Source organism: Ensifer sp. YR511 (genome assembly GCF_900103045.1).
In the GTDB taxonomy this organism is placed as follows: Bacteria; Pseudomonadota; Alphaproteobacteria; order Rhizobiales; family Rhizobiaceae; genus Ensifer; species Ensifer adhaerens.
In genome coordinates this window covers 55896-105899 of the sequence record NZ_FNGR01000023.1, presented here as the reverse complement: position 1 = coordinate 105899, position 50004 = coordinate 55896, and the positions used below count along the sequence as shown (strand labels likewise).

Genomic DNA, 50004 nt, shown 5'->3' with positions numbered 1-50004 from the left:
CTAAGCCAGATCATCGAATGGCGCGGCAAACCCTTTGCCATTCGGGTCGACAACGGCCCGGAATATGTCAGCGGCAAACTGATGGAATGGGCCGAGAAGCAGGGCATTGCCCTAAGCTATATCCAGCCCGGAAAGCCGCAGCAGAATGCCTACGTCGAGCGCTACAACCGCACCGTTCGCCATGAATGGCTAGATCAATACATCATCGAAAGCATCGAGGAGGCACAGGAATTCGCCACGCAATGGTTATGGACCTATAACAACGAACGCCCCAATATGGGCATCGGCGGCATCACACCCGCACAGAAACTGAAAATGGCCGCGTGAATTCTACAATAGCGCCCCGTTATTTAACGGGAGGATTACCGAGCCATCCTGCCGCATTGATCCCGCAGTCGTTGACGACTCCGCCGGGCGTGAATTGGTCCTCAGACCAGCGAAACTTGATCGGCATGGGAATTGCGACATCCGCGCACCGGATCCTGATCCGGTGAATGGCGAGGGTACGCCTGTTCCAATTGATGAAGCGCAGAACCGCACGTGTGTGGTCGAAAGCGTAGACGTGGACCTGAAAGACGGGATCGCCATCTCCGAGCGCGAATGCAGTTGTCGCCTTTGTTCCGCCAATTGGTGATAAACGAAGTATGCGCCGACCGCGGCTGCGAGAAATCCCACCCAGCCGGCCGTCGCTGCCAGCCAATCCTGTACGGTGCATCTCGACGCTTCGCAGAGCTCCCAGTTCGTCACATCTGGAAAGAAGCGAATAAGCAGTACAAAGGCGGCCAAGGTCAGCGCGCTTAGAACCGGAATGTAGAAGCCTCTGTCGTTCATAGGCATATCCCCATCCTACGCATGGTAAGCGGGGACGGTTCCATTCCGCAATCTGGAGATGACTGCTCGTGGCTGGCCGGTTACGGCATCAATCTCTAACGATTTTAAGATTGCAATGATTGATGAGGGAGATCTGGCACGAAAGCGCTCGTCTGAGGCACGCACAATCGCCGTCAATGGTGCGGCGGCTTCAAGGGCAATGTCAGCGCCGGTCCGCTCTTGACCCCGAACTGTCTGCGGAACTGCCTTGACGCGCTGCCGTCAAAGAGCGATTGCGGCAGCGGGGCGCCGATGGCCCATTTGTATTTGGCGTCCTGATCGTTGCTCAGCGCCTGATGCGCCACGGCGCTCAGGGGCAGGACGTATTCCGGCTTGCGCAGGCCTCTTTCGGAATTGCCGAGCCAGGTCAGTACCACCAGGATTTCGCCGCCGAGTTCCAACACATCGAGTGCGAGCGGTTTTCCGCCGACGGAGGCGCGGACGGCCTGCTCGTGGAACTTGAACGCGCTGAGTTTCAGTTCGTTTTGCGGATCCGTCATTTCGGGCCTTCCTGGATATGCTGCTAATGCTGTCTTGAGCGGCGATTCGTTCAGTCAGCGTTCCCTATCATAATCCCTCTGGCCATACATGGAGCCGATGATCGATGCAAAAGGCGCCGCCATCATCGATGGCAGCGCCTGCAGATGCGGCTTGAGAGGGTGTGCGTAGAAACCAGTCGGGCATGCTGCCCGGCTGCCGCCGCGGGGTAGGTCGCCTCAGCGATGAATCGACGAAGTGATCGTCGTGTAGTCCGGCAGGTCGATGTTGGCGATTTCGGCTGCGCGATATTGGGACAGGGCGAAGTGCATGATGGCGATCACGGTGATCGAGAAGACCAGTACGGTGACGTTGACGCCGAAAGCGGTTTTGATCATGTCCTTGTCCTCCAGTCCCTGCGTTCGTTGATGTGTGACTAAGAACCGTGACATGGAGACTATCGTGTGGCGTCAATCGTGCTGTTCCCCGGGGAACATGGAATATGGTTGCTGAATTCTTAACCGGCGTGGCCTGAAAACCGCAGGTGCGGAGATCGCTTGCGATCGTCGGGGCTGCGGATAAGGTGCGCGGTCCGGGACCGGATCAGGACCGGACATCTTCACAGGCTGACGCCCTCGCAAAGTCGCGTTGGCCACAGCCGGACGCGCGGCACGCCTCGCGCTGCCGCATTTTCAGAAGCGATTGCATCATGACCATCTCCATCCGCCCCTCCCGTCCATCCGATTTTCCGCGCACCTTCGAGATCTGGCGCAGCGCCGTTGTCGCCACCCATGATTTCCTGACGCCGGAGGATTTTGCTGCGATCGAGGTGCTGGTGCGCGACCAGTATCTGCCGGCCGCCGAGTTCTGGATTGCCGCGGATGAAAATGACCTGGCGCTCGGTTTCATGGGCATGAGTGGGGCGCAGATCGACTCGCTCTTCGTCCACGCCGAGGCGCGCGGCGCTGGCGTCGGTCGGCGGCTTGTCGAGCATGCGATGAGCCTGCATCCGGTGCTGACGGTTGACGTCAACGAGCAGAATGTGTCCGGCGCCGGTTTCTATCGGCGAATGGGTTTTGAGGTGGTCGGGCGTTCGCCTGTCGACGATGCAGGCCGGCCCTATCCCCTGCTGCATCTGAGGCGCGGCTGAACGACGCGAGACGGCGCCCGATCAGGCGGCCGGCTTGTCGATGGTGATCAGGAAGAGGACGGCAGAGGCCGCCGGTTCGATGGTTAAGGAGGCTGCGCCCGTCAGCACGGCCGTGTCGCCCGCTGCCAGGTCGGCCGTGGCGTCACTTGCGGTCAACCGCACGGCGCCGCCGTGGCATAGCACGAGGGTCGTGCCCCCCAGGTTTTCTGCCCTGCGCGGATGATCGAGTGCCAGTCGCTGAACCGAGTGCGTGAGCCTGCCGCGCCGTGTCATGACGTTGAGGTCGACGATCGGACCGTCGACGAGGGTCGCTGATGTTGCGACGTCGGCCGGGAAGGGGAGCGGCGCCGTCTCGCCGGTCATCAAAGCGGGCCTGCGACCCTCGATCATCAGCCGCATACCCTTGCCCTGAAGGATCGACAGCGTGCGGTCGATACCGGGGAAGCTGGAGAAGGGGCCATCGGTGGCGACGGTCGCCATGCTGACGCGCCAGTCGAAATCGGCAAGCGACGCCTTCTCGGGGAAAATGGCGATCTCCACCGTCTCACCGCCGCCGTTCTTCCAGGGCATGCGCTTGTAGTCTTTCGCGCGCAGCACCTTCATGGCGTGCCTCCTTCGATCAGTGTGCGCATGCGGGCGAAGTCGCCGTTGAGCGGCCGGTCGTCGGCATAGGTGGGGATTTCCGAGCGAATGCGCCGGTAAAGCGCGTCGGTGCGTGCGGCGCGGCCACGCGGCTGCAGGTCATAGGCCTGCGACGCCGCAAGCAGTTCGATCGAAAGGATCGTTTCGAGGTTGTCGGCGATGGCAAGTGCCTTCCAGGCGGCCGGCGTCGCATGCGTCAGGATGTCCTCCTGCAGCGCCGAGGTGATGCCGCCATCGAGGCTGGCGGGGGCCGCGAGGCGCCGGTTTTCAGCGGAAAGGGAAGCGGCGGTGTACTGGGCGATCATCAAGCCGGAGGCAACACCGCTATCGCCGGCGAGGAAGGCCGGCAGGCGGCTCACCAGCGGATTGACGAGCCGGTCGATGCGGCGCTCGGAGATGGCAGCGACTTCGGCAACGGCGACGGCCAGGCTGTCCATGGCAAGGCCGAGGGCAGCCCCGACCGCATGGGCCTGCGAATGCACCTCCGGCGCTTCGGGCGTGCCCGACACGGCCGGGTTGTCGGTGAGGCTTGCAAGCTCGCGGTCAACGACGTCGGCGACGTGGGCCAGTGCATCGCGGGCAGCGCCATGGACATGCGGCACGGCACGAAGGCTTAAAGGATCCTGCGTGCGGGTGCCCGCGGTCTCGGCGAGCATCGGGCTGCCGGCAAGAAAATCGCGCAGGGATGCTCCGACCTCATCCAGCCCCTTGGAGCGGCGAAGCGCCAATGGACCGGCGGCAAAGGCATTCGCCTGGCTGCCGAGGTTTTCATAGGTCATCGCGGCGGCGGCATCCGCCCAGTCGAAGAGGTGCGTAGCGCGCGACAGTGCCAATGCCGCAAGGCCGGTGGCGCAGGGCGTGCCGTTGACAAGGCTCAGGCCCTCCTTGGCTTCGAGCCTGAGCGGCTTGAGGCCGATCCGCGCGAGCGCCTCGACGCCGCTGATCTTGCCCTTGCCGTCATCGACGGTGCCGTGGCCGATCAGCACGAGGCCGATTGCGGCCGCATGGGTGAGATAGCCGACCGAGCCGCGCGAGGGGATGTCGGGGATGAGGTTGGCGTTGAGCAGTGCCAGCAGCGGCTCGACCGTCTCGATGCGCACGCCGGAATAGCCGTGGGCGAAGTTGGCGATCTGGGCGGCCATCACCGCCCGGGCTTCGGGCCGGGCGAGCGGTTCGCCAACGCCGCAGGAATGGCTGAGGATGATGTTGCGCGATAGCGCCTGCTGGTTCTCGCGGTCGATGACGACGTCGCAGAGCGCGCCGACACCGGTGTTGATGCCGTAGCCGCGGATGCCGCGCTCGACCAGAGCGTCGACGACCCGGCGAGCGTGGACGATGCGCTGGCGTGCTGCATCGGAAAGCGCGAGCGGTGCGCCATTGGCGACCGCTGCGATTTGCTTCCAGGTCAGTGGTGCATCGAGGACTACATTCTCACTCATGGGCTTCCGGTCGTCCCTGTCGGCGTTGCACGAAGCGGGCAACGTAATCGTTGGCCGGCCGTTCCAGAATATCGTCCGGCGTGCCGACCTGCACCACCTGGCCGTCCTTGAGGATGGCGATTTCCGAACCGATGCGCAGCGCCTCGTCGAGATCATGGGTGATGAAGACGATGGTCTTTGAAAGGTTCTGCTGCAACTGCAGCAACTGGTCCTGCATGTCGGCGCGGATCAAGGGGTCGAGTGCCGAGAAGGCCTCGTCCATCAGGATCACATCGGTATCGGCGGCCAGCGCCCTAGCCAAGCCGACGCGCTGCTTCATGCCGCCGGAAAGCTGATGCGGGTACTTGGCGTCGTAGCCGGCAAGGCCGACGGTCTCGATCCATTTCATGCCGATGTCGCGGGCCTCGGCCTTGGGCAGGCCGCGCACGCGCTGGCCGTAGACGACGTTCTGCAGCACGGTGCGATGCGGCATCAGCGCGAAACTCTGGAACACCATGCTGACGCGGTGCATCCGGAAGGTGCGCAGCGCTTTGGCGTCGAGGTCCAGGATGTTGCTGCCGTCGAACGCCACTTCGCCGCTGGTCGGCTCGATCAGCCGGTTGATGTGGCGCACGAGGGTCGACTTGCCGGAGCCGGAAAGCCCCATGATTACGAAGATCTTGCCGGCGCCGATCGTCAGGCTGACATTGTTGAGGCCGACGCTGCAGCCGGAGCGGGCGAGGATTTCGGACTTGTTGAGCCCTTCCTTGGCCATGGCGAGCGCGGCTTTCGCGTCCTGCCCGAAGATCTTGTAGACGTTTCGGATCTCGATATCAGCCATTGCGGGGATCCTCCGTCCGGCTCTTGCCGAAGCCTTGCGTGATGCGGTCGAGAACGATCGCGAGAATGACGATGCCGATACCGGCTTCCAGCCCCTTGCCGACGTCGAGCGTCTGGATGCCGTTCAGCACCTGCTCGCCGAGGCCGCGGGCGCCGATCATCGAGGCGACGACCACCATCGACAGCGCCATCATGATCGTCTGGTTGAGGCCGGCCATGATTGTCGGCGTGGCGAGTGGCAGCTCGACACCGAAGAGGATCTGGTTGGGGCTGCCGCCGAAAGCGGTCGCTGCTTCCACCACTTCATGGTCGACCTGGCGGATGCCAAGATCGGTAAGGCGAATGAGTGGCGGCACGGCATAGATGATGGTGGCGAGGATCGCCGGGACCTTGCCGAGGCCGAAGAGCATCAAGGCCGGGATCAGGTAGACGAAGCTCGGCATGGTCTGCATGACGTCGAGCACCGGCAGGGTGATGCTGCGCACGGTCCGGCTCTTGGCGACGAAGATGCCCATCGGCACACCGATGACGACGGAGACGATCGTTGCCATCAGCATCAGGGCGAGCGTCTGCATCGTCAGGTCCCAGAGGCCGAGCACGCCGACGAAGAACAGCAGCACGCCGACGGCGACCGTCAGGGTCCAGCGCTTCGAGCTTTGCCAGGCGAGCGCCATGAAGATCAGGATGACGACCCACCAGGGCAGGCCGCGCAGGATCCATTCGATGAATAGAACGGCTTTCAGAATGACGGCGCTGATCGCCTTGAAGACCCAGCCATAACCGCTGACCAGCGCCTGGATGAAATCGTTCACCGGCCCGCGAATGGAGAGATTGAGAGAATCCGGAAACATCGGATGCGTTCCTTGCTCGGGCTGCCAGCGGACACAGATCGGCCGCCGGCGGCACTTGCCACGGGTATGTGGCCGGCCGCCGGATCGGGCTTCATCGCCGCGCTAGACGCGGCGATGAAGCCCAAGTCAGCGGCTGGTCGCGATTACTTGAGGCTGGCTTCGATCTTGCCGCGGGCTTCGTCGGAAACCCACTTGCCCCAGACATCGGCCTTGGTTTTCAGGAACTCGGCGGCCGCTGCCGTCGCGTCGACCTTGTTGTCGGCCATGTAGGCGAGACTGCCGTTGACGGCGTCGAGCGGGAAAGTCGCCTTTTCGAGGATGGCGATGATTTCAGGGGCTTCCTGCGCGAAGGTGCTGTTGACGCCGTAGGAGACGTCGACCGACGGGAACGCGCAGCCCTGCTCGCGCTTGCCGTTGGCACTCGAAAGCTCCTTCCAGCACTCCTCGCTATAGGCCGGCTCCTCGAGTTGCACGAGCTTGAACTTGCCCATGATCGCCGTCGGCGACCAGTAGTAGAAGAGGATCGGTTCGCCCTGGAGGTAAGCGGACGTGATGGCGGAATCGAGCGCCGTGCCGGTGCCCGGGCGGAAGTTCACATAGGTTTCGCCGAGCTTGTAGGCTTCGAGCTTGGCGGAGCTGACGCCCTCGCAGGTCCAGCCCGAAGGGCAGTTGAGGAAGCGGCCCTTGCTGGGCTCTTCCGGATCGGCGAAGAGCTCGACGATCTTCGGATCGGAGAGCTGCGACACGCTCTTCAGATCCGGCGCCTTGGCTTCAAGGCTGCGCGACGCATCGCCCTTGATGACGTATTCCGGCACGAACCAGCCTTCGCTGGCGCCGACGAAGGTCTTGCCGACGGCGACGACCTTCTTTTCCTCGACCGCCTTGTTCCAGACGTCCGAACGGCCGAGCCATTCCTCGGCGAAGATCTGGACGTCGTTGTTGGCGGTTGCCTGTTCCAGCGTCACCGAGTTGCCGGGGATCGAATCCACCTGGCAGTCGTAGCCCTTGGCAAGAATGGTCTTCATCACTTCGGTGATGAAGGCGCCGCTTTCCCAATCGATGCCGGCGAACATGACGGTCTTGCCGTCGCCGCAATACGAAGCGCTGGCGCTGCCGGTGGAGGCCGCGAGCACGAGGCCGGTTGCGGCCAGGGTGAGTTTCAATTTGTTGATCGACATTAAGCTGTTCCCTGATTTGATTTTTGGCTTTGACGATTACTTCAGTTTCATCAGCACCCGCGCAAAGGCGCGGTCGATATCGTCCTCCCGGTCGTGGCGTCCGTTCCGGATCTTCCACGCGCCCGCGACCATGACGTCGCGGACAGTCTCGCCGCCGAGTGCAAAGAGCCAGCGGTCGAGGATCTGGTTGTCGGTGGCGGCGGCGATGTAGGGATTGCTGCCGTCAAGCACGACGAAATCGGCGCGCGCGCCGACGGTGATGCCGGCCGCCTTCTGACCGGCGGCCTGGGCGCCGCCCTTGAGCGCCGCGTCGAAGATGGTTCGGCCGATCGAGGCGCCCGGCCCGGTGGCCAGCCGGTTGCGGCGGCGGTCGCGCAGGCGCTGGCCGTATTCGAGCAGCCGCAACTCCTCGGCGACGCTGGTCGCCACGTGGCTGTCGGTGCCGACGCCGATGACGCCGCCTTCGGCCATGAAATCGACCGCCGGGAAAATGCCGTCGCCGAGATTGGCCTCGGTCGCCGGGCAGAGACCGGCAACGGCGCCCGAACGCGCCAGACGCTGCCGTTCGCTTTCCGTCAGATGCGTTGCGTGGATTGCGCACCAGCGTGCGTCGACGGGCATTTCATCGAGCAGCCACTCGACCGGGCGGCGGCCACTCCAGGCGAGGCTGTCGTCGACTTCCTTGGTCTGCTCGGCCACATGGATGTGGATCGGACCGGCAACGGGTGCGGCATCGAGGATGATGCGCATCTCCTCGGGCGTTGCGGCGCGCAGCGAATGGATGGCGTAGCCGAGCGTATGGCCGGCGTCGCGGCAGAGCGGCGCGAGCCGCTCAAGCAGTGCGAGGAAATGATCAGGATCGTGCAGGAACGGCCGCTGGCCGGGGTTGGGCGCGACGCCGCCGAAATTGGCGTGGGCGTAGAAGACAGGCAAATGCGTGAGGCCGATGCCGGTCGTGCGGGCGGCAGCGAGAATGCGCAGCGACATTTCGGCCGGGTCGGCATAGGGGGTGCCGTCGGCCTGGTGGTGCAGATAGTGAAACTCGGCGACGTGGCCGAAACCGCCCTTCAGCATTTCCATATAGAGCTTGGCGGCGATCGCCTCGACGTCGTCAGGGGTTACCAGCCCGACGGTGCGATACATTTCCTCGCGCCAGGTCCAGAAGCTGTCGTCACCGCTGCCCGCCACTTCGGCAAGGCCGGCCATGGCGCGCTGGAAGGCGTGGGAGTGAAGGTTGGCGATCGCCGGGATCAGCGGGCCGGCCGTGCGCTCGTCGCCGCTAGCGGCGGTGGTGCCGGTTTCGATCGTTGCGGTGCGACCGGAAGCGTCGAGCGAAATCGCGACGTTTTCGGCCCAGCCGCCGGGCAGGAGAGCCCGTTCTGCAAAGATCCGGTTGACGGGAAAACTAGCCATGTGCATTTTCCTGTACGTAGTTGTATATGGAACTATAGATATTTTACGCTGGCGCGCAAGCGTGAAATGAACGAAAAGATTCGAGGGCGAATGCGCATGATTTGTTCGGCGGCGCGGAAAGGCGGGGCTTGAGTTGATGACGGCACTGGGAAAACGGAACGAGACAATCGCTTTCGAAGACGGCCCGATGCCGCGCTACGAGGCGGTCAAGCAGTTCATCCGCAGCCGCATCGAGAGCGGCGAATGGCCCGCCCATCATCGCATCCCCTCGGAAAACGAGATCGTTGCCGACCTCGGCGTCAGCCGCATGACCGCCAACCGGGCGCTGAGGGAACTGGCAACCGAAGGCGCGATCACGCGGGTGCAGGGCGTCGGTTCTTTCGTCGCCGCGCACAAGGGCAGCACCGCGCTGCTTGAAGTCCGCAACATTGCCGACGAGATCCATGAACGTGGCCACGCCCATACGTCGTTGATGACGCTGCTCAAGGAAGAGGTCGCGACGCCTGACATCGGCTATGCACTCGGGCTTGCCACCGGCGCCCGCGTCTTCCATTCGATCATGGTGCACTCGGAAAACGGCCTGCCGATCCAGATCGAGGATCGTTTCGTCAATCCGGCGATCTGCCCGCGCTATCTGGAGCAGGATTTCCAGGCGATGACGCCGAACGCCTATCTGACGGCGATGGCGCCGATCACCCGCACCGAGCAGATCGTCGAAGCGGTCGCACCGCAGCTCTGGGAATGCAAGTTGCTCGGCATCGACCGCAACGAACCGTGCCTGATGATCCGGCGCCGCACGTGGTCGGACGCAGGCAATGTGACGACAGCGCGGCTGCTCTATCCCGGCACGCGCTATCGGCTCGAAGGCATGTCGCAGTAGGTTGCGGGTGGGTGTAATCGGGAAGCCGCACATCTTTTCCTTGATCCCGCTCTATTCTCGACAACATTCCGGTCGATTCGGAGGATCGACCGCCTAAGGGGAGGATGACGAGATCATGGTTGAGGACCCGCTGAAGCTTCGCACCGAGCTCCCGAGACCCGATGTCGGAGCCGAGGAGGCGCGTTCGCTGCTCGCCGAACACTATGGCCTGTCGGGCACGATCAGCGAACTCGGCAGCCAGCAGGACCGCAACTACCGTCTCGACACCGGCGAGCGGCGCTATGTGCTGAAGATATGCCGGGCGGAATACGAGCCGCTGGAACTGGAAGCGCAGAATGCGGCCTTGCGGCACCTTGGCAAACGTCTGCCGACGGCACGCGTTGCGGAGGTCGTGCCCTCTCTCAAGGGCGAGGCGATCGAGAGCGTTGCCGTCCGCGGCGCGGATTATCGCATCCGCTTGCTCACCTATCTCGAAGGCGAACCGCTCACCCGGCGCAAACATCTGTCGCGCGAAGCCGTGGCTGCTCTCGGCGGCCTGGCGGGTCAGCTCGCGTCGGCATTGGAGGACTTCGAGCATCCGGGGCTCGAGCGGGAACTGCAATGGGATCTGAGGCGCGCCGGCCCCGTCGTCCTGCATCTGCTTACCGATATGGCGGACCAGCAGCGCAAGAAGCGCATCGCTGAAGTGATGGTCGGCGCCATGCGGCGGTTGCAGCCGCTTACCCCTGAACTCAGGACCCAGGCGATCCACCATGACGTCACCGACGACAATGTGGTCAGCCGGCTCGACGCCGCCGGCCGGGCGATGCCGGACGGCGTCATCGATTTCGGCGATATCCTCAATGGCTGGCTGGCTGCCGAACTCGCTGTCACCTGCGCCTCGCTGCTGCATCATGCGGATGGAGACCCGTGGTTCATCCTACCCGCGGTCAAGGCGTTTCATGCGGCATGCCCGTTGACCGAGGTGGAACTGAAGGCGCTTTGGCCGCTGATCGTCGCGCGCGCTGCGGTGCTGGTCGCAAGCTCCGAACACCAGCTCTCCCGCGAGCCCGACAATGCTTACGTCGAGGGCAATGCCGCGCATGAGCGGGAGATCTTCGAGGTCGCGTCGTCGGTGCCTTCTGCGCTGATGGAGCACGCCATTCTTTCGGCCGTCGGCTTTGCGCCGGTATCGGCCCAGGTGACCGGGGAGAGCCTCATCCAGGGGCTCGGCCCCACTGACGTGCGCCAGATCGACCTCTCGATCCTGAGCCCGCTGTTGCCAGAGGAGCGCTGGCAGCACCAGGGATTGCCGATCTCGCTGCTGCAACACGCCGCCCATGCAATCGGCATCGCGACGACGCGCTATGGCGAATACCGGATGACGGAGACCCAGTTGCGGTCACCGAAGCCCGATGCCACCTTCGCACTGCATGTCGACATTTGCCTGGAGGCCGGTCGCGAGATTGTCGCTCCCTTTGCCGCCCGTATCGTCCGGCGGGACGGGCTGCTGGTGCTCGAAGGGGCCGAAGCCAGCCTGTTTCTCGAGGGCGTGGAAGCCGGTGCCGACCTCGAGGAGACGATCGTTGCTGGTGCCGTGCTGGGCGTCGTCTCCGGTGAACAGCACTCCTACGGCCTGATCCGCGTCCAGCTTTGCCGCGAGCATGGTCTCGTGCCTCCGCTTTTCGTCGTGCCGCGTCAGGCGGCGGCGTGGAAGCACCTGTGCCCGTCGCCGGCCGGCGTCCTCGGCTTCGAATGCGATGGGCCGGAGCCGCACAGCGAAACACTGCTTGCCCGCCGCCAGCAGCACTTCGCCAAGCCGCAGAAGAACTACTACCTGAAACCACCGCAGATCGAGCGCGGCTGGAAGGACCATTTGTTCGACATCGAGGGCCGCAGCTATCTCGACATGGTCAACAACGTTACCATTCTCGGCCATGGGCATCCGCGGCTTGCAGCCGCGGTGGGGCGGCAATGGTCGCTGCTCAACACCAATTCGCGTTTTCACTATGCCTCCGTCGCCGAATTCTCGACGCGGCTTGCAGCGCTCGCGCCGGATGGGCTTGACACGGTGTTTCTGGTCAACAGCGGCTCGGAGGCGAACGATCTGGCACTGCGGCTCGCCTGGGCCTATTCCGGCGCGCGCAACATCGTGAGCCTGCTCGAGGCCTATCACGGCTGGACGGTCGCGAGCGACGCAGTGTCGACCTCGATCGCCGACAATCCGCAGGCGCTCGAAACCCGCCCGGCCTGGGTACATCCGGTCACCGCGCCCAACACCTATCGCGGCGAGTTCCGCGGCGCCGACACGACCGACAGCTATGTGCGCTCCGTCGTCAAGAAACTGACCGAGCTGGACGCGGCGGACGAGAAGCTCGCGGGCTTCATCTGCGAACCGGTCTACGGCAATGCCGGCGGTATTCCGCTGCCGAAGGGCTATCTCGACGCGGTCTATGCCATGGTGCGGGCCCGCGGCGGCGTCTGCATCGCCGACGAGGTGCAGGTCGGTTATGGTCGCCTCGGAGACTATTTTTGGGGCTTCGAGGAGCAGGGCGTCGTGCCCGATATCATTACCGTCGCCAAGGGCATGGGCAACGGCCATCCGCTCGGCGCCGTCATCACCCGCCGCGAGATCGCCGATGCGCTGGAGAAGGAGGGGTACTTCTTCTCGTCCTCGGGCGGCAGCCCGGTGAGCTCCGTCGTCGGGCAGGTGGTCCTGGATATCCTGACCGAAGAACGGTTGCCGGAAAACGCACAGGTGGTCGGCGGCTATCTGAAGGCGCGGCTCGAAGCGCTAGGGCAGCACTTCCCGCTGATCGGCGCGGTGCATGGCATGGGACTCTATCTCGGCGTCGAATTCGTGCGCGATCGGGAGACCCTGTCGCCGGCGACCGAGGAGACGGCGGCGATCTGCGACCGCCTGCTCGATCTCGGCGTCATCATGCAGCCGACCGGCGACCACCTGAACGTGCTGAAGATCAAGCCGCCGCTCTGCCTATCCCGCGAGAGCGCCGACTTTTTCGCCGACATGCTGGGCCGGGTGCTGGAGGAGGGCTGGTAAAGGCGAAAACGCCGCGGGGAGGGCCGCGGCGTCTCGTTGGCGCTTTTCCTTGGATGAGCAATTCCAAACGGGAGACTTTGCCGGAACTGCTCCTGGGGATCAGCGTGCCGGCGGGGCGTACATCAGGCCGCCCTGGCTCCAGAGTTTGTTGAGACCGCGATCGATCTTCAGCGGGCTGTCCTTGCCGAGGTGGCGTTCAAAGACTTCGCCATAGTTGCCGACGGCGGAAACCACCTGGTAGGCCCACTTCGGGTCGAGCCCCAGCGACTTGCCGGCTTCGTTCTCGATGCCGAGGAAGCGCTTCTGGGCGTTCGTGCCGCTTTCGAGAAGCTTTGCGGCATTGTCCTTGGTGATGCCGAGTTCTTCGGCTTCGGTCAGCGCGAACAGCGTCCAGCGCACGATCTTGAACCACTGATCGTCACCCTGGCGGACGGCCGGACCGAGCGGCTCCTTGGAGATGACTTCAGGCAGCACGACGAAACGATCGGGGTCGTTCAGCGTCAGGCGCTGGGCATAAAGCGCAGAAGCGTCGGTCGAATAGACGTCGCAGCGGGCGGTGTTGAAGGCTTGGATCGTTTGGTCGGCCTTTTCGAAGGCGACGACCTGGTACTGGATGTTGTTGGCGCCGAAATAGTCGGCCATGTTCTGTTCGGTCGTCGTGCCGGTCTCGGTGCAGACGGAGGCGCCCGAGAGTTCCTTGACGCTCTTCACGCCGAGGTCGTTGCGCACCATGAAGGCCTGGCCGTCATAGTAGTTGACGCCGACGAAGCTCATGCCGAGATCGGTGTCGCGCGACAGCGTCCAGGTGGTCTGGCGCGACAGAAGGTCGGCCTCGCCCGACTGCAGCGCGGTGAACCGCTCCTTGGTCGACAGCGGTACGTATTTCACCTTGTCGGGATTACCGAGCGCTGCGGCAGCCACCGCACGGCAGAAATCGATGTCGAAACCGGTCCATTCGCCCTTGTCGTTGGGGGCGGAAAAGCCGAGCACGCCCTGGCTGACACCGCAGCGAAGTTCGCCGCGTTCCTTGATGACGTCGAGCATGCCGGCGTTGGCGGCGGTGCCGGCAAGAAACGCCGTGCTCGCCAGTGCCAGAACTCCAAATTTCACTCCAAGTTTCATTGTCCTGTTCTCCTCATTGATGTTTTTAGGGCATGCGTCTTCGTGCCGGGATGCGTGTCGGGCACCCCGGTCATTGCGTTTGGTTTTTCTGCTGTTCGACCCGGCCTTAACCGAGCGTCCTTGCGACGTCCGCAAAAGTCTCTTCGAGCACGGCGAGCAGGTGATCGGCATCGCGTTTCGAGAAGATCATCGGCGGGCGCATCTTCAAGATGTTGTCATGCGGGCCTTCGGTGCCCATCAGCACGCCGCGGCGGCGGGCGCCGTTGGAGACGGCGCGGGCGAATTCGGTTGCCGGTGCCTTGGTCTTGCGGTCGGTGACAAGTTCGATGCCGAGGAAGAGACCCATGCCGCGCACATCGCCGATCACCTCGTAGCGGGTCTGCATGGCGCGGAAGGCATCTATCAGATAGTTGCCGACCGAAAGCGCATTGCCGCGCAGATCCTGCCCTTCGATCACGTCAAGCACCGCGAGACCGACGGCGCAGGAGACCGGGTTGCCGCCGAAGGTATTGAAATACTCCATGCCGTTGTTGAAGCTGTCGGTCACCTCGCGGGTGGTGACGACGGCTGCGAGCGGATGGCCGTCGCCGATCGGTTTGCCCATGGTGACGACGTCAGGCACGACGCCTTGGGTCTCGAAGGCCCACCAATGGCTGCCGACGCGGCCGAAACCGACCTGCACTTCGTCTGCGATGCAGACGCCGCCGGCCTCGCGTACGAGGCGATAGACTTCCTTCAGGTAGCCCTCCGGCAGGAACACCTGGCCGGCGACGCTCGGGATCGATTCCGCGATGAAGAAGCCCGGGCCTTCGCCCTTGGCCTTCATCGTCGCGATCAGTTCGGCGACGCTTTCGGCAAACCGCTTGCCGTGTTCCTCGACCGGCCAGTCGGCCGGTGCATGGTAGCTGTCGGGAATGGTGGCCACATGCACATGCGGCTTCGGTCCCTTGCCGCCCTTGCGGCGGAACTTGTAGGGGCTGATATCGATCAGCTCCTGCGTCGTGCCGTGATAGGACCAGTCGAGCGTGATCGCATTCTCGCGGCCCGTATGGACGCGCATCAACCTCAGCGCCAGGCTGTTGGCCTCGGAACCGCTGTTGACGAAGCCGGCGACCGTCAATTCCTTCGGCAGCGTTGCCGTCAGCCGCTCGGCATAGGCGACGATGTTGTCGTGCAGGTAGCGGGTGTTGGTGTTGAGGATCGCCGCTTGCTTTGCCATCGCCTCGACCACTGCCGGATGGGCGTGACCGATGTGGCAGACGTTGTTGAAGCAATCGAGATAGGCGCGGCCGCTGTCGTCGATCAGCCAGACGCCTTCGCCGCGCACGAACTTGATCGGCTTGTCGTAGGAGATCGAAAGGTTCGGCAGGAGCAATTCCTTGCGGCGCTTGACGATCTCGTCGTGCGAGCGGCCTTTCTTCTCGTAGAACTCCTCGGCGATCCCGGCGAAGGTGCGCGCATCGGGGAAGAGTTCGGCCCAGACGTCGAGGAACTGCGGCTCGCCGACGCCGAGGATTTCGGTCGCCGACAGAGCGATGTCGGTCGAAAGCTGCAGGTGCAGATGCGGCGCCCAGCCGCCATTTTCCTTCGGCGCTCCCATCTCGCCGACAAGCGCGCCGGCCGCAAGCTGGTCGCCGGCCTTGATGCGTCCCATGGCTTCGTGCGCCATATGACCCCAGAGCGTGACGAAGGGCGGGCATCCCTCGGGCTCATGGCGAAGTGCTATCAGGCAGCCATAACCGAGCGGGTCCTTCTCGATCTCGACGCTGACGACGGTTGCGGCAAGCGGGGTGTAGAGCCTGGTGCCGGCGGCCATGAACAGGTCGAGCCCGAGATGGCGAGTGCGGCGGGTGTGGTCGATGAAGCGCGATACGAACATCTCGCCGGCATAGACGGTGCGTTCCTCGCCAAAAGGTCCGATGCCGAGTTCGACGCCATGCGCGCGACAATAGTCTTCCCAGATCGCCTGGGCTTCATCCGGCTGTTCGCCAGCGGATTTTACCGTCATCGGGTGGGTGGGGTCGCCATAGGGGACGAGCGCTGCCGGATAGGTGGCGGCGGGGCGTTCGAGCAGTGGCTTCAGCGACTTGCGGTTCGCGTTGATCCAGGCGGCAACCTTGCGGGCGCCGGATGTTGCCTCGAAGCCGCAGGCATGCCGCAGGATGGCGGTGGCGAAACGCGGGTTCATCCGGTCGAGCTTGCGCAAAAGCGTCCAGGCCGGCCGTTCGCTGATGGCGAGATAGGGATTGTCGTCGGTATGGGCGCGGCGGGACGCCGAGATCGTGACCGACGTGACGAGGCGCATCGCGATGAGATCGAAGAGCAGATCGACCTCTTCTTCCGCCAGCGGATACTCCGCATGGAAGCCACGGGCGATTGCCGCAGCGGCGCCGATCGGATCGGGATGGTCGAGCCCGGCATAGGCGGCGGCGATCGCCACCTCTGCAATCACGGGCGCATGCAGGGCGTCGCCGAAATCGATGAGGCCGGAAATGGTGTCGTGATCGACTTTATCGACCAGCACGTTCCAATCGTTGGCGTCGTTGTGAATGACGGCGGCACGAAGGGTTGCAAGTCGTGGTGCCACGGTCTTTTCGAAGCGGACAAGGAAGCGTTCGAGCAAGGCACGGTCTTCGGCCGAGGTGACGTGGTGCAGCCGGTCGGCCGAACGGCCGGCATGGCGGATATCCCAGTCGAGATCGCGCAGCGCGCCCGGATGCATGAAGCTCTTGAGCGAGGCATCGAAGCGGCCGAGCATCCGTCCGAGCGACTGTAGCGCCGCATCGTTGCGCCCGGTTTCGGCAAGCGGCAGGCCCTCGACCCAGCTGACGAGCCGCAGGCGGTGGGTGACGCCGCGCGTGCTCGTGGTCGAAGCAAGGCTCGTGCCTGACAGCGTCGGGCGGATATGCGGCACCGGCAGGTCGGCGGCATGGGCGCCGACGTGGCTGAGCAGTGCGGTCTGGAAATCGCTTTCGACCTCGGGCTCGGCACCATTGATGATCTTCAGAATGGAGATGCTGCCGTCCTCAGCCTCGACCTTGAAGTTCTGATCGCGTTCGCTGGCAAGCAGCGAGAGTGCGCCGGAGAGGCCGTAATGCTCCTTCAGCAAGGCGGCTGCCGCTTCGGTCGAAAAGTCGGGCGTGGTCTTCAGCATATCGTTCATGGGGATCCTCATCTCGATGACGAGATTTGCATGGGCTGTGCTCCGATGCATCCGGCAATATGCCGGTTGCACCGGCACTATGTTTATAATAACCGTCATCTTGTCGGCGGGCACGGAGGAGGGGACATGCAGGACATCGACGCGATCGACCGCACCATCCTCAGCATTCTGTCGCAGGAGGCGCGGATCCCGATGAAGTCGCTGGCGGGCCGGATCGGGCTCTCCAGAAGTGCGACGACCGAGAGGGTCACGCGACTGGAAAAGGCCGGCGTCATTCGCGGCTATCGCGCCGATATCGGCCAGCTGGACGAGGGCACCATTCAGGCCTTTCTGCTGGTGACGCTGAAGCGCACGCCATCGATCGGCGTGCTCGACCGGCTTGCCGGTTTCTCTGCGGTCCGCAAGGTGTCCTCCGTCAGCGGCCAGCTGGATCTCGTCGTCGAGGTCGAGGTCGGCTCGATCAATGCGCTCAACGAGCTGCGCAACGAGGTGGCGACGATGGACAATGTCGAGGATCTGACCACCTCGATCGTGCTTAGGCGGGATATCGAGCGAAGCTGATACGCCGCCAGCGGAACCGAGGGCGCCTCGTCAGCCCTCGCTCAGCAGCTCCGCCTGCGGAGCAAGCCGTTCGAGCAGCGAGCGGCGCACGCGGCCGATGTCGCGCATCGGTGGCTCGCCGAAATGGCGGGCATATTCGCGACTGAACTGCGACTGGCTTTCATAACCCACCTGATGGCCGGCATCGCCGGCGTCGAGACTCTCCTCCAGCATCAGCCGCCGGGCCTCCTGCAACCGAAGCTGTTTCTGGTATTGCAGGGGGCTCATCGCGGTGATCGCCTTGAAGTGATGGTGTAGCGACGAGACGCTCATGGAAACACGGTTAGCGAGATCGTCGATCCGCAAGGGCCGCGAATAGTGTTCCTTCAGCCAGGCGACTGCGCGGCCGACCTGATGCGGCTGGCTGTCGGTCGTCGCCATCTGTCTGAGGCGATGGCCGTGCGGCCCGGTCAAAAGCCGGTAGAGGATTTCCTGCTCGATCAGTGGCAGCAGCGCAGGGATATCGTCCGGCCGCTCGAGCAGACGCAGCAAGCGAAGTGCGGCATCTTCGAGTTCGACAGTGATCTTGCTAACGCTCATGCCGCGCACGGAGGCGGCGGGTGCCGGCAGCTGCGACAGGGACGCAAGCAGCGCCTGGATCTTACCCGGATCGAGCGTGAAGGCCATGCTGAGATAGGGCTCGTCTGCAGAGGCCTGGCAGACTTGGGACAGAACCGGCAGGTCGATCGACGTCAGCAGATAATCCGAGGCGCCGTAGATCAGCGTCTCTTCGCCGAGAACCACGCGCTTTGCTCCTTGCACGATGATCGCCAAACTCGGCCTGTAGGCGGAGCAGTTAACCGGGGCGTCGCCGCCGTGGCGGTGCAGGCTCAGGCCGGCAATCTGCGTCATGTGATCACCGTCGGTTTTGGCAAACCGGGCAATGACGTCGATCATCTCGGGACGGGCAGTCTGTCGCGTGGCTGTCATAATCTCAGGTCTTTCCAGCGGCTTAGCGTTGTGTGAGGCAACGCTCAGATAGGGTCTCGACGTGCCATCTCCAGGATGTCGCTGTCAATCTTGTAGGATCGTGCAAAAACTTTGCAGGATCGCTCTAACGCTTGCAGCGTGCGCACCCTCATAGTCCTGATGCGTCAGGCCGGGCTCCCTCCGGACCTGCACCCTTTCCCAAAATGAGGACAGACTGATGGCCATTGCAAGAGGATATGCGGCGACCGATGCGTCGAAGCCGCTGACGCCCTTCACCTTCGAACGCCGCGAACCGCGCGACGACGACGTGGTGATCGAGATCAAATATTGCGGCGTCTGCCACTCGGACATCCACCAGGCCCGCAACGAATGGGGCAACTCGGCGTTCCCGATGGTTCCGGGCCACGAGATCGTCGGCATCGTCACGGCGGTCGGCTCCAAGGTGACCAAGTTCAAGGTCGGCGACCGCGCCGGCGTCGGCTGCTTCGTCGATTCCTGCACCACCTGCGCTACCCGCGATCTGGATCTGGAACACTACATGCCCGGCCTGGTCGTGACCTATAACGGCGTCGAAGCCGACGGCAAGACACCGACCCAGGGCGGCTACTCCGACAGCATCGTCGTCAAGGAAGGCTACGTTCTGTCGATCCCCGAGAACCTGCCGCTCGACGCTGCGGCACCGCTGCTTTGCGCCGGCATCACGCTCTATTCGCCGCTGCGCCACTGGAAGGCCGGCCCCGGCAAGAAGGTCGCGATCGTCGGCATGGGCGGTCTCGGACATATGGGCGTCAAGCTGGCGCATGCCATGGGCGCAGACGTGACCGTTCTCAGCCAGACGCTTTCCAAAAAGGAAGACGGGCTGAAGCTCGGCGCCGATCACTACTATGCCACCAACGACCCCGAGACCTTCACGGCGCTGGCGGGCACGTTTGACCTGATCATCTGCACGGTTGCCGCCGAGATCGACTGGAACGCCTACCTCAACCTGCTCAAGGTCGATGGCGATCTGGTGCTGGTCGGTATTCCGGAGAACGCCGTGCCGGTGCATGCCTTCTCGCTGGTGCCGGCGCGCCGCAGCATTTCCGGCTCGATGATCGGCTCGATCAAGGAGACCCAGGAAATGCTCGACTTCTGCGGCGAACACGACATCGTTTCGGAAATCGAAACGATCCGCATCCAAGAGATCAACGAAGCCTATGAACGCGTCGTCAAGAGCGACGTGCGTTATCGGTTTGTCATCGACATGGCATCGCTGCAGGACGCCGCCTAAGCTGAAAGCAGACGGCCCGGGATCTGTGTAGATCCCGGGCCGTTCTCCTATTTTTCTGCGACAGAGGCTCACACCAGCGGCAGCGGCCCGTCGTTCTTGATCTCTTCCATGACAGCATAGGTGCGGGTCTCCTTGACGCCCGGGAGCGTCCAGAGAACCTGGCCGAGGAAGTTGCGGTAGGCCGCCATGTCCTCGAACCGCGTCTTGACCAGATAGTCGAAGCCGCCTGCCACCATGTGACATTCGAGCACGGCCGGCGCCTGTCTGACGGCGGCGGCGAACTGGTCGAAGACGTCGGGCGTCGTCTTGTCGAGCATGACCTCGATGAAGACCAGCAGCCCAAAGCCGAGCTTCTGCGGGTCCAATCGCGCGCCGAAGCCCGAGACGTATCCCTCCTTCAACAGCCGGCGCAGGCGTTCGCTGGTCGCGGTCGGCGACAGGCCGATGCGATCGGCAAGCTCCAGATTGGTGATGCGGCCGTCCGCCTGGAGAATGTTGAGAATTCGTCGGTCAATCTTGTCGATCTGATGCATCGTGCCTCCCAACCGTGCCTCAGGCGGCAAGTCGCGTTTCCGCGAGCTTCACCCAGTAGGAAATGCCGTGCGGGATCGCCTCGTCGTTGAAGTCATAGGCCGGGTGATGCAGCCCGGCGGTGTCACCGTTGCCCATGAAGATAAAGGCGCCGGGGCGGGCAAGCAGCATGTAGGAGAAATCCTCACCGCCCATCATCGGATCGAGCGACGGCTGGACATTGCCGGCACCGGCAATCTCGGCTGCCGCCTGCAAGGCATAACCGGTCTCGTCGGCATGGTTCACCGTTACCGGATAGTTGCGGTTGTAGGAGACCTGGACGGTCGCGCCGTAGATCTGGGCAACACCCTCGGCAATCGTGCGGATGCGGCTTTCGCCGATCTCGCGCACCTCAGGCATGAGGGTGCGCACGGTGCCGCCAAGCACGGCTTCCTGCGGAATGACGTTGTGGGCGAAACCGGCATTGAACTTGGTGACGGAGACGACGACGGAGGCGAGCGGATCGACTGTGCGCGACGCAATCGTCTGCAAGGCGGTCACGATCTGCGTTCCGACGATGATCGGATCGATCGTCTTGTGCGGCTGGGCCGCATGGCCGCCGCGGCCCTTGATGGTGATGGTGAACTCGTCGGTCGAGGCCATGATCGGGCCGACGCGGCTGCCGAACTGGCCGACGGGCATGCCCGGCATGTTGTGCATGCCGTAGACTTCGGCAATGGCGAAGCGCTCCATCATGCCGTCCTTGACCATCTCGTTGCCGCCGCCGCCGCCTTCTTCTGCAGGCTGGAAGATCACCGCGACTTGGCCGGCGAAGTTGCGGGTCTCGGCGAGATACTTCGCCGCCCCGAGAAGCATGGCCGTGTGGCCGTCGTGGCCGCAGGCATGCATCTTGCCGGATGTCTCAGAGGCCCAGTCCTTGCCGCTCGTCTCGGTGATCGGCAGCGCGTCCATGTCGGCGCGTAGACCGATGGTGCGGCCCGCGCCGAGATTGCCGCGGATGAGGCCGACGACGCCGGTGCGGCCAAGCCCCGTCACGATTTCGTCAACGCCGAACTCCTTCAGTTTCTTTTCGACGAAGGCTGCCGTATTTTCGACCGCGAACAGGAGCTCCGGATTCCTGTGCAGGTGGCGCCGCCATTCGGTGACTTCATTCTGGAGCTCGGCGGCACGGTTAAGTATCGGCATCGTTTCGTCCTGTCGGTCTGTTCGATCACTAATTGTATCTGCGTATCGGTGTGGATTGGCACGACTGCCCGTGAATGGGCTTTGCCATCTCCTCGCCATATAGGCTAAATAGCCGGACGAGACGAGGCAACAGCGGATTTTCGAGGTCCTATCGTGGTGACAGCAGGATTTTTCACGCGTGGCAAGATGAAGGCGCTCGGAGTGACGGCGGCGACATGCGCCACGCTTCTTGCGGCGCTGCCGGCTGCGGCCAATCCAAGGCTGGTCGTCGACGTCAATTCGCTGAAGGTTTACGAGCACCAGGATATCTTCCAGAAATGGTATCCGGCGTCGCTGACCAAGCTGATGACGGCCTACACGGCCTTCCGCGCCATCAAGTCCGGTCAGCTCACGCTCGAGAGCCCGGTCATCATGACCAAGAACGCCGCCGCCGAGCCGCCGAGCAAGATGTTCTACAAGCCCGGCCAGGCGATGACGCTCGACAGCGCGCTGAAGATGATGCTGGTGAAGTCGGCAAACGATGTTGCGGTCGCGATCGCCGAAACGGTCGCCGGTTCGGAGCCCGCCTTCATCGAGCGGATGAATGCAGAGGCCCGCCGCATCGGCATGACCTCCTCGAACTTCATCAATCCCAACGGTCTGCCTGGTCCCGGCCAGTACACGACCGCCCGCGACCTTGCGGTACTCGCGATCACGCTCAAGCGCGAGTTTCCGCAATACGCCTCCTATTTCTCGCTGGAAGGTTTCACCACCGGCAAGAAGGATTATCCGAACTACAACATGCTGATCGGCCGCTTCGAAGGGGCTGACGGCATGAAAACCGGCTTCATCTGCGCCTCCGGCTTCAACCAGGTTTCATCCGCCACCCGCGAGGGGCGCAGCGTCGTCTCGGTCGTGCTCGGCGAGGACAGCCTCGGTGCGCGTGCGGATGAGTCCGCACGGCTCCTGCAGATGGCACTGACGACGAACGGCAACGGCAAGCCGTCGCTGGTGCAGATCCCGGCCTATGGCGAGACGCGCGACATGGTGGCCGATGTCAGCAAGCAGATCTGCTCGAAGGCGGCCGCGAAGGTTCGCAGCGAGGGCCGCGACGAAGCCGGCCGCCAGAAGCTGCTCTCGCCCTATATCCACGAAATCAACCGGCCGCTGAAGCTTGCCTTCGCCGGGCTGATCGCCGGCAGCGGCGAAAAAGCGCCGAAGCTTGCCGGCGACCCGGCCGGCCAGGGCGATGTCGCCAATGTGCCGATCCCGGTGCCGCGGCCGACCTTCTGATCGGAGTGCATGATGGTTAGTCCCTTGTCGGCGGTGCCGGTCTCGATCCTTACCGGCTTCCTCGGTGCGGGCAAGACGACGCTGCTCAACCGGCTGCTGAAGGATCCTGATCTCTCGGATACGGCCGTTATCATCAACGAGTTCGGCGACGTGTCGATCGATCATCTGCTGGTGGAAGCCTCCGGCGACGGGGTCATCGAGCTTTCCGACGGCTGCCTCTGCTGTACCGTGCGTGGCGAACTGGTCGATACGCTTGCCGATCTCATGGACCGCATGCAGACTGGCAAGATCAAGCCGCTGAAGCGCGTCGTTATCGAAACCACCGGCCTTGCCGACCCGGCGCCAGTGCTGCAATCGGTGATCGGCAATCCGGTCATTGCGCAGAACTTCCGGCTGGATGGCGTGGTCACCGTCGTCGACGCCGTCAACGGCCTGCAGACGATCGCCAATCACGAAGAAGCGCTGAAGCAGATTGCCGTTGCCGATCGCATCGTCATCAGCAAGACCGGCCTTGCCGAAACGTCGGAGCGTGATGCGCTGACGGCGCGGATCCGCGGGCTCAATCCGCGCGCGCCGCTGATCGATGGCGACAGCGCCGAAGCCGGGCGCGCAGAGCTGTTCGATTGTGGCCTCTACGACCCGTCGTCGAAGATCGCCGATGTCGGCCGCTGGCTGCAGGACGAGGCGCACCACGACCACGATGATCATGACCATGACCATGACCACGGTCACGATCATCACGACCACGATCACCACCATGATCATGGGCACGATCATCATCACCATCACGATGTGACGCGACATGGCGGCGACATCCGCTCCTTCAGCATCGTGCACGACCGGCCGATCGAGCCTATGGCGCTCGACATGTTCATCGATCTCCTGCGCTCGGCGCATGGCGAGAAGCTGCTCCGGATGAAGGCGATCGTCGCGGTTGCCGACAGGCCGGACCGGCCGCTGGTGCTGCATGGCGTGCAGAACGTCTTCCACACGCCGGAGCGGCTCGCCGCCTGGCCGGACCCGAACGACCGTCGCACGCGCATGGTGCTGATCACCAAGGGGTTGGAAGAGGCCTTCGTCCGCGACCTCTTCGACGCCTTCACCGGCAAGCCGCGCATCGACCGGCCAGACGCCCAAGCGTTGTCTGACAATCCGCTCGCCGTGCCAGGCATGCGGTTCTAAATCACCTCAGTAATCGAAGCGTTGCCGCGCGGCAGACGTGGCGTCTTACGAGCCCTTGCGGATGAGGAACCGGTGGCCGCCGTCGGCGGGTGCGGCCTCTACAAGCTTGTGGCCGTCCTCGTTGCAGAAATGCGGAATGTCGATCACCGCCAGCGGATCGGTGGTCTCAATCTCCAGCAAGGCGCCCGGCGCCAGCGAAGTCATGCGTTTACGCGTCTTCAAAACGGGAAGGGGGCATTTAAGCCCCCTCAGGTCATAGACGATCTTCTGTTCGTCCGGCATCAATTGCCCCAGATCTTCCAGAACGGCCGCTTCTTCGGCGGCTCTTCCGTCATAACAGGCGCTTCGGCGGCCGCATCGGCTGACGGTGTCGTTGCCGTGGTCACGGCAGCGGCCTGCTGCTGGGCGGCAGGGGCCGGCGCCTTCGCCTGCTTTGCGGTCGTTGCCGGGGCGGCTTGTGTCTGCGGTGCGGCAGTAGCCTGCTGTTCAGGCGTGATGACGACCGGGGCCGGCATCTGCAACTCCGGCTCGCTCTTGGAGAACAGGCTCCAGAAGGATTTCTTCGGCTGCTCGACGGCCGCCTGCATCACTGGCTGCGGAATGGGATTGGCGGCCGGGACCGGGACGTGCTTGCCGCCATCGGTCGCCTTTTCGAGTTCCTTCTTCTGGATCTCGACGGCCTGCTTGGTTTCTTCCGCTTCCTTCTGCAAGGCGATCTTCTTTTCGAGATCGCTCGCCTTCATCATCTTGCCGGCGTCAAGCGAGTTTCCGGTCGGCGCATAGGCGAGTTCGCGGCCGACGCGCTGCTTGGCGACGATCGCCTTGCGCTCGGCTTCGCTTGGCTCGTACCAGACCATGCCGTCATACTTCTTCATCGCCTTGTCGTAGTCGGTCTGGTAGCTCTTTTCGAAGCTCGCCATCGCCACCTGCAGGGCCGGCGGCGTCGACATGGCGGGGCACTGGCCACCCGGATTGAACGGGCCGGAGGCCTGCTGGTTGAAGACGTATTTCTTCTCGCAGACATTGACTTCCGGCGGACGCTTGGTGACTTCAAACTGGTCGTAGCCGACCTTCAGCATCTTCCAGAAGTCGATATTCGGATTGTCGCGGTGCCGCGCCATGTTCTCCGCGGTCATGCGGAAGGGGAAGGCCTGCAGCTGAACGCTTTCCTGGCCGCCCTTGAAGCTATCGCGGGCGAGCGCAAAGATCTCGATCATCTGCTCGTCGGTCATCGAGTAGCAGCCCGACGACGAGCAGGCGCCGTGGATCATCAGGTGTGTGCCCTGGCGACCGTTCGCCTTGTCGTAGGCGTTGGGATAGCCGGTGTTGATCGCCAGATAGTAGTTGGAATTGGGGTTCATCTGGCGCGGGAAGAGCGGGTAGAAGCCTTCCGGCGCCTGCCGGTCGCCTTCCTTCACCTTGGGCCCAAGCTTGCCGGACCAGGCGCAGATCTTGTAGGTCTTCAAAAGCTGGAAGCGGTTGGCGGTATTGGCCTTCCAGACCTCGAGCGTGCCTTCTTCCTTGAAGATGCGCAGCGCGATCGGGGCTTGCTTCTGCATCCCGAGCTCGCTCATCTTTTTGACCATCGGGGCAGAGACCTGATACTCGGTCTTGTTCCTGACGGACTTGATATCGACCGATGTCGTCGCATCCAGCGTTTCGTTGGTGCAGCCGGCAAGCGCGGCGACAATGGCGGCGGAAGCTAAAAGGTTCCAGAAACGCATCAGCAGAGGCCCGTTCAAACCCAAACTCGACTAGGAAAGCCCAAGTCCGCGAGGGTGGGCCTTTTAGAGAATCACTAAGCGATTATACTTCACGAATTCTTAACCCTGCAGGGTGGCCCTGCCGATGCGCTGTTCATGACCTCATGAATATGGCCAAGATTTGGCCACACTCCGCTTTGCAGTTGCGAAATCCGCTTCCGCAATCGCGGGCCATCAGATCGGGCGAGGGGAAGGTCGTGGGATTTCCGCCCCGCTCCCGCTTAAGGACTGCCGATCCGGCTTAGAGGTTACGGCCGATATTCAGATATTTTTGTCGGCGATCGGTGCGCAACTGGTCGCCATCGCGTCCGGAAAGTTCCTTGAGCGCGTCGGCGATCACGGTTCCGGTGCGGCCGATGACCGCGTTCGGGTCGCGGTGCGCGCCGCCGACCGGTTCCTGAATGATGCCGTCGATGACGCCGAGCGCTTTCAGATCCTCGGACGTGATCTTCATGTTGCTGGCCGCTTCCTTGGCGCGGGTGGAATCGCGCCACAGGATCGAGGCTGCACCTTCCGGCGAGATGACGCTGTAGATCGCATGCTCGAGCATGTAGACGCGGTTGCCGGTGGCGATCGCAATCGCACCGCCGGAGCCGCCTTCGCCGATGACGACGGTGACGATCGGCACGCGAACGTTCAGGCACATCTCGGTGGAGCGGGCAATCGCTTCCGCCTGGCCGCGCTCTTCGGCGTTAACGCCCGGGTAGGCGCCTGCGGTATCGACCAGCGTGATCAGCGGCAGGCCGAAGCGGTCAGCCATTTCCATGACGCGGATCGCCTTGCGGTAGCCTTCCGGACGGGGGCTGCCGAAATTGTGCTTGATGCGCGACTTGGTGTCGTTGCCCTTTTCCTGGCCGAGAACGGCGACCGGCATGCCGCGGAAGCGCGCAAGACCGGCCTGAATGGCGTCGTCGTTGGCGAAGTTGCGGTCGCCGGCAAGCGGCGTGAACTCGGTGAAGAGTTCGGCGGCATAATCCAGGAAGTGCGGGCGCGAGGGGTGGCGGGCGACCTGGGTCTTCTGCCACGGCGTCAGCTTGGAATAGATCTCGACCATCGCGTCGCGGACGCGCGTCTCCAGGCGTTCGATCTCATCCGAAGTGTTCACACTCTCGTCTTCGCCGGCGAGCTTCTTCAATTCGAGAATCTTGCCTTCGAGGTCGGAGATGGGTTTTTCGAAATCGAGATAGTTGTGCATGAGATGCGTTTCCGATCATTTTGCGACAAGGGTCTGCGGGCCGAAACCAGCCTGCCCGGCGGTCCTAATCCTGTTTTTTCGCCTGTTTGGCAAGAGGGTGATGGTTTTGCACCAGGTTGTGCAGCCGTTCTTCCAGAACATGTGTATAGATTTGTGTCGTTGAAATGTCCGAGTGACCGAGCAGTTCCTGCACCGCGCGAAGGTCGGCGCCATTGGCCAGCAGGTGGCTGGCGAAGGCATGTCTAAGCACGTGCGGGGAGATCGTGGCGACGCGAATGCTGGCGCGCGCGGCCAGCGATTTCAGATCGCGGGCAAAAACCTGGCGCGGCAGGAACCCCTGCTTGCCCGAGGAGGGGAAGAGCCACGGGCTCTCTCGGTTGCCACTTTCCTCGCGCGCAATCTCCTCGGCGAGCGCCTCGCCATAGGCCCGCATGGCCCGGATCGCTGCCTGCGATAGTGGAACGAGGCGGTCCTTGTTGCCCTTGCCGCGGATGACGAGGAAGCGGCCGTTCTGGGCGAGCACACTTGCCGGCAGCGACACCAGTTCGCTGACGCGCATGCCGGTCGCATAGAGCAGTTCGATCAGCGCATGCATGCGCAATTTGGCGAGGTGGTCGGTACCGCCGGCTGCCGCCTCGGTCTCCGCCTGGCCGATCAGGCGCGAGACGTCGTCGACGCTCAGCGTCTTCGGCAGGCTACGTCCCTTCTTCGGGGCGTCGAGGATCCCGGTGGGGTCGTCGCCGCGCATGCCTTCGGCGTAGAGGAATTTGTAGAACTGCCTGAGCGCCGAAAGCCGCCGCGCTTGCGAGGAAGCCTTGAAGCCCTGACCGGCGAGATGGGCGAGATACCCGCGAAGGTCATCTGGTGTCGCCCCGGTCAGCCCGGTTCCGAGCGTGCGCAGATGCGAGGAGGCATCTTCGAGGTCACGCTCGTAGGATTGCAGCGTGTTGACCGCTGCACCCCGCTCGGCGCTCATCATTTCGAGGAAAGCCTCGACATGGGCGGCGGAAAGATCGCTCATTGGGTCTTGTTCACCCGTTCGGACGGGATCTTCACGGTGACGTCGCGCTCCGTCGGCTCGACGAAGGTGACGAGAGAGATCATCGTGCCGTACACTATCCCGGCAATTACGGCGCAGAAGAACAGGAACCGGAAGAGGGTCGGCATTTCAATCTCCTCTGCATGTGCCTTTCGATCGAAGCGGACGTAAGGTTACATGCAGGCGTTCAAACGGCCAGTGCGTTTCAGGCGCTCGGAATGAGCGCGCGACGCTGTGGCGGGTGCCAGACCTATATGAACGCCGCTTCCGCCGAGTTCAAGAACCGTGAGCGGACGCGCGCGACGACTTGACGCTACACCCCGATTTGTCGATACCGAAAGGGAATGGGGAATAAGAAGTCCAATGAACGACGTGATCGAACCGGTTTCCGCAACGCTTGCCGAGCGGGCGAAGCTTGTACTCGGTAAACGTAATCTCGTGTTCATCGGCCTGATGGGCGCCGGCAAATCGGCAATCGGTCGTTTGACGGCTCAGGCGCTTGGCATTCCCTTCGTCGATTCCGACCATGAGATCGAGCGCGTCTCGCGCATGACGATCAGCGATCTCTTTGCCCGCTATGGCGAAGACGAGTTCCGGGCGCTTGAAACGCGGGTGCTGAAGCGGCTCTTGCGCAGCGGTCCGCGCGTGGTCTCGACCGGCGGCGGCGCCTATATCAACGAGCGCTCGCGCCGCCAGATCAAGAAGGGTGGCCTGACGGTCTGGCTGAACGCCGAGCTCGACGTGCTCTGGGAGCGGGTCAACAAGCGCGACACCCGGCCGCTGCTGAAGACCGAGAACCCGAAGCAGACGCTCGAAAACCTGATGAATGCGCGTTACCCGATCTACGCCGAAGCGGACCTGACGGTGCTGTCGCGCGATGTGAAGAAAGAGACGATGGTCGAGGATGTCCTCACCGCCGTCATCGAGTACCAGGACAAGAAGACCCATGAATAGCCATGCGATGCCTGCCGCCGAACGCAAGGTCCGTGTCGACCTCGGTGACCGTTCCTACGACATCCTGATCGGTCCCGGGCTGATTGCGGCGGCCGGTGAGGAAATCGCCGCCCGCCTCAAGGGGCGCAAGATGGCCGTCATCACCGATGAGAACGTCGCGCCGCGCTACCTTGAGCCGCTGATGGCGAGCCTTGGGGAGTGCGACATCGACGCCGTGTCGCTGGTGCTTCCCGCCGGCGAAAAGACCAAGAGCTTCGAACATCTGATTCCGGTCTGCGAAACGGTGCTTGGCGCCCGGATCGAGCGCAACGATGCGGTGATCGCGCTTGGCGGCGGCGTCATCGGTGATCTCACCGGCTTTGCCGCCGGCATCGTGCGCCGCGGCTCGCGCTTCATCCAGATACCGACCTCGCTCTTGGCGCAGGTGGATTCCTCCGTCGGCGGCAAGACCGGCATCAATTCGCCGCACGGCAAGAACCTGATCGGTGTCTTCCACCAGCCGGATCTGGTGCTGGCCGACACCGACGTGCTCGACACCTTGAGCGAGCGCGAATTCCGCGCCGGTTATGCCGAGGTCGCAAAATACGGGCTGATCGACAAGCCGGACTTCTTTGCCTGGCTCGAAAACAACTGGCAGGCGGTCTTTGCGGGGGGTAGCGCCCGCATTGAGGCGATCGCAGTCAGCTGCCAGGCCAAGGCGGACGTCGTGGCGGCGGACGAACGCGAAAATGGCCTGCGCGCGCTGCTCAATCTCGGCCACACCTTCGGCCATGCACTGGAGGCGGCGACCGAATACGACAGCGCCCGGCTGGTGCACGGTGAGGGCGTTTCGATCGGCATGGTGCTGGCGCATCAGTTCTCGACGCGCATGAACCTTGCGAGCGCCGACGATGCAACCCGTGTCGAGGCGCATCTGAGGGCCGTCGGCCTGCCGACGCGCATGTCGGAAATTCCCGGTACACTGCCTCCGGCAGATCGGCTGATGGACGCGATTGCCCAGGACAAGAAGGTCAAGGGCGGCAAGCTCACCTTCATCCTGACGAAGGGTATTGGCCAGTCCTTCGTCGCTGATGACGTCCCATCCTCCGAGGTTCTGAGCTTCCTGAGGGAAAAGCACCCGCAATGACCGGCGAAGCCTTCATTGCCTTCCTGGCGGAGTACTGGCTGTCGATCCTGTCAGTCTTCTGCCTGCTTGTGCTTTCGGGCTTCTTTTCGGGTTCGGAGACGGCGCTGACCGCCGCGTCGCGCTCGCGTATGCATACGCTGGAAAACAACGGCGAAGAGCGCGCCGGCATCGTCAACCGGCTGATCGAGCGTCGCGACCGGCTGATCGGCGCGCTGCTGATCGGTAACAATCTCGTCAACATTCTTGCCTCGTCACTGACGACGAGCCTGCTGATCGGTCTCTTCGGCGACAGCGGCGTGGCGATCGCCACACTCGCCATGACCGTGCTGCTCGTCATCTTCTCGGAAGTACTGCCGAAGAGCTGGGCGATTGCCTCGCCGGATCGTTTCGCGATTGCCGTGGCACCGCTCGTCCGTCTCTTCGTCGCCGTCGTCGGCCCGGTTTCGAGCCTCGTCAACGGCATCGTCCGGCGCCTGCTTAACATCTTCGGCATCAACCTGGCCTCCGACATGTCTATGCTGTCGGCGCATGAGGAACTGCGCGGCGCCGTGGACCTGCTGCACCGTGAGGGCTCGGTGATCAAGGCCGACCGCGATCGGCTCGGCGGCGTGCTCGATCTTGGCGAGCTTGAAATCTCCGACATCATGATCCACCGCACCAGCATGCGGGCGATCAATGCCGACGAGCCGCCGGAAACCTGCGTCCGCGATATTCTCGAAAGCCCGTTCACGCGGCTGCCGCTCTGGCGCGGGTCGACGGACAACATCATCGGCGTCGTGCATTCCAAGGATTTGCTGAGGGCGCTGGCCGAACCCAATGTCGAGCCGGAAAACCTCGATATCGTCAAGATCGCGCAGAAGCCCTGGTTCGTGCCGGACACGACCAACCTCAAGGATCAGCTCAACGCGTTCCTGCGTCGCAAGCTGCATCTGGCGATCGTCGTCGACGAGTATGGTCAGGTTCAGGGTCTGGTGACGCTGGAGGACATTCTGGAGGAAATCGTCGGCGATATCGCCGATGAGCACGACCTCGACATTCAGGGCGTGCGCCAGGAAGCCGATGGCTCGATCGTCGTCGATGGCTCGGTGCCGATCCGCGATCTCAACCGCGCGCTCGACTGGTCGCTGCCGGACGAGGAGGCGACGACGGTGGCCGGTCTGGTCATCCACGAGTCCAAGAGCATTCCGGAGGAACGCCAGGCCTTCACCTTCCACGGCAAACGCTTCATCGTGATGAAGCGGGTGAAGAACCGCATTACCAAGCTGCGCATCCGCCCGGCGGAAGAGGGCGCTCCGCTGGCCTGATGGCCGCGATTGCCTCTACCAGCGGGTCGGCTCGCCGGGGGCTGCCGGCTCGACGGCGAGCGCATGCAGGCCGGCGTCGAGTTCTGGCTTCAGGAGATCATTGATGGCGCGGTGGCGGGCGACACGGCTCATGCCGGCAAAGGCGCTAGAAACGATACGCACGCGCATGTGGGACTCGCCGGTACCATCGAAGCCCGGCTGATGGCCGGCATGCTGATGGCTCTCGTTGATGACCTCGAGCCGTTCAGGGTGGAAGGCCTCGATCAGCTTCTTTTCGATGGTCTCGGTGAGCGACATTCTTCCGTCCCATTTTGCTGTTTGCTTGGCGCCCCCTCGCAGTTAAGAACCCGGTAATCGCTGGCACGGCGGCGCAAAATGCCCGCACAAAGCCAGCAACATTCCGCTTTGTCAATTCTTGTTGTGACTCCCGCCAAACCCCATAATGAGCGCCATGAGACTCGATTCAAAATACTTCGATCGCATTCGAACCCGGCGCAAGGTCGAGCCGCAGGCAGAGCCGGCGGCTCCCGTCTGTCAGTGGGACGGCTGCGATCAGAAGGGTGTGCACCGGGCGCCCGTCGGTCGCAACGCCGAGGGGCAGTACTTCATGTTCTGCTTCGAGCACGTGAAGGAATACAACAAGGGCTACAACTTCTTCTCCGGCCTCTCCGACAGCGAGGTCGCCCGCTACCAGAAGGAAGCGATCACCGGTCATCGGCCCACCTGGACTGTCGGCGTCAACAAGAACGCGAAGAACGGCCCGACCCAGTCGCAGACGCGGTCTGGCTCTGCCGGCGCCCAGGCCCGCATGCGCGATCCCTTCGGCTTTGTCAGCGAGGCACGGGCGCGATCCGGTCGTCCCGAGCCACGTCAGCGCAAGCTGAAGACGCTCGAGGCGAAGGCCTTCGAAACGCTTGGTCTCGGAGCCTCGGCGACCACTCCCGACATCAAGGCGGCATACAAGGACCTCGTCAAGAAGCATCACCCCGATGCCAATGGCGGAGATAGAGGATCGGAAGAGCGTTTTCGCGCGGTTATTCAGGCCTACCAATTGTTAAAACAGGCTGGTTTCTGCTAACAACCCGGATTAATACAGAAGCACTTTTGCAGGCGAATGCGCGGGTGCCGTCCGGTGGCCGCTCTGGAGACATGATGAGCAAGATTGACCTCGACATTTCCAACCTCCCCGACACCACGATTTCCGTCCGGGAGGTTTTCGGCATTGATACGGATTTGCGCGTTCCTGCCTATTCGAAGGGCGACGCCTATGTCCCGGATCTGGATCCGGACTACCTCTTCGACCGCGAAACGACGCTCGCCATTCTCGCAGGCTTCGCCCACAACCGACGCGTGATGGTGTCGGGCTATCACGGCACCGGCAAGTCCACCCATATCGAGCAGGTCGCCGCGCGCCTCAACTGGCCGTGCGTGCGCGTCAACCTCGATAGCCATGTCAGCCGTATCGACCTCGTCGGCAAGGACGCGATCGTCGTCAAGGACGGCCTGCAGGTCACCGAATTCAAGGACGGCATCCTGCCCTGGGCCTACCAGCACAATGTCGCGCTCGTCTTCGACGAATACGATGCCGGCCGCCCGGACGTCATGTTCGTCATCCAGCGCGTGCTGGAATCCTCCGGCCGCCTGACGCTGCTCGACCAGAGCCGTGTCATCCGTCCGCACCCGGCCTTCCGCCTGTTTGCGACCGCCAACACCGTCGGCCTCGGCGACACGACCGGCCTCTATCATGGCACGCAGCAGATCAATCAGGCGCAGATGGACCGCTGGTCGATCGTCACCACGCTGAACTACCTGCCGCACGACAAGGAAGTCGACATCGTCGCCGCCAAGGTCAAGGGCTTCACTGCCGACAAGGGCCGCGAGACCGTCTCCAAGATGGTACGTGTCGCCGACCTCACGCGCGCAGCCTTCATCAATGGCGATCTCTCGACCGTCATGAGCCCGCGTACGGTCATCACCTGGGCCGAGAACGCCCACATCTTCGGCGACATCGCTTTCGCCTTCCGCGTGACCTTCCTCAACAAGTGCGACGAGCTGGAGCGGGCGCTGGTCGCCGAGCACTACCAGCGCGCCTTCGGCATCGAGCTGAAGGAAAGCGCTGCCAACATCGTGCTCGAAGCCACCGCCTGATCCCACGGCCTGCCGTCCCCTTTGGGAGGGTGGGCCATGACGCTGTGGCAAACCGGATGACGCCCCACTGGGGCGCCGTCGCCTCTGGCTGAAGAAGGAACTGTCGTGAGCTCGAATTCGAAGGCAAAGCCAACCACGCGCGAGAATGCTGCGGAACCGTTCAAGCGGGCGCTTTCCGGCTGCATCCGATCGATCGCGGGCGATGCCGAGGTGGAAGTCGCCTTCGCCAACGAGCGGCCGGGCATGACCGGCGAACGCATCCGTCTACCGGAACTTTCCAAGCGCCCGACCCTGCAGGAACTTGCCGTGACCCGCGGGCTCGGTGACAGCATGGCGCTGCGCAAGGCCTGTCACGATGCGCGTATCCACGCGACCATGTCGCCGCAAGGCGCAGATGCCCGCGCGATCTTCGATGCGGTGGAGCAGGCGCGTGTCGAGGCGATCGGGTCGCTGCGCATGGCGGGTGTCGCCAAGAACCTCAACGTCATGCTCGAAGAGAAATACGCCAAGGCGAATTTCGCAACGATCGAGCGCCAGGCGGACGCGCCGCTCGGCGAGGCCGTAGCGCTGCTGGTGCGCGAGAAGCTGACGGGCCAGAAGCCGCCGGCATCTGCCGGCAAGGTGCTCGACCTCTGGCGCGAGTTCATCGAGGGCAAGGCTGCCGGCGACATTGAGCACCTGTCGTCGACGATCAACAACCAGCAGGCCTTTGCCCGGGTCGTTCGCGACATGCTGACCTCGATGGAAGTCGCCGAGAAATACGGTGACGACGACAACGAGCCGGACGAGCAGGAAAGCGAGACCGACGAAGACCAGCCGCGCAGCCAGGAGCAGGACGAGAACGCCAGCGACGAGGAAGCCGGCGACGATGCCGCACCCGCCGACGAGAACCAGGCTGCCGAAGAGCAGATGGAAGAAGGCGAGATGGACGGCGCGGAGATCTCCGACGACGACCTCCAGGACGAAGGCGACGAGGACAGCGAAACGCCCGGCGAGGTCAAGCGTCCGAACCAGCCCTTCGCCGACTTCAACGAGAAGGTCGACTACGCCGTCTTCACCCGCGAGTTCGACGAGACCATCGCCTCGGAAGAGCTTTGCGACGAGGCCGAGCTCGACCGGCTGCGCGCCTTCCTCGACAAGCAGCTTGCCCATCTGCAGGGTGCGGTCGGCCGGCTTGCGAATCGGCTGCAGCGCCGCCTGATGGCGCAGCAGAACCGCTCCTGGGAGTTCGATCTCGAAGAGGGCTATCTCGACTCGGCGCGACTTCAGCGCATCATCATCGATCCGATGCAGCCGCTCTCCTTCAAGCGCGAAAAGGACACTAACTTCCGCGATACCGTCGTGACGCTGCTGATCGACAATTCCGGCTCGATGCGAGGCCGCCCGATCACGGTTGCCGCCACTTGCGCCGATATCCTGGCGCGCACGCTCGAGCGCTGCGGCGTCAAGGTCGAGATCCTTGGTTTTACCACCAAGGCGTGGAAGGGTGGGCAGTCACGCGAGAAGTGGCTGGCCGGCGGCAAGCCACAGGCCCCGGGTCGCCTCAACGACCTGCGACACATCGTCTACAAGTCTGCCGACGCTCCGTGGCGCCGCGCACGACGCAATCTGGGCCTGATGATGCGGGAAGGCCTGCTCAAGGAAAACATCGACGGCGAGGCGCTGATTTGGGCGCATGAGCGGCTGATGGCGCGGCGCGAACAGCGGCGCATCCTGATGATGATTTCGGACGGCGCGCCGGTCGACGACTCGACGCTGTCGGTCAATCCCGGAAACTATCTGGAGCGTCACCTGCGCGCGGTCATCGAGCAGATCGAAACGCGCTCGCCGGTGGAACTGCTGGCAATCGGTATCGGCCACGACGTGACGCGCTACTATCGCCGTGCCGTCACGATCGTCGATGCCGATGAGCTTGCCGGCGCGATGACCGAACAGCTGGCCGCACTCTTCGAGGACGAAAGCCAGCGCCGCGGTTCTTCGCGTCTTCGCCGCGCCGGGTGATGCTTCCCCCTTGGGGGCGGTGGAACATCGCCTCCGAGCTGCCAATCGGCACCTGCACGCATCGCTGGCGGCCGAAGTCAATTTACGGACATAGTTTTACAGTCTACCAAGCTACCATGCGTGGCGGGCTCACTGTGAGCGCACGCCGCGTCATTCCCGATGCCCCCCTGAAGGTACTTCTCTTGATGCTTGGCCGCGGTCTCCTAGCCCTTTTCCTCCTGACTTCGGCCTGCCCGGCATGGTCCGCTTCCGATAGCGAAGACCTGCCGATCCGCAGCCGCCAGATCAGTAATTTCGCTGTCGGCTCCAGCGCCACCCGGTTTGGCGCCCTGGAGTTTCTCGGCGGTCTGGAGATGACCTCGTCAAATCCGCTGTTCGGCGCGGTTTCGGCAATCCGCTTTCGTCCTGACGGCAGCTCTTTCGTTGCCGTCATGGATACCGGCCACTGGCTGGAAGGTGCGGTAACCCGCGACGAGCAGGGACGGCTTTCCGGTATCACCAACCTGACCGCCACGCCGATGGCGGATCGTAACGGTGATGTCGGCCTGGCGAAATGGAAGGTGGATTCCGAAGGGCTTGCCCTTCGAGAAGGCCAGGCGATCGTCAGTTACGAGCAGGCCCATCGCATCGACATCTATCCGGATCCGGGTTTTGCCGGCTCGAAGCCGATCGGAAGCCTGGCATTGCCGTTTCCGATCAGCGAGCTGCGCAGCAACGCCGGCATTGAGACGATCGCGGTCTCGCCGAAGGATAGCCCCCTCGCGGGCGCCATGATCGCCATTGCCGAACGCAGCGTCGACAAGGCGGACAATCTTTTGGCCGGCATCCTCGACGGGCCACAGCGCGGCGCATTCAGCGTCGTGCGCAAGGATCCCTATGCGGCAACCGATGGTGCCTTCCTGCCGAACGGCGACCTCTTGCTGCTGGAGCGACGTTTCTCCTTCGGCTCAGGTCTCGGCATGCAGATCCGTCGGATCCCAGGCGATAAGATCAAGCCCGGCGCGGTCGTCGACGGCGAAGTCCTCCTCGAAGCGGACATGGGCTACCAGATCGACAACATGGAAGGCCTCGACGTCGTCGTGCGTCCCGACGGCGAAGTGCGGGTCATCGTCGTCTCCGACGACAACCATTCGATCCTCGAGCGCAACCTGATGCTGGAGTTCCGGCTCAACACCGCGCTGACACAATAAGCCAGCCAACTCCTGAATAGTGCGATCCGCCCGATCGTGTGGAGATCCGGCCAAGAGCCGGTGAAGGATCGAGCCGTCTCGCTCGGCGGGGCTGCGCAGAGGCCCGAACAAGCTCGTCCGATGCTTGACGGTGTCCCGGCAAAGGCCTATTGGCCGATTGTCCGTTGAAGGAGATTTATGCGCAGAGGCTGAAAATTTACCCGCATTCGCGGTTGTTCAAGGCGCCGAACAGGCGTCCCTCTTGACGCATATCTATTGAACGGAAAAACCATGAAAAAAATGGGTGTGATGATCCGCGCCTATCGTGCTGCGGATTTGGAAGAACTGTCGGCCATCTGGTTCGAGGCCTCGATAACGGCGCACGCTTTTGTCGGCGAGGCGCGGTTGTGTGAACAGCGCCTGTTGATCGAGACCGTCTATCTGCCGAACGCGGAGACTTGGGTCGCCATCCGGGACGGCGAACCGGCCGGGTTCGTCAGCTTGCTCGACGATTTCATCGGCGGGCTGTTCGTCTCGCCGCGACACCAGGGTGCCGGCATCGGCCGCTTGCTGGTTTCGCATGCCCTGCAGCTGAAGGGGCAGCTCCGCTTGGAGGTCTACACCGCCAATTCGCAGGCCTATGCCTTCTACGAGAACCTCGGCTTTGAAGAACAGTCCCGGCGGTCGGAAGACGACGAAGGGCTGCCATTCGAAAACGCTCAGATGCTTTTGAAGCAGCGCTAGAAGGTGAGGCGCGGGGAAGGGCGGCTGCTGCTCTTCCCCGCGCCTTGCAATCGACGCCCGGTCGCCGCTTCGGCGCGGGCCGAGGCGTGCCGGCAGGCGGCCCTTAGGCCGCCTGCTTTTCCGCAGCGGGCATGGGCTTCACGATGCTCATCAGCGCGCCATAGGGGAGCAGCATGACGAGGCCGCAGAGGATCTTCACGCTCAAGTCACCGACCGCCCAGGAGATCCAGCGCGGTGCTTCAGCCGCAAGTACGCCGAGGAGCGGTGCGGTTTCCAGCGCAAAGCTGTCGTTCGGGCCGAAGAACACGAAGAACGGTGCGAACGCAAAGGAGAAGAACATTGCGGTATCGAGCGCCGAGCCGATCAGCGAGCCTGCGAGCGGCGCATGCCACCAGCTCTGACGGCGGAGCCGGTTGAACACCGATATGTCCAGGAGTTGACCGAACAGGAAGGCCGAGCCCGACGCGATAGCGATGCGCGGCGTGGCGGCGACGATGGAGAGCAGAATGGCGACGATGAAGCCTGCGACTACCACGCGACGCGCGATGCGCGGCCCGAACTGGCGGTTGGTAAGGTCGGTCACCAGGAAGGCGAAGGGATAGCTGAAGGCGCCCCAGGTGAGGAGATCGCCGAGCTGCATACCGGCAATCGAGCCCGGTAGCGGAAACTGAACGAGGATGTTCGAGGCGACGACCACGAGGGTCATCAGCGCGACATGGACGAAGAAAGTGCGGTTGATCAGCATTTTTTTATCCTGGGGTATGCCACCAGCTAGAGGGATGAAAGCAGGGCAGTGCACCCGGCCGATGAAGGCAAAAGCGCGTATCGGTTAAGAAACGTGCGCACGAGAAAAAGGCTTGCCGGATGAACCCGCAAGCCTTTTAAACGCGTGTCAAAGACGGTGCGCTGGCGCCGATTAGGCGGCTTCAGCAACCTTCTTGACGATCTGGCGACGCAGCAGGCGAGCGCGCATGCTCAACTCGTTCTCGTCCGACTTCAGCAGGAAGGCGTCGAGGCCGCCACGGTGTTCAACCGAGCGGAGAGCAGCTGCGGAAACGCGCAGGCGGTAGCGCTGGCCGAGAGCATCGGAAATCAGCGTGACGTTGCACAGGTTCGGAAGGAACCGGCGCTTGGTCTTGTTGTTGGCGTGGCTTACATTGTTGCCCGACTGGACGCCCTTGCCGGTCAATTCGCAACTACGGGACATGGTACACCTATTCTCTTTATCGCCGCCGGACAATGCGGTAGCGGGCCCAGAGCCCAGGCCGCGTTCCTAGGCCATTATTGGAAAGTCGCGGTTCTATAGTCAGAGACGGCCCGCCCGTCAAGCCAAACCTCTTGCATTCTCGGAAAACCGCGGTTTTTCCCGGCCGATCTGCCCATGCGAAGCGCTATCCGGGCAACAATAATGGTGCGTGAGACCCATTCCAAGCGGTTTTGCTATGCGCTATTTCTTGACCGAGGACACACGACGGTTTGGTTCCGTGATTGGACCGACCGCGTAGCCGGCGACAGCGAAATGGCGCAGAAAAGCCGTAAACACCCTGCATTTCAGGGTATTGCGGCGATGTTCAAGTGATGGATTCCTAAAGGCATGAAGTTGCGAAATGGCTTTCGCGGGGCAATGCTGCTTTCGGCGGTCTTGTTTTCCACAGCATCATCGGCCGCCGATGCCGAGCATCTGACGGATTACAGCATCTCGCTGTCCGGTCTGCCGGTGGCGCGCGCCTCATTCCACACCGAGGTTCAGAAGAATCGCTACACGATATCGGGGACGCTGAAATCGGCGGGCCTGCTCGATATCCTCAGCCGCACGTCGGGCCAGACACAGGTTTCCGGCGTTGTCGACAAGGATTACCTGCGCGCGTCGCAATATTCGATGTCCTATCGCAGCGGCTCGAAGAGCCGGGCGATCAGCGTTACCTACCGCAACGGCAATGTCGTGCATGCGAGCATGACGCCGAAGCGCACGCCTTTGCCGAAGAACTGGGTGCCGGTCACCTCGCGCGACATGCGCAACGTTCTCGATCCGCTTTCGGGGCTGATCATTCCGGCGCAAGCGCGCGTCTGCCCCAACACCCTGCCGATTTTCGACGGCGAGTCGCGGCTCGACATCAAGCTTTCGCCGAAGGGCACCAGGCCTTTCAAGACGAAGGGCTTCGAAGGCGAGGTGATCGTCTGCGGCATCCGCTTCGTGCCGAAGGCCGGCTACAAGAAGGGCCGCGAGGACGTCGAATATCTGCGGCGACTGCAGACGATGGAAATCTGGTTCGCCAAGGCTGAGACCATGAATGTCTATGCCCCCGTCTATGTCCGCATCCCCACCAAGCTCGGGCCGGTCACGGTCTCGGCGACGCGATTTGGTGGTTGACGCGCGATCGCGTGCAACTAAAAGGTTAAATACCAGCAAGCACCGTGATTTTGACGGCGCAGGTTTCCGTTGAGAGAAATCGCGCCCGGGGACGACTATGAAACTCAAGGCAACTCTGATCGGTTTTTCGGCCATCCTGATGTGGTCGCTGCTCGCGCTGTTCACGGCGGCATCGGGCAAGATGCCGCCGTTCCAGCTTTCGGCAATCTGTTTCCTGATCGGCAGCCTGCCCGGCCTTGCGGTGCTTGTGGCAAAACCGGAGCGCCTGGCGCTGCTCAAGCAGCCGGCGAAGGTCTGGATCACGGGCATTGCCGGCCTCTTCGGCTATCACTTCCTCTACTTCACGGCGCTGCGCAATGCGCCGGCGGTGGAGGCCGGGCTGATCGCCTATCTCTGGCCGCTCTTGATCGTTGTCGGTTCGGCACTGCTGCCGGGGGAGCGGCTGCGCTGGTATCACATCGCCGGCGCGCTTGCGGGCCTCGTCGGCACGATCCTGATCGTCGCGCGCAACGGCGTCGCCTTCGACGATGCCTATCTCATCGGCTATGGCGCGGCCTTCCTCTGCGCCTTTACCTGGTCGGGTTATTCGCTGATCACACGCCGCTTCGAGGCGGTTTCGACCGATGTGGTCACCGGCTTCTGCCTTGCCACCTCGATCCTGTCCTTCGTCTGCCATCTCGCGCTCGAAACGACGGTCTGGCCGGCGACGACCTTCGAGTGGCTGGCGGTCGCGGGCCTCGGCCTCTTGCCGGTGGGGGCGGCCTTCTATGCCTGGGACTTCGGGGTGAAGAACGGCGACATCCAGCTTCTCGGCGTTTCGAGCTATGCAGCACCGGTGCTCTCGACGCTGATCCTGATCCTCTTCGGCTTTGCCGAGCCATCCTGGCGCATAGCGCTTGCCTGCCTGTTCGTCACCGGCGGGGCGGTGCTCGCCGCCCAGGATCTGATCTTGCGCAAGGATGCCGCGGCCACCCAGCCGGCGGAATAGTCCGAAAGATCGCTATCGGGTTGGCGGCTGCCAGTCGGGGGCTGCCATCTCGAAGGCGGCAAAATCGAAGGCCGGCGCGACCGTGCAGCCGACCAGCGTCCAATCGCCGAGCGAGGCAGCCGACTGCCACCAGTTGGCCGGCACCACGCCCTGCGGCCGCTCACCGTCCCGGATGTCGGGCCCAAGCCGCAACGTCTCGGCGGGCTTCCCGTCCTCGGCAATGCTGAGTTCGAGTGGCGCGCCGGCGTGGTAGTGCCAGATCTCGACGGCGTCGCGGACGCGGTGCCAGTGCGAACGGTCGTCACGCTCAAGCAGATAATAGATCGCCGTCGAATGACCCCGCGGGCCGCCGGCCGTGTCACGGAAGGTCTCGATGTACCAGCCGCCCTCCGGATGGCGTGTGAGGCCGAGCGCCTCGATGACCTCTTCCGCCGTCTGTGCTTCAGCCATCAGAAGTTATCCTTCCGCTTGCGGATTTCCGCAAAGACCGCGGCATCGTCGGCATCTCGCAGGCCGAGATGGGCGCGAATGCCGGGATCGGCGGCGCGCAGGAACGGGTTCGTACGCTTCTCCAGGCCGATTGTCGTCGGCGCGGTGAAGCCGCCGTCGCAGCGGATTTCCTCGATCTCGGCAGCGCGCGCCTTGAGTTCGGCATTGTCGGGATCGACCGTGACCGCGAAGCGGGCATTGGAGAGCGTGTATTCGTGGCCGAAATAGACGGTCGTGTCGTCCGGCAAGGCCATCAGCCGGCTGAGAGACTGCCACATGGTCGCCGGCGTCCCCTCGAACAGACGGCCGCAGCCGAGCGCAAAAAGCGTGTCGGCGGCAAAGAGCAGCTTGTCCTGTGGAAAATGGAAGCAGATATGGCCGGCGGTATGGCCGGGTGTTTCGATCACCTCGACGTTGCGGCCCGCAAACTCGAAGCGTTCGCCATGACGCACCGTCTTGTCGAGGCCCGGAATTTTCGCGGCCTCGTTGAACGGACCGATGATGATGGCGCCGAAGCGGGCTTTCAACGCGTCATTGGCCGCGACGTGGTCGCCATGATGGTGCGTCGTGAGAATATGGGTGAGCGTCCAGCCGCGGCGTTCCAGCGCCTCCAGGATTGGCGGCTCCTCGGGCGCGTCGATCGAGGCGGTCAGGCCGCTTTCGGGGTCGTGGATCAGCACGCCGAAATTGTCGGTGCGGCAGAGGAAAAGATCGAGTTCGAGCGCGGCCATGGCAGGTCCTCCGGTCAGGAGAGGGGAGATGCTGCCGAATGTAGCGAGCCTTACCTTGAAGTCTACCGCTTCGAAGCTAACATGTTGCGAATGCATACCGATATTGTCGACCTTCGCGAATTCTATCACTCCGAGCTTGGCCGGATGGCGGAGCAATCCGTCACCATGGCGCTTTCGTCCGTCTGGGCGCGGCTGCCGGACGAGCGGCTGGTCGGCCTCGGCTATGCCGTTCCCTATCTCGAGCGGTTCCGCAAGGACACGGAGCGCACCTTCGCCTTCATGCCTGCGGGCCAGGGCGCGGTGAACTGGCCGGTTGCCGAGCTTTCCTCGACGGCGCTGGTGTTCGACGAGGAATTGCCGCTGCCGGACGCATCGATCGACCGGGTGCTGATGGTGCATTCGCTGGAATTTGCCGAAAGTCCGCGCGAGACGATGAAGGAGATCTGGCGGGTGCTGGCGCCGGGCGGCCGGCTCGTGATCGTCGTGCCCAATCGACGCGGCGTCTGGGCACGCATGGAGCATACGCCCTTCGGCTCCGGCCGACCCTATTCGCGCGGGCAGCTGACGGCGCTGTTGCGCGAGACCAACTTCACGCCGGGGGCTACGGCCGACGCGCTGTTCTTCCCGCCGTCGAAGCTCCGGGCGATCCTGCGGCTGCGCCGAGGCTTTGAGCGGCTCGGCCGCTGGCTCTGGCCAGTGTTCTCAGGCGTCATCGTCGTCGAGGCGCAGAAGCGGCTTTACCAGGGGCTACCGGTTGCAGCGCGTGCGTCCCGCCGTGTCTTCGTGCCGGTGTTGGCGCCGCAGGGCGTGCCGAGCACACGCGAACGGCCACGCCTCACCCGATAAGGCGCTGCGTACAGGCGGCGGACCCTCGACAAAAGCCGCTTGCGCCGGTAATGGCTTGACCTCTTTTCCTGCCTATAGCGCCCCGCGCCTCCCAAGGCGCGACAAAGGTCGCTGTGGCACCTTGATGGCCATAGAAAGCTGACCCGATGAGCCTTGCTTCGAAGAGCCCTGAGCCGCGTCCCGGCATCCTTGACATTGCCGCCTATGTGCCAGGCAAGGAGCATGCGCCGGGTGTCGCCAAGGTGCATAAGCTCTCGTCGAACGAAACGCCGCTCGGTGCCAGCCCGAAGGCGATAGAAGCCTTCCAGGCGATGGCCTTCAATCTGGAGCGCTATCCGGACGGCCAGGCGCGGGCGCTGCGGGAGGCGATCGGGGCCGTTCACGGGCTCAATCCGGCAAACATCATGTGCGGCAACGGCTCGGACGAATTGCTCGGGTTGCTGTGCCACACCTATCTCGGCCCCGGCGACGAAGGCATCATCACCGAGCACGGTTTCCTGGTCTACAAGATCCAGATCCTGGCGGCCGGTGCGACGCCCGTAACCGTCGAGGAAAAGGATGCGCGCGTCGATGTGGACGCCATCCTTTCCGCGGTCACCGAGCGGACCAAGATGGTCTTTCTCGCCAATCCCGCCAATCCGACCGGCACCTATATCCCGGTCGACGAAGTCCGCCGGCTGCATGCGGGCCTGCCCGAGGGCGTGCTCCTGGTGCTCGACGCCGCCTATGCCGAATATGTGCGCCGCAACGACTATGCCGCCGGTCTTGAGCTCGTCTCGGCCAGCCGCAACGTGGTAATGACCCGCACCTTCTCGAAGATCTATGGTCTTGCCGGCCTGCGCATCGGCTGGATGTATGCGCCGCCGGAAGTGATCGACGCGGTCGACCGTGTCCGCGGGCCGTTCAATCTCAGTGCGCCTTCCATTGCGGCGGGTGCGGCGGCGATACGCGATCAGGCTTTCGTCGCAACGGCGGTCGATCACAATCTCACCTGGCTTGCCCGCGTTGCCGAAGCGCTCGAGGCGATCGGGCTCCGCATCACGCCGTCGGTCACGAATTTCGTGCTGATCCATTTCCCCGACGAGGCCGGCAAGCGGGCGGAGGAGGCCGATGAGTTCCTGACCCGCCGCGGCTATATCCTCAGGGCAGTCCGCAGCTACGGCTTCCCGAATGCGTTGCGCATGACCATCGGCTCCGCGGAAGCCAACGAGGGCGTCATCGCGGCGCTGACCGAATTCATGGGACGGAAATAATGGCTCAGCAGTTTGAAACGATCGCCCTCATCGGCATTGGTCTGATCGGCTCGTCGATCGCGCGCGAAATCCGCGAGAAGCAACTCGCCGGCACGCTCGTGGTCTCCACGCGCAGCGAGGCGACGCTGAAGCGGACGCAGGAACTCGGGCTCGGCGATCGCTATACGCTGTCGGCCGCCGACGCCGTTCGCGACGCGGATCTCGTTATCGTCTCGGTGCCGGTCGGCGCGTCCGGTGCCGTTGCCGCCGAGATCTCAGCCCATCTGAAGCCAGGCGCCATCGTCACCGACGTTGGTTCGACCAAGGGTTCGGTGATCGCACAGATGGCGCCGCACTTGCCCGAGAACGTGCATTTCGTGCCGGGGCACCCGATCGCCGGTACCGAGCATTCCGGCCCGGATGCCGGCTTCGTCGGCCTCTTCCGCGGCCGCTGGTGCATCCTGACGCCGCCCCCTGGCGCGGATGAGGAAGCGGTGGCGCGGCTGCGGCTTTTCTGGGAGACGCTCGGCTCGATGGTCGAGGAGATGGACGCCGAACACCACGACAAGGTGCTGGCAATCGTTTCGCACCTGCCGCACATCATCGCCTACAACATCGTCGGCACGGCTGATGATCTCGAGACCGTTACCGAATCCGAAGTCATTAAATATTCGGCTTCGGGCTTCCGCGACTTCACGCGTCTGGCGGCATCCGACCCGACCATGTGGCGCGACGTCTGCCTGCATAACAAGGATGCGATCCTGGAGATGCTGGCGCGGTTTTCGGAAGATCTCGCCTACCTCCAGCGGGCGATCCGCTGGGGCGACGGCGACAAGCTGTTCGATCTCTTTACCCGCACCCGGGCCATTCGCCGCTCGATCATTCAGGCCGGCCAGGACACGGCGATGCCGGACTTCGGTCGCCATGCCATGGATCAGAAATAGCCTGAGCAGATCAAGGAAGACCGTGGAGCGGTCTTCCTTCCTATGAGGCGTATGATCGTAGCCTAGAGGGTCGGCAGGACGCCGATCGGGATGAAGGCGAGGAATGCCGTGCCGTCGCGCACGTTGAGCTTCACGGTCGCCTCGTTCTTGCCGTTGGCGAGAGCCTTCAGCATGTTGGCGGTGTTGTCGACGAGGTTGGCATCATCCGGGATCAGGGTGACCAGATTGGCGCGCCAGGCCTCGATATTGGTCATCGTCAGCGAGAACTCGCCAGAAATCAGTCCCTGATCATTGACCGAGAACGGCCCGGAAAGCTTGGCGTTCATGCCTGAGCCGAGGTCGAGGGTGAGCTGTCGCAGCTCGCCCTTGCTGCCGCGAAACATCTCAGGCGTCGGCGGGGTTGTCATCCATCCGGCCCGGTCGGTGAAGGTCAGGTCGGCGGCGACGGTCGCCGGCGGTGCGAGGCTCGGGCCTTCCTCGGGCCGAACGTCCAGTTTGTCGACGCTCAAGGCGGCGTCGAGATCCGCGCCGTTCTGGCGCAGGTGCAATTCGCCGTGGCTGGCGCCGAAGCCAAATCCGTCGCCTTCAAGCGGCAATCGCAACCGGCCCGTCAGGTTGTCGTAGGTTAGCGACGTGCGGTCAACGCCGGACAGGGTCGCGCGCACGCTCGCATGCAGCAACGTCCAGTCGGCGAAGATGTTGAGGCCGGGGGAAGCCCGGATCTCGGCCGGGCCGTCAAGCTCGATCACCGCATGGCCCGGCTGGTAGACCTGGGCAGCGGTCCTCAGCGCTCCGAACGAGGCCGAGGTGCCGTTGCGGGTGTCGTCCAGATGGACCTTGTCGCAGAAGAGGCCGATGCGGAACGGGAAGCCGCGCACGTCCATGTTGGTGCATTCGCCGCCGAGGCCGGCCGCCTGTCCTTCAGCGAGGCGGGTCGCAAACCGCTTCTCGATCTGGTCGGCGGCGAGAAACCAGCCGGCCGAATAAACGCCTGTGACAAGCACGATGCCTGCCAGGAGCCAGCGGAATTTCCGGCTGACCGGCGATGGGTTGGAGACTGCGGTGGCCGACATGGGCGGGGGTACCTCACTCAAAACAGGATGGAGGCTGCCTTTCGGGTGGCGCCATCGATCCGCAAAACTATTCTTTCCTTCGGCCGCAGGAGGACGACCTTGTCTCTTTCGTGCCGGGATGCTGTGCCGTAGAAACCGAAAATGGCTCACCGTCCCACGCGACCGATCGTGATTCGGCAGTGAGAACAGCAGCGCGGGTTGAATGACAGTGGATATGGACGAATTTTGGGTCTTTGGCTACGGCTCGCTGATGTGGAACCCGGGCTTTGCCTTCGAGGAGAAGCTCACGGCACGTGCCTTCGGTTTTCGCCGCTCACTCTGCGTGCATTCCTGGGTTCACCGTGGCACCGAACAGCGGCCGGGGCTGGTGCTTGGGCTCGACCGCGGCGGCTCCTGCATCGGGACGGCGTTTCGCGTCCAGCGCGGGCAGCAGGCGGATGTCGTCGATTATCTGCGCGAGCGTGAACTGGTGACCCACGTCTACAAGGAACGCACCATGCCGGTGCTGCTTGCCGACGGCCGACGCGTTCCGGCGCTCGCCTACGTCATCGACCGCGCCCACGTCCAGTATGCGGGCTCGCTGACCACCACGGAGGCGGCCGGAATCGTCGCGGTTTCGACGGGAAAATCCGGGCCGAACAGCGAATACGTGTTCAACACGCTCGCCCATCTCAAGGAGATGGGCATCCGCGATCACTGGCTGGAAGAGGTGGTCGGATTGCTGCGGCAGGCGCCGCGTTCAGCCCGGGCCTGAAGGCTCAGGCCCGGCCTTCTGCCTTCAGTTCCTTCAGCCGCTGCTCGGCGGTCGGCGGCAGTGGCAGGTGCGGATTGGCCTTCACGGTTTCGACGAGCAACTCGTCGCTCGCCCTCTCGGTTACCTCGACGAGCTTCGCCAGGAAAGCGTCCGGGTCCATGCCGGCCTCGATGGGCGGCAGGATGCGAACCTTGAAGTGGCCGGGAAAGCGCAGGAACTTGCGGCGCGGCCAGAAGAGGCCGGGATGCATGGCGACCGGCACCACCGGCACGCTGAGGTCGCGGTAGAGGCGGGCGATGCCGTATTTGTATTCCGGCGGAGCGCCCGGCGGGCGACGCGTGCCTTCCGGGTAGATGATGAGCTCGCGGCCGGTTGCCATTTCCTGCTTGGTGCGGTCCATCACGCCGGTCATCGCCTTGCCGCGGGCCGCGCGATTTACCGGAACCATGCGTTGCTTGAGCACATACCAGCCGAAGAGCGGGATCCAGGTGAGCTCGCGCTTCAGGATATAAAAGGGATCGCTGAGCCAGGGGAGCAGCGCATAGGCATCCCAGAAGGACTGGTGTTTGGGAGCGAAGATATAGGGAACCTCGGGGATATTCTCCAAGCCTTCGATCTCGAAGGTCGTGCCGACCATCTTTTCCATGAGCCAGTGGTTGCTGCGTACCCAGTTCTTCGGCACGAACCACGCCTTCTTGCGCGGCAGCAGGAAGTAGATCGGGGTCAGCACGATCATCTGCACGATCAGATTGGCGTAGAACACCATGTTGAAAAGGATCGAACGCAAGACGATCATCAGGCACGCTCTCACAGGTGAGGTCTCAAGGGGACCGGCGTCTTTGAGCCGGTTGATCGCTGCCTACACGATTAAGTGCTGAAGGAAAACTGCTCTGTTTCACTTTGCAGTGGCGAAGGCTGTTCCTGCCGGCCCTTATTCTTCGGCGGGCGTCGCGCGCGATGCGTCGGTGCGCAGGCCGCTGGTCGGGCGGGCGCCGGCGAAGTCGCGTATCGAAGCCACCGTATACTTGCCGAATTCCAGAAGGATCGACTTCAGCACCATCGGATTGCGCAGCCAGTTTGTGGTCTTCAGATCGGAGTTGACGACCGGGTAGGGGATGAACTCCGTTTCCGGCCGGGCGCGGCGCAGTTCCAGGAGGCTGCGCGGCATGTGATAGTTGTTGGTGACGACGAGCACGCTCGCATAGCCGCGATCATGGATCCATTGCGCCGCTTCCGTGGCATTTCCGATGGTATCGATCGCCTCATGGCCGATGTCGACGCAGCACTTGAAAAGGTCGGCCGAGCTCTGGGTGTTGCGGCGGATCTGGCTGCCTGTGGTCGTTGGGTGAACCCCGGAGATCAGCAGGCGCTTGCCGGCGCCACCCTTCAGAAGATCGACCGCCTGGTCGATGCGCTGGAAACCGCCGGTCAGGACCACGATCGCATCGGCCTTCGGATGACCCGGCGGCTGCAGGGAGGCGACCGTGTCGGCAAAGTTCAGGAAGGCGGCGATCAGGATTGCCAGCGGCAGGAGCAGGACGAAGAAGGTTCGGCGGAGGATTTTGCGCAGGAGACTGCGGGACCGCCGGCGATCGTCGGCTTGCCCGTGCCATTTATCTCCTCCGGCCATTCCGTTCCCGCGTAGCTCTCGCGCCATCATGATTCTCTTCACATAGCCGCAGATTGCGGCAAGGAATAGATCGAGTGGCGGCGAAACATCAGGCGGCTCAGCTTTGGTAGAGGTCGGTACGGCCGGGGTCCGAGCGGATGAGGTCGATTTCGTAGATCGTGCGGGTAACCGTCAGCCGCGCCGTAACGGTCGTCAGGATGGCGATGACGACGATGATCGCGGCAATGCCGAGATAGCCACCATAGCCGATGGTGAAGGTACCGAAGAGGGCGGTGGCCTGGTCTGTCTCGGGGGTCGCCAAGGTCCGTGACTGCCAGAAACCCGCGATCGCAAAGAAAAGTGCTGCGAGCAGACCGCCGGCGCCGGCGCCCTTGAGGCTGATCCTGAGGAAGTGCTTCTGGAATTCCGACGCGACGAAGCCGGCTTCGGCACCGACGAAATGCAGCACCTCGACGATATGGCGATTGCCCGACAGCGCGCCGCGCGTTGCGAAGACCACTGTCAGCACCATGGCGGAAAAGACCAAGGTCAGCACGCCGGTGCCGATCATGGCCGTGGTGTTGGCCATGGCGACCAGCCGGTCGACCCAGGTGCGATGGTCATCGAGGAAAGCCTGCGGGATTATTTCTGTCAGCGCCTTGCGCATGGCCGCAAAGTCCGGCGGGTTGCTTTCGTCGATGGTGATGATGACGAGGCGCGGCACGGGCAATTCGTCAAGATCGAGGCCTTCGCCGAGCCAGGGTTCGAGCAGGCGGGCGGTGGCGGCCCGGTCGACGATCTTGCCGTCCGTCGTGCCACTGAAGGTCAGCGCCAGGTCGCGGGCATCCGCCAGCGCCTTTTCCATGTCGAGATTGTCGTCGGGCTTGATCTGGATGGTGATCTCGCGGGAGATCTGCGATTGCCAGCTCTGGGCCGTGGCTCGCACCATGCTGACGCCGCCGAGCGTCAGGCAGGCGAGGAACGACATGATGGCGATGACGCACATCAGCGCATGGCCCGACACATTGCTCGACGGCACGATCGGGCCGGTCGGGCGCACGCGCATTTCCGTCCGGCGCTGTTGTGCCTCCGGTGCCTGTTCGGGCACATCCTTTTGGTGTTTCGTGCGGCTGTCACTCATAGATGTCGAGCCGCCCTTGCGAAAGGATCATGCGCCGCGCCTCCACCTGGTCCATCAGCGACAGATCGTGGGTGGCGATCACGACCGCCGTGCCGAGCCGGTTGAGCTCGAGGAAAAGATTGAGCAGGCGCCTTGCCATCGGCGGATCGACGTTGCCGGTCGGCTCGTCGGCAAGCAGGATCTCCGGCCGGTCGATCAGCGCCCGAGCGATGGCGGCGCGCTGTTTTTCACCGCCGGAAAGGACCGGTGGCAGCACGTTGATGCGCTCGCCGAGACCCACCCATTTCAAAAGCTCCAGCACGTCTGCACGGTAGCTCGTCTCCTCCTTGCCGCGCACGCGCAACGGCAGCGCGACGTTCTCGTAGGTGG

The 50004-nt window shown here is 63.3% G+C and carries 50 protein-coding genes (1 of these 50 cut by a window edge); 22 read left to right on the top strand and 28 right to left on the bottom strand.

Annotation, left to right across the window (positions count from 1 at the left end; genetic code table 11):
• On the top strand, positions 1-327 hold a 327-nt coding region (locus BLU15_RS28410), incomplete at its 5' end, for an integrase core domain-containing protein (RefSeq protein WP_143034272.1).
• Between the two features lie 677 nt (positions 328-1004).
• Here BLU15_RS28410 and BLU15_RS28405 read toward each other — a convergent pair.
• Together BLU15_RS28405 and BLU15_RS39645 are read right to left on the bottom strand one after the other, a co-directional pair.
• Positions 1005-1370 carry a hypothetical protein gene (locus BLU15_RS28405; RefSeq protein ID WP_090299918.1) on the bottom strand — a complete coding sequence of 122 codons (366 nt, stop codon included), beginning with the start codon at positions 1368-1370 and terminating at the stop codon, positions 1005-1007.
• A 216-nt stretch (positions 1371-1586) separates the two neighbouring features.
• Positions 1587-1745 (bottom strand): hypothetical protein, encoded by a 159-nt coding sequence (locus tag BLU15_RS39645; protein ID WP_156133954.1) that lies wholly within the window; start codon positions 1743-1745, stop codon positions 1587-1589.
• A 311-nt stretch (positions 1746-2056) separates the two neighbouring features.
• Here BLU15_RS39645 and BLU15_RS28400 point away from each other — a divergent pair, with 311 nt between their 5' ends.
• On the top strand, positions 2057-2497 hold the full coding sequence (locus tag BLU15_RS28400) for an acetyltransferase (RefSeq protein WP_089044557.1): 441 nt from the start codon (positions 2057-2059) through the stop codon (positions 2495-2497).
• Positions 2498-2518: 21 nt separating this feature from the next.
• Here the strand turns inward: BLU15_RS28400 and BLU15_RS28395 are convergent, their stop codons facing one another.
• From BLU15_RS28395 to hutF, 6 genes are all read right to left on the bottom strand, one after another.
• A complete protein-coding gene (locus BLU15_RS28395; RefSeq protein ID WP_090299916.1) occupies positions 2519-3100 on the bottom strand; it encodes a HutD/Ves family protein in 582 nt (193 codons plus the stop codon).
• Positions 3097-4578: an HAL/PAL/TAL family ammonia-lyase gene (hutH, locus tag BLU15_RS28390; RefSeq protein WP_090299914.1), complete on the bottom strand. Its 1482-nt coding sequence runs from the start codon at positions 4576-4578 to the stop codon at positions 3097-3099. The genes BLU15_RS28395 and hutH overlap by 4 nt, the downstream gene beginning before the upstream one ends.
• The gene (locus BLU15_RS28385; RefSeq protein WP_060518545.1) at positions 4571-5398 is read right to left on the bottom strand and encodes a quaternary amine ABC transporter ATP-binding protein; all 828 of its coding nucleotides are present in this window, start codon (positions 5396-5398) and stop codon (positions 4571-4573) included. Before BLU15_RS28385 ends, hutH begins: the two co-directional genes overlap by 8 nt.
• Positions 5391-6248 carry an ABC transporter permease gene (locus tag BLU15_RS28380; protein ID WP_034806492.1) on the bottom strand — a complete coding sequence of 286 codons (858 nt, stop codon included), beginning with the start codon at positions 6246-6248 and terminating at the stop codon, positions 5391-5393. Before BLU15_RS28380 ends, BLU15_RS28385 begins: the two co-directional genes overlap by 8 nt.
• Before the next feature lie 143 nt (positions 6249-6391).
• Entirely contained in the window at positions 6392-7426 is a 1035-nt protein-coding gene (locus BLU15_RS28375; protein ID WP_034806494.1) for an ABC transporter substrate-binding protein, read from the bottom strand.
• Positions 7427-7462: 36 nt separating this feature from the next.
• Positions 7463-8839, bottom strand: a complete 1377-nt coding sequence (gene hutF, locus BLU15_RS28370; protein ID WP_090299912.1) for a formimidoylglutamate deiminase — start codon at positions 8837-8839, stop codon at positions 7463-7465.
• 136 nt (positions 8840-8975) lie between these two features.
• Between hutF and hutC the strand changes: the two genes are divergently transcribed.
• Positions 8976-9719 (top strand): histidine utilization repressor, encoded by a 744-nt coding sequence (hutC, locus tag BLU15_RS28365; protein ID WP_034806500.1) that lies wholly within the window; start codon positions 8976-8978, stop codon positions 9717-9719.
• A gap of 115 nt (positions 9720-9834) precedes the next feature.
• Entirely contained in the window at positions 9835-12759 is a 2925-nt protein-coding gene (locus BLU15_RS28360; protein ID WP_090299910.1) for an aminotransferase, read from the top strand.
• 99 nt (positions 12760-12858) lie between these two features.
• Here BLU15_RS28360 and BLU15_RS28355 read toward each other — a convergent pair whose 3' ends face one another.
• Both BLU15_RS28355 and BLU15_RS28350 read right to left on the bottom strand, forming a co-directional pair.
• Positions 12859-13881 (bottom strand): amino acid ABC transporter substrate-binding protein, encoded by a 1023-nt coding sequence (locus BLU15_RS28355; protein ID WP_060518536.1) that lies wholly within the window; start codon positions 13879-13881, stop codon positions 12859-12861.
• A 106-nt stretch (positions 13882-13987) separates the two neighbouring features.
• Positions 13988-17044, bottom strand: coding sequence for an aminotransferase class III-fold pyridoxal phosphate-dependent enzyme (locus tag BLU15_RS28350; protein ID WP_090299908.1), 3057 nt, complete (start codon positions 17042-17044; stop codon positions 13988-13990).
• Between the two features lie 126 nt (positions 17045-17170).
• Here BLU15_RS28350 and BLU15_RS28345 point away from each other — a divergent pair, with 126 nt between their 5' ends.
• Complete coding sequence (locus tag BLU15_RS28345) at positions 17171-17605, top strand: Lrp/AsnC family transcriptional regulator (RefSeq protein ID WP_034806510.1); 435 nt, start codon at positions 17171-17173, stop codon at positions 17603-17605.
• A 30-nt stretch (positions 17606-17635) separates the two neighbouring features.
• Here the strand turns inward: BLU15_RS28345 and BLU15_RS28340 are convergent, their stop codons facing one another.
• Positions 17636-18574 (bottom strand): AraC family transcriptional regulator, encoded by a 939-nt coding sequence (locus tag BLU15_RS28340; RefSeq protein WP_090299906.1) that lies wholly within the window; start codon positions 18572-18574, stop codon positions 17636-17638.
• A gap of 217 nt (positions 18575-18791) precedes the next feature.
• On the opposite strand from BLU15_RS28340, the gene BLU15_RS28335 reads away from it, so the two are divergent.
• Positions 18792-19844: an NAD(P)-dependent alcohol dehydrogenase gene (locus BLU15_RS28335; RefSeq protein WP_060518530.1), complete on the top strand. Its 1053-nt coding sequence runs from the start codon at positions 18792-18794 to the stop codon at positions 19842-19844.
• A 68-nt stretch (positions 19845-19912) separates the two neighbouring features.
• Here the strand turns inward: BLU15_RS28335 and BLU15_RS28330 are convergent, their stop codons facing one another.
• Positions 19913-20377, bottom strand: coding sequence for an Lrp/AsnC ligand binding domain-containing protein (locus BLU15_RS28330; RefSeq protein WP_090299904.1), 465 nt, complete (start codon positions 20375-20377; stop codon positions 19913-19915).
• A 19-nt stretch (positions 20378-20396) separates the two neighbouring features.
• Positions 20397-21560 carry a M20 aminoacylase family protein gene (locus BLU15_RS28325; RefSeq protein ID WP_034806520.1) on the bottom strand — a complete coding sequence of 388 codons (1164 nt, stop codon included), beginning with the start codon at positions 21558-21560 and terminating at the stop codon, positions 20397-20399.
• 201 nt (positions 21561-21761) lie between these two features.
• On the opposite strand from BLU15_RS28325, the gene BLU15_RS28320 reads away from it, so the two are divergent.
• Complete coding sequence (locus BLU15_RS28320; protein WP_034806728.1) at positions 21762-22832, top strand: D-alanyl-D-alanine carboxypeptidase family protein; 1071 nt, start codon at positions 21762-21764, stop codon at positions 22830-22832.
• Between the two features lie 12 nt (positions 22833-22844).
• Positions 22845-24014 (top strand): CobW family GTP-binding protein, encoded by a 1170-nt coding sequence (locus BLU15_RS28315; RefSeq protein WP_090299902.1) that lies wholly within the window; start codon positions 22845-22847, stop codon positions 24012-24014.
• Positions 24015-24059: 45 nt separating this feature from the next.
• On the opposite strand, the gene BLU15_RS28310 is transcribed toward BLU15_RS28315, so the two are convergent.
• The 5 genes from BLU15_RS28310 to BLU15_RS28290 form a co-directional block, all read right to left on the bottom strand.
• A complete protein-coding gene (locus tag BLU15_RS28310; protein ID WP_060518528.1) occupies positions 24060-24296 on the bottom strand; it encodes a sulfurtransferase TusA family protein in 237 nt (78 codons plus the stop codon).
• Complete coding sequence (locus tag BLU15_RS28305; protein ID WP_060581198.1) at positions 24296-25738, bottom strand: L,D-transpeptidase family protein; 1443 nt, start codon at positions 25736-25738, stop codon at positions 24296-24298. Before BLU15_RS28305 ends, BLU15_RS28310 begins: the two co-directional genes overlap by 1 nt.
• A gap of 280 nt (positions 25739-26018) precedes the next feature.
• The gene (locus BLU15_RS28300; RefSeq protein WP_034806530.1) at positions 26019-26972 is read right to left on the bottom strand and encodes an acetyl-CoA carboxylase carboxyltransferase subunit alpha; all 954 of its coding nucleotides are present in this window, start codon (positions 26970-26972) and stop codon (positions 26019-26021) included.
• 64 nt (positions 26973-27036) lie between these two features.
• The gene (xerD, locus tag BLU15_RS28295; protein WP_060518526.1) at positions 27037-27993 is read right to left on the bottom strand and encodes a site-specific tyrosine recombinase XerD; all 957 of its coding nucleotides are present in this window, start codon (positions 27991-27993) and stop codon (positions 27037-27039) included.
• Positions 27990-28139, bottom strand: a complete 150-nt coding sequence (locus BLU15_RS28290) for a hypothetical protein (RefSeq protein ID WP_034806731.1) — start codon at positions 28137-28139, stop codon at positions 27990-27992. The genes xerD and BLU15_RS28290 overlap by 4 nt, the downstream gene beginning before the upstream one ends.
• Positions 28140-28374: 235 nt before the next feature.
• Between BLU15_RS28290 and BLU15_RS28285 the strand changes: the two genes are divergently transcribed.
• Genes BLU15_RS28285 through BLU15_RS28275 form a run of 3 tightly spaced genes read left to right on the top strand, consistent with a single transcriptional unit; the run spans position 28375 to position 31395 of the window.
• Positions 28375-28965, top strand: a complete 591-nt coding sequence (locus BLU15_RS28285) for a shikimate kinase (protein WP_034806536.1) — start codon at positions 28375-28377, stop codon at positions 28963-28965.
• Complete coding sequence (gene aroB / locus BLU15_RS28280; protein WP_090299900.1) at positions 28958-30091, top strand: 3-dehydroquinate synthase; 1134 nt, start codon at positions 28958-28960, stop codon at positions 30089-30091. Before BLU15_RS28285 ends, aroB begins: the two co-directional genes overlap by 8 nt.
• Positions 30088-31395, top strand: coding sequence for an HlyC/CorC family transporter (locus BLU15_RS28275; RefSeq protein ID WP_060518524.1), 1308 nt, complete (start codon positions 30088-30090; stop codon positions 31393-31395). The genes aroB and BLU15_RS28275 overlap by 4 nt, the downstream gene beginning before the upstream one ends.
• Positions 31396-31410: 15 nt before the next feature.
• Here the strand turns inward: BLU15_RS28275 and BLU15_RS28270 are convergent, their stop codons facing one another.
• Positions 31411-31692 carry a BolA family protein gene (locus BLU15_RS28270; RefSeq protein WP_060518522.1) on the bottom strand — a complete coding sequence of 94 codons (282 nt, stop codon included), beginning with the start codon at positions 31690-31692 and terminating at the stop codon, positions 31411-31413.
• A 145-nt stretch (positions 31693-31837) separates the two neighbouring features.
• Here BLU15_RS28270 and BLU15_RS28265 point away from each other — a divergent pair, with 145 nt between their 5' ends.
• From BLU15_RS28265 to BLU15_RS28245, 5 genes are all read left to right on the top strand, one after another.
• On the top strand, positions 31838-32473 hold the full coding sequence (locus tag BLU15_RS28265) for a J domain-containing protein (RefSeq protein WP_090299898.1): 636 nt from the start codon (positions 31838-31840) through the stop codon (positions 32471-32473).
• Between the two features lie 74 nt (positions 32474-32547).
• Entirely contained in the window at positions 32548-33543 is a 996-nt protein-coding gene (gene cobS, locus BLU15_RS28260) for a cobaltochelatase subunit CobS (RefSeq protein ID WP_034806552.1), read from the top strand.
• A gap of 105 nt (positions 33544-33648) precedes the next feature.
• Positions 33649-35544, top strand: coding sequence for a cobaltochelatase subunit CobT (cobT, locus tag BLU15_RS28255; protein ID WP_034806554.1), 1896 nt, complete (start codon positions 33649-33651; stop codon positions 35542-35544).
• Positions 35545-35729: 185 nt separating this feature from the next.
• Positions 35730-36734, top strand: a complete 1005-nt coding sequence (locus BLU15_RS28250; RefSeq protein ID WP_090299925.1) for an esterase-like activity of phytase family protein — start codon at positions 35730-35732, stop codon at positions 36732-36734.
• 270 nt (positions 36735-37004) lie between these two features.
• Complete coding sequence (locus tag BLU15_RS28245) at positions 37005-37457, top strand: GNAT family N-acetyltransferase (RefSeq protein WP_162731774.1); 453 nt, start codon at positions 37005-37007, stop codon at positions 37455-37457.
• A 103-nt stretch (positions 37458-37560) separates the two neighbouring features.
• On the opposite strand, the gene BLU15_RS28240 is transcribed toward BLU15_RS28245, so the two are convergent.
• On the bottom strand, positions 37561-38202 hold the full coding sequence (locus BLU15_RS28240) for a VUT family protein (protein ID WP_090299896.1): 642 nt from the start codon (positions 38200-38202) through the stop codon (positions 37561-37563).
• Between the two features lie 171 nt (positions 38203-38373).
• On the bottom strand, positions 38374-38664 hold the full coding sequence (gene rpmB / locus BLU15_RS28235) for a 50S ribosomal protein L28 (RefSeq protein ID WP_034806568.1): 291 nt from the start codon (positions 38662-38664) through the stop codon (positions 38374-38376).
• A 387-nt stretch (positions 38665-39051) separates the two neighbouring features.
• On the opposite strand from rpmB, the gene BLU15_RS28225 reads away from it, so the two are divergent.
• Both BLU15_RS28225 and BLU15_RS28220 read left to right on the top strand, forming a co-directional pair.
• On the top strand, positions 39052-39828 hold the full coding sequence (locus BLU15_RS28225; RefSeq protein WP_034806574.1) for a DUF3108 domain-containing protein: 777 nt from the start codon (positions 39052-39054) through the stop codon (positions 39826-39828).
• Between the two features lie 97 nt (positions 39829-39925).
• Positions 39926-40816 carry an aromatic amino acid exporter YddG gene (locus BLU15_RS28220; RefSeq protein ID WP_089044491.1) on the top strand — a complete coding sequence of 297 codons (891 nt, stop codon included), beginning with the start codon at positions 39926-39928 and terminating at the stop codon, positions 40814-40816.
• A gap of 12 nt (positions 40817-40828) precedes the next feature.
• Here BLU15_RS28220 and BLU15_RS28215 read toward each other — a convergent pair whose 3' ends face one another.
• On the bottom strand, positions 40829-41266 hold the full coding sequence (locus tag BLU15_RS28215) for a cupin domain-containing protein (protein ID WP_090299894.1): 438 nt from the start codon (positions 41264-41266) through the stop codon (positions 40829-40831).
• On the bottom strand, positions 41266-42036 hold the full coding sequence (gloB, locus tag BLU15_RS28210) for a hydroxyacylglutathione hydrolase (RefSeq protein WP_090299893.1): 771 nt from the start codon (positions 42034-42036) through the stop codon (positions 41266-41268). Before gloB ends, BLU15_RS28215 begins: the two co-directional genes overlap by 1 nt.
• 81 nt (positions 42037-42117) lie before the next feature.
• On the opposite strand from gloB, the gene BLU15_RS28205 reads away from it, so the two are divergent.
• From BLU15_RS28205 to BLU15_RS28195, 3 genes are all read left to right on the top strand, one after another.
• Positions 42118-42882, top strand: a complete 765-nt coding sequence (locus tag BLU15_RS28205; protein WP_089044490.1) for a class I SAM-dependent methyltransferase — start codon at positions 42118-42120, stop codon at positions 42880-42882.
• Positions 42883-43028: 146 nt separating this feature from the next.
• Positions 43029-44135 carry a histidinol-phosphate transaminase gene (gene hisC / locus BLU15_RS28200; RefSeq protein WP_034806587.1) on the top strand — a complete coding sequence of 369 codons (1107 nt, stop codon included), beginning with the start codon at positions 43029-43031 and terminating at the stop codon, positions 44133-44135.
• The gene (locus tag BLU15_RS28195; RefSeq protein ID WP_034806590.1) at positions 44135-45058 is read left to right on the top strand and encodes a prephenate/arogenate dehydrogenase family protein; all 924 of its coding nucleotides are present in this window, start codon (positions 44135-44137) and stop codon (positions 45056-45058) included. Before hisC ends, BLU15_RS28195 begins: the two co-directional genes overlap by 1 nt.
• Before the next feature lie 62 nt (positions 45059-45120).
• Here BLU15_RS28195 and BLU15_RS28190 read toward each other — a convergent pair whose 3' ends face one another.
• On the bottom strand, positions 45121-46131 hold the full coding sequence (locus BLU15_RS28190; protein WP_090299891.1) for a DUF2125 domain-containing protein: 1011 nt from the start codon (positions 46129-46131) through the stop codon (positions 45121-45123).
• 202 nt (positions 46132-46333) lie between these two features.
• Here BLU15_RS28190 and BLU15_RS28185 point away from each other — a divergent pair, with 202 nt between their 5' ends.
• A complete protein-coding gene (locus tag BLU15_RS28185) occupies positions 46334-46885 on the top strand; it encodes a gamma-glutamylcyclotransferase (protein ID WP_060518502.1) in 552 nt (183 codons plus the stop codon).
• A 4-nt stretch (positions 46886-46889) separates the two neighbouring features.
• Here the strand turns inward: BLU15_RS28185 and BLU15_RS28180 are convergent, their stop codons facing one another.
• From BLU15_RS28180 to ftsE, 4 genes are all read right to left on the bottom strand, one after another.
• Positions 46890-47681: a lysophospholipid acyltransferase family protein gene (locus BLU15_RS28180; protein ID WP_060605800.1), complete on the bottom strand. Its 792-nt coding sequence runs from the start codon at positions 47679-47681 to the stop codon at positions 46890-46892.
• 135 nt (positions 47682-47816) lie between these two features.
• Positions 47817-48515, bottom strand: a complete 699-nt coding sequence (locus tag BLU15_RS28175) for a YdcF family protein (RefSeq protein ID WP_060581207.1) — start codon at positions 48513-48515, stop codon at positions 47817-47819.
• Between the two features lie 97 nt (positions 48516-48612).
• Positions 48613-49635, bottom strand: coding sequence for a cell division protein FtsX (locus BLU15_RS28170; protein ID WP_162731776.1), 1023 nt, complete (start codon positions 49633-49635; stop codon positions 48613-48615).
• On the bottom strand, positions 49628-50004 hold the 3' portion of the coding sequence (gene ftsE / locus BLU15_RS28165) for a cell division ATP-binding protein FtsE (RefSeq protein WP_034806610.1). The gene runs 283 nt beyond the window's last position; the window shows 377 of its 660 coding nt (coding positions 284-660); its start codon lies off the right edge, out of view; the stop codon is at positions 49628-49630. Before ftsE ends, BLU15_RS28170 begins: the two co-directional genes overlap by 8 nt.

Bases quoted from the DNA above. Each gene is read 5' to 3' on its own strand.
- BLU15_RS28350 (WP_090299908.1), bottom strand. From the start codon at position 17,044: ATGAACGATATGCTGAAGACCACGCCCGACTTTTCGACCGAAGCGGCA.
- BLU15_RS28270 (WP_060518522.1), bottom strand. From the start codon at position 31,692: ATGTCGCTCACCGAGACCATCGAAAAGAAGCTGATCGAGGCCTTCCAC.
- BLU15_RS28385 (WP_060518545.1), bottom strand. From the start codon at position 5,398: ATGGCTGATATCGAGATCCGAAACGTCTACAAGATCTTCGGGCAGGAC.
- BLU15_RS28265 (WP_090299898.1), top strand. From the start codon at position 31,838: ATGAGCGCCATGAGACTCGATTCAAAATACTTCGATCGCATTCGAACC.
- BLU15_RS28290 (WP_034806731.1), bottom strand. From the start codon at position 28,139: ATGCCGACCCTCTTCCGGTTCCTGTTCTTCTGCGCCGTAATTGCCGGG.
- BLU15_RS28175 (WP_060581207.1), bottom strand. From the start codon at position 48,515: ATGGCCGGAGGAGATAAATGGCACGGGCAAGCCGACGATCGCCGGCGG.
- BLU15_RS28240 (WP_090299896.1), bottom strand. From the start codon at position 38,202: ATGCTGATCAACCGCACTTTCTTCGTCCATGTCGCGCTGATGACCCTC.
- BLU15_RS28400 (WP_089044557.1), top strand. From the start codon at position 2,057: ATGACCATCTCCATCCGCCCCTCCCGTCCATCCGATTTTCCGCGCACC.
- BLU15_RS28355 (WP_060518536.1), bottom strand. From the start codon at position 13,881: ATGAAACTTGGAGTGAAATTTGGAGTTCTGGCACTGGCGAGCACGGCG.
- BLU15_RS28225 (WP_034806574.1), top strand. From the start codon at position 39,052: ATGAAGTTGCGAAATGGCTTTCGCGGGGCAATGCTGCTTTCGGCGGTC.
- BLU15_RS28325 (WP_034806520.1), bottom strand. From the start codon at position 21,560: ATGCCGATACTTAACCGTGCCGCCGAGCTCCAGAATGAAGTCACCGAA.
- BLU15_RS28215 (WP_090299894.1), bottom strand. From the start codon at position 41,266: ATGGCTGAAGCACAGACGGCGGAAGAGGTCATCGAGGCGCTCGGCCTC.
- hutH (WP_090299914.1), bottom strand. From the start codon at position 4,578: ATGAGTGAGAATGTAGTCCTCGATGCACCACTGACCTGGAAGCAAATC.
- BLU15_RS28305 (WP_060581198.1), bottom strand. From the start codon at position 25,738: ATGCGTTTCTGGAACCTTTTAGCTTCCGCCGCCATTGTCGCCGCGCTT.
- BLU15_RS28250 (WP_090299925.1), top strand. From the start codon at position 35,730: ATGCTTGGCCGCGGTCTCCTAGCCCTTTTCCTCCTGACTTCGGCCTGC.
- BLU15_RS28285 (WP_034806536.1), top strand. From the start codon at position 28,375: ATGAACGACGTGATCGAACCGGTTTCCGCAACGCTTGCCGAGCGGGCG.
- BLU15_RS28205 (WP_089044490.1), top strand. From the start codon at position 42,118: ATGTTGCGAATGCATACCGATATTGTCGACCTTCGCGAATTCTATCAC.
- BLU15_RS28380 (WP_034806492.1), bottom strand. From the start codon at position 6,248: ATGTTTCCGGATTCTCTCAATCTCTCCATTCGCGGGCCGGTGAACGAT.
- BLU15_RS28275 (WP_060518524.1), top strand. From the start codon at position 30,088: ATGACCGGCGAAGCCTTCATTGCCTTCCTGGCGGAGTACTGGCTGTCG.
- BLU15_RS28220 (WP_089044491.1), top strand. From the start codon at position 39,926: ATGAAACTCAAGGCAACTCTGATCGGTTTTTCGGCCATCCTGATGTGG.
- BLU15_RS28345 (WP_034806510.1), top strand. From the start codon at position 17,171: ATGCAGGACATCGACGCGATCGACCGCACCATCCTCAGCATTCTGTCG.
- BLU15_RS28170 (WP_162731776.1), bottom strand. From the start codon at position 49,635: ATGAGTGACAGCCGCACGAAACACCAAAAGGATGTGCCCGAACAGGCA.
- BLU15_RS28180 (WP_060605800.1), bottom strand. From the start codon at position 47,681: ATGATCGTCTTGCGTTCGATCCTTTTCAACATGGTGTTCTACGCCAAT.
- BLU15_RS28315 (WP_090299902.1), top strand. From the start codon at position 22,845: ATGGTTAGTCCCTTGTCGGCGGTGCCGGTCTCGATCCTTACCGGCTTC.
- BLU15_RS28330 (WP_090299904.1), bottom strand. From the start codon at position 20,377: ATGCATCAGATCGACAAGATTGACCGACGAATTCTCAACATTCTCCAG.
- BLU15_RS28360 (WP_090299910.1), top strand. From the start codon at position 9,835: ATGGTTGAGGACCCGCTGAAGCTTCGCACCGAGCTCCCGAGACCCGAT.
- hutF (WP_090299912.1), bottom strand. From the start codon at position 8,839: ATGGCTAGTTTTCCCGTCAACCGGATCTTTGCAGAACGGGCTCTCCTG.
- BLU15_RS28375 (WP_034806494.1), bottom strand. From the start codon at position 7,426: ATGTCGATCAACAAATTGAAACTCACCCTGGCCGCAACCGGCCTCGTG.
- hisC (WP_034806587.1), top strand. From the start codon at position 43,029: ATGAGCCTTGCTTCGAAGAGCCCTGAGCCGCGTCCCGGCATCCTTGAC.
- BLU15_RS28185 (WP_060518502.1), top strand. From the start codon at position 46,334: ATGACAGTGGATATGGACGAATTTTGGGTCTTTGGCTACGGCTCGCTG.
- BLU15_RS39645 (WP_156133954.1), bottom strand. From the start codon at position 1,745: ATGATCAAAACCGCTTTCGGCGTCAACGTCACCGTACTGGTCTTCTCG.
- BLU15_RS28340 (WP_090299906.1), bottom strand. From the start codon at position 18,574: ATGACAGCCACGCGACAGACTGCCCGTCCCGAGATGATCGACGTCATT.
- BLU15_RS28310 (WP_060518528.1), bottom strand. From the start codon at position 24,296: ATGCCGGACGAACAGAAGATCGTCTATGACCTGAGGGGGCTTAAATGC.
- BLU15_RS28195 (WP_034806590.1), top strand. From the start codon at position 44,135: ATGGCTCAGCAGTTTGAAACGATCGCCCTCATCGGCATTGGTCTGATC.
- BLU15_RS28405 (WP_090299918.1), bottom strand. From the start codon at position 1,370: ATGACGGATCCGCAAAACGAACTGAAACTCAGCGCGTTCAAGTTCCAC.
- BLU15_RS28395 (WP_090299916.1), bottom strand. From the start codon at position 3,100: ATGAAGGTGCTGCGCGCGAAAGACTACAAGCGCATGCCCTGGAAGAAC.
- cobS (WP_034806552.1), top strand. From the start codon at position 32,548: ATGAGCAAGATTGACCTCGACATTTCCAACCTCCCCGACACCACGATT.
- BLU15_RS28190 (WP_090299891.1), bottom strand. From the start codon at position 46,131: ATGTCGGCCACCGCAGTCTCCAACCCATCGCCGGTCAGCCGGAAATTC.
- BLU15_RS28335 (WP_060518530.1), top strand. From the start codon at position 18,792: ATGGCCATTGCAAGAGGATATGCGGCGACCGATGCGTCGAAGCCGCTG.
- gloB (WP_090299893.1), bottom strand. From the start codon at position 42,036: ATGGCCGCGCTCGAACTCGATCTTTTCCTCTGCCGCACCGACAATTTC.
- hutC (WP_034806500.1), top strand. From the start codon at position 8,976: ATGACGGCACTGGGAAAACGGAACGAGACAATCGCTTTCGAAGACGGC.
- xerD (WP_060518526.1), bottom strand. From the start codon at position 27,993: ATGAGCGATCTTTCCGCCGCCCATGTCGAGGCTTTCCTCGAAATGATG.
- aroB (WP_090299900.1), top strand. From the start codon at position 28,958: ATGAATAGCCATGCGATGCCTGCCGCCGAACGCAAGGTCCGTGTCGAC.
- BLU15_RS28245 (WP_162731774.1), top strand. From the start codon at position 37,005: ATGAAAAAAATGGGTGTGATGATCCGCGCCTATCGTGCTGCGGATTTG.
- BLU15_RS28300 (WP_034806530.1), bottom strand. From the start codon at position 26,972: ATGCACAACTATCTCGATTTCGAAAAACCCATCTCCGACCTCGAAGGC.
- rpmB (WP_034806568.1), bottom strand. From the start codon at position 38,664: ATGTCCCGTAGTTGCGAATTGACCGGCAAGGGCGTCCAGTCGGGCAAC.